Here is a 57,671-nt window from a genome sequence, read left to right on the forward strand (position 1 = left end):
TTCTTCATGACCCGGTCACATGGTGGACCGGGGAGCCTGTTCCTAGACGAACAGGCCGGCGATGGCGTCAACGAAGCCGGTGATGCCGACCTGCAGCAGTCCGACGACGGTGGTGAAGAACTCAGAGATGGTGTCGATCATGGTGTGACCTTCCTTTTCAGATTCGGTATTCCCGACAACTCCGGAACTCTGGCTGGTTCCTCTCAAGCTGTCTCACTGTGGATATCGACGCCAACTCCTATGTGTTGCACACCGGAAGAAATTATTTTCCGGACTGCCGCGGGCACTACCGCCGGGCGCTCACGACCTCCGTGCCGAAGGGGAAGCACGTCACCGGGATCATCTTGATGTTCGCCCAGGCCATGGGTAGTCCGATGATGGTCAGCGCCAGCGGGATCGACGTCAGTACGTGGCCGATCGCCAGCCACCAACCGGCGACCACGAACCAGATCACATTGCCCACACCCGAGGTGATGCCCGACCGTGAGGACGGCACCACGTCGCGTCCGAACGGCCAGAGCACGTACCCGGCGATGCGGAAGGACGCCATCCCGAAGGGAATGGTGACGATGAAGATGCAGGCGATGATTCCGGCGAGGATGTAGCCCAGGAACAGCCAGAAGCCGGAGAACACCAGCCAGATCACGTTGAGGATCAGTCGCATGGCCGTCACTCAGCACTCTTGGCGGGCCCGGCGCTCCCGCCAGCTCCGGGCATTCCCGCGGCCGGGTTCGTCTGTGCCCGCGTCACCATGTCCTCCTCGGCGGTGAGCAGCGGCACCCCGGCGACAGACTCCGGCACCGCGAAAGCGTCCACCAGGGTCTGCGACCACGGGCCCAGGGAGTCGACCAGGTCGTTGAGCGCGGCCCGCGCGGCCTTGGTGCGGGTGCCGGTCAGCAGATTCTGCTCCTGGTACCAGCCACTGTGGCTGTGGATGATGTCCAGCACGTATACGTCACGGACCTGCTCGAAGATCTTCTTCGAGTCGCCGTCCGGCAGGGACGCCTCGGCCTCCAGCATGCTCTCCAGCACGATGCGGTCCACATGCGCCCAGGCGCACTCCAGCAGGTGGTCCTGGGCCTTGTCGACCAGGTCGGCGGCCTCGGCGGGGTCCATCTTCTGGGCCGGGCGGATCCGGCGGATCAGGGACATCAGCAGCCGGTCCTCCCGCTCGGTGAGCAGTTCGACCTGGTAGCCGGGGTCGAACAGGGAGGTCTCCTCACGGTCGGTGAAGGAGTCCACGAGGTTCTGGATCAGGGTGTCCGCGGCGGTCCGGCGCTTGAGCAGGGTGCCGAAGTTGTCCAGGCCGAAACGCACAAGCTCCAGTGGCTTGAGGTCACCGACCTCGCGGGAGAAGCCGGTGAGCAGCTCCTTGGCGGCGAGCTGCGCCATGACCACATTGTCGCCCTCGAAGGTGGTGAAGACGTCCGAGTCGGCCTTGAAGGTGGTCAGCAGGTTCTCGGTCATGTAGCCGGCGCCACCGCAGGCCTCACGGCACTCCTGGATCGTGGCGGTGGCGTGGGCGGTGTTGGCGGCCTTCAGTGCGGCCGCGTGGGCCTCCAGCTCACGCTGGTCCCAGCGCTGCTCCTTGGTCATGTCGGTGCGGTCGATGTCCGCACTCTCCAGCTCGTGGATCCGGGCGATCAGCTGGTTGGTCGCCAGCTGCAGCGCATAGCTCTTGGCGATCAGTGGGATCAGGCGCAGGCGGTGCTTGCGGTGCTCGATGAGCTTGTTCTCCGGCAAGCTGTCGTCCGGGGCGAACTGGCGACGCTGGTTGGCGTAGCGGGTCGCGATGGTCAGGCTGGTGCGTGCGGCAGCTCCGGCGGACGCTCCGACGGTGATGCGGCCGCGGATCAGTGCACCGAGCATGGTGAAGAAGCGGGCACCGACCGACTCGATGGGCGAGGAGTACTCGCCGTCCTCGGAGACGTCGGCGAACCGGTTGAGCAGGTTCTCCCGCGGGACCCGGACGTTGTCGAAGGTGAAGGTGCCGTTGTCGACACCCTTCAGGCCGCCCTTGTAGCCGTGGTCGCCGATGCCCACGCCGGGTATCGCCTGGCCGTTCTCGTCGCGGACCTCCACGACGATGCAGTGCACGCCGTGGGATTCGCCGAGCTCACCATCGGCGTCCGGGGTGTAGAGCTGGCAGAAGACCGCGGCCATCCGGGCGTGGTTGGCCGCGTTGCCGATGTACCACTTCTCCGCGGTGGGAGTGGGGGTGTTGATCACGAACTCGTGGGTGTCGCGGTCGTAGACGGCGGTGGTTTCCAGGGACTGCACGTCGGAGCCGTGGCCGCGTTCGGTCATGGCGAAGGAGCCGAGGGTGCGCAGCTCGATGATGTCCTTGATCAGCGGGATGTGGCGTTCGGTGCCGAGGTTCTCCACGGCTCCGCCCCACAGCCCCCACTGGACGCCGGCCTTGACCATCAGCGAGAGGTCGGCGCCGCCGACGGTCTCGATGCCGGAGAGGGTGGCGCCGATGTCGCCGGTGCCGCCGTGCTCGGTGCGGAAGGTTCCGCGGGGGGCACCGGTGGCGAGGATGTCGTGCATCTGCGCCGCTGTGCGTTCCCGGGCCTCGTCGAGGCCGAGGGTGTCGTCGGGGCGCAGGTTCTTCTCGGTGATGACGGCCCGGGTGGCGTCCTTGACCTCGGCCCATCGGCCGTCGAGGACGTCCTGGAGTTCCGCGGCGACGGCGGCGCGGAGAGCGGCGTCAGCCTGCTTGCGGAGGGTGTCTGGACGATCTTTGCCGCGGCGAGTGAGGCTGGCGGCGATTGCTGAGGTGTCGTCGGTGGTTGTCATGCTCCCCGATGATACGTGCAGTTTCTGTGGGGGCGGCTGTGCCTGACCAACAATGAGGTCCTACCATATGCTCATGGGTCAGATAGCACACAGCTCCCGCGACGCGCGGGCGTGGATGTTCGTCGTCTTCGCCGTGTTCACCGTCGCCTGGGGCGGCAACGAAGCAACCCCCATGCTCGTCTTCTACCGGCAGGAGGCGGTGTTCAGTGATGTCTACGTCGACTCACTGCTGGTCTCCTATGCGGTAGGCATCGTGGCCGGACTGTTGATCTGCGGTCCCCTGTCCGACCGGTACGGACGCAAGGCCGTGATGCTGCCGGCCCCGGTCATCGCCCTGCTCGGCAGTGTGTTCATCGCCATCGGCGAGACCACCGAGTGGATCATGTTCATCGGACGCATCCTCGCCGGCCTGGCTGTCGGTATCGCCATGTCGGTCGGCGGCTCCTGGATCAAGGAACTCTCCACCCCGGCGTTCGACCCGAAGGCGAAGTCGTCCTCAGGTGCCAAGCGCGCGACCATGACACTGACCGCCGGTTTCGGCCTGGGCGCCGGTCTGGCCGGCGTGCTCGCCGAGTGGGGTCCGATCCCCGGCCAGCTGCCCTACCTGGTGCACTGCGGGCTGTCGCTGATCGCCGTCGCCGGGCTGCTCACCGTCCCGGAGACCCGCCAGTCGGCGCACCTGAAGGTCAAGGGATCCTTCTGGTCCGACCTGCTCGTCCCGACGATCCGCCACCCGCGTTTCCTCACTGTCGTCGCCCCGATCGCCCCCTGGGTGTTCGGCGCGGCCGGTGTGTCCTATGCGATCATGCCGCGGCTGGTCCAGGACCAGGTGGAGACCCCGGTGGCCTTCTCCGCCATGCTCACGGTGATCTGCCTGGCCTCGGGTTTCGCCATCCAGCAGTTCGGCCCGCAGATCAACACGAGCTACAACGCCCGCGGCCCGATCATCGCACTTCTGCTGGTCATCGTCGGTATGGCGATCGCCAGTGCCGCAGCCTCGAATATCGCGGTGTGGAACACCATCGTCGTCGCGATCGTGCTGGGTGCGGCCTACGGTCTGTGCCTGATCTCCGGGCTCACCGAGGTGCAGCGCATCGCCGGGCCGGACGACCTCGCCGGCCTGACCGCCGCCTACTACACCCTGACCTACATCGGTTTCTTCTTCCCGATGATCCTCACCCGGGTGTCTGAGTGGTTCAGCTACCCGGTGATGCTCGGGGCCGGCGTTGTGGTGGCCGTGGTCTTCCTGGTCATTGTCGCGGCGTTCTCGCGGAAGAACCTGCCGGACGATTCCGCTGCGTCCTGAGTGAGGTGAGGCGGGACGGTCCGGCCAAGCTCCCGCCTGACCACGTGGCCGACGACACGTCGGGGCGTCCCACCAGGAACCCCAGGTGCACCGCCGCGCCGACAAGCGGGGCCAGCCCCAGGGACAACACCGCCCGGGTCTCCGGCGAGGCGTCGACGGCGAGCAGTGCGACGGCGACGACCGTCGCCACCGCCCATCCGGCGAGGTAGAGCGAATGGCGCTCGGCGGCGTGGACGGCCGACCCGGTGATCATCAGCACGGCGGTGGAGCCGGACGCCACGGTCAGCGCCGCGAGCACCGTGGGGGAACTGACCAGTTCAGGGTCGAAGAACCACAGCATGATCGGCTCGGCGAGCCAGTATGCCGCCACCCCGCCGAACGCTGCGACACCGATGACCAGGGCGCAGGGGGTCAGGCACGCCCGCAGGGTCCGGCTTCTCTGGGTGGTGAAGTGGACGATGAGGGCAGGTTGGAAGCGTTGCAGCGGCACCAGCACCGGCGCGCGGGTCAGGGTCACTGCGGTGATGACGGCGGCCAGGGAACCGGCGGCGACCTCGGGGCCGGAGGTGACGGTGATCAGCACGGGGAAGCCGGTGATCAGCACCGCGTTCGCCCCGGAGGCGAGCATCGCCTTGATGGTGCGGCGGATGAACTCCCCGGTGGGGACATCCGCCACCTCGCCCAGAAGTGACCTGGTGGCCGGCGAGAGCAGCAGGGCACCGAGCCAGGTGAACGCGCCGAGGACGGTGACCACCAGGAAGGCCAGCAGGTGCCAGCCGGCCACCCACGCCACCAGGGCGAGGACGACGCGTATCGCACTGTCGATACTGATCAGCCAGGCGTAGGTGGCCCAGCGGGTGGTCGCGGACAACAGTCCGCAGACCGCGGCCTGGAAGGCGTAGCTCGCCAGGCCGGCGGCGAGCAGTGCCACGCCCCAGCCGTGCAGTCCGGAGTCGGCGGGGATGACCTGGTCGTCCCACAGTGGGGCGGTGCCCAGGGCGAGCGCGGCGGTGACGGCGGCGAAGCCGGCGGTGACCAGGAGAGGACGCGCGGACGGGCGGCGTCCGGTGTCGGGAGTCGCCGGTGCTGTGGCTGCGGTTGAAGTTGTGGCTGCGGCTGTGGTCGGGGCGGTGGTCGGCACCGTATCGGACGCCGCGACCCGCTGGCCCGCGACCGCGCGGGTGGTTTCCTGCAGTAGCCCGTCGAGCAGTCCGGCGAGGGCGAAGAACATGCCCCAGAAGACGGTGAAGGCCTCGTAGCCGACGGTGTCCATCGCCTGGCCGGCGATGACGATGACGGCATAGCCGGCTACGGCGACGACGAGTGTCGCCGCCGACAGGGCCCGGACGGCTCCGGTACCCATCAGCTGAACAACCCCCGCGCCGGCAGGTTCCGGGCGGGGGGAGTGCAGGGAGGAACGACGAAGGTCATCGACGAGATTCCTGGGAGGGGCGTGGCCTACTCGGCGTTCTCTTCGTTCGCTGCCTCGGTGATGTCCTGCAGCGAGGGCAGCGAGGAGACCGGGGTGGAACCGGCGTTGCCGGCACCCGGGTTCTCCTTGAGGTAGGCGGCCTTGGCCTCGGCAACCTGCTGACGGGCCTGCTCACCCTGACCGGGGAAGATGCCCTCGGAGATCACGGGCCAGGAGTCGAACATGTCGTCCTGCCAGTAACCCCACTGGTGGGTGCCGGTGTTGCGGAAGTTGTAGACCAGGTTGTTGGAGGACTGGGTGATGCCGGCCTTGTCGGTCTCTGCCTTCAGTAGGTGGGTGCACCAGCTGGTCATGCCCTCGATGACACCACCCTCGGTGGCTGGGGTGATCGAGCCGAGGAGGTTGCCGTTGAGACGGTCGCCGGAGGGGACGTCGTGCTCGCCCATCAGGCCGGAGCCGTTGGAGACGTAGACGTTGTGCTGGCCGGCCAGCTTGTCGGCGTTGAGCAGTGCGTCGTTGCGCTTGGCGACCTCACCGTTCGGGTTGCCCCACATCTCCTCGTACTGGGCGGGCGCGCGGTCCAGGACGATCTGGACGGTCGGCTCCCAGGCGCCGGAGGTGGCGGGGCAGCCGGAGTAGGAGGCGATGGAGTTGTAGAAGCCCGGGTTCTGCTGGCCGTAGACCAGTGCGGTGGAGGCCGTCATCGACATGCCGATCAGCGCGCGGTTGGCATCGTTCGCGCCAGGCTTCGCCGCGCCCAGGTGATCTTCCATCGGGCCGGGGAGCTCCTTGGTGAGGAAGGTCTCCCACATCTGCTTGCCGCCGTTGCCGTGGCCGTCCTTGTCCAGGTTGGCGTTCGGCTCCTCCCAGTCGGTGTAGTAGGAGAAGGCGCCGGCCATCGGGATGACGACGTTGACGTTGCCGATCTGGTTTCCGTAGAAGTCGATCGCGTTGGTCTGCTGCAGCCAGTTGGCGATGCCCTCGCCGCCGTCGGCACCGTTGAGGAGGTAGATCGTGGGGATGTCCTGACCCTCGTCGTCCGACTGGGGACCGGCAATCGAGTTGTCGTCGTCGCCTTCACGAGCACGAATCGTGACGAAGGGGATCTCGCGCTCCATCGAAGGGGAGTAGACCTTGAGCTCCTCCATGCGGTTGTAGACGTCGCCATTCTCCTGGTAGACCCACTTGCGCCAGCTCGAATCGTCCTCCGCGACGTACTTGTCGGCGTCGGCGTCAGCGCGGGTCTCGAAGTTCTTGCGGATCTCTGCCGGGGCAACGTCGGACGCCGGGGCGCTGGAAGCCTCCTGGGCGACGACTTCCGTCTGGCCCTGGGCAACACCGACGAGTGCAGGGGTGACGGAGATGACGGAGAGTGGCAGGGCCGTGGCGATGGCCGCGGCTGCGACGCGGGTGATGGCGCGCTTGTTCATGCAGGTCCTCGGGAAAGTCAGTGAACGCAACAGTGCCAGCGGAGGGCGGCGATGGTTCGTGGGATGGATCTCACGGATTAGACCCAGTTAGTGTAACCGCTGGAAAGCATATGTGTAAGGCTAGCCTGGAAATTCGTCTCCCAAACGAGGGGATCGTCGCCTATGATGTACCCGACCCTTCGTTTCGAGACCACCCACGAGACCACCCAGAGGAACCGCTGTGAACCTGTCCTTCATCGACCAAGCCATCGTCAACATGAATGAGTTCCTCGGTGGGCTCCTGCACAACACCATGTCGGTGATCGCGAACTTCATCGTCAACTCCCCCTTCTGAGACTGACCCACGCCCCTCCGGGGGTAACCCCGCTGACCAGTGTTTTTGCGGGAGAACATTGTGACATGTCCCCCGGGGGCGGACGTGTCGACGAAAACGTCGTATCCTTGACACCGTGGCTGAACATTATGACGTAGTAGTAATCGGTGCGGGCCCCGGCGGATACGTGTCCGCCATCCGTGCGGCACAGCTGGGCCTGAAGACCGCGGTAATCGAGAAGCAGTACTGGGGCGGCGTCTGTCTGAACGTCGGCTGCATCCCCTCCAAGGCGCTGATCCGTAACGCGGACATCGCGCACATCCTCACCCACGATGCCAAGACCTTCGGCATCAGCGGTGACAACATCAGCATGGACTACACCACCGCCCACAAGCGGTCCCGGAAGGTGTCCTCGGGCATCGTCAAGGGCGTCCACTACCTGATGAAGAAGAACAAGATCACCGAGATCAACGGTGTCGGTTCCTTCACCGACGCCAACACCGTCGAGATCACCGACGGTGACGACGCCGGCAAGCAGATCACCTTCGACAACGCCATCGTCGCCTCCGGCTCCGTGGTGAAGTCCCTGCCGGGAGTGGAGATCGGCGGCAACATCGTCTCCTACGAGGAGCAGATCCTCGACGAGAACGCCCCGAAGTCCATGGTCGTCATCGGTGCCGGTGCCATCGGCATGGAGTTCGCCTACGTCCTGTCCAACTTCGGCGTCGACATCACCGTCGTCGAGTTCATGGACCGCGTCCTGCCCAACGAGGACAAGGACGTCTCCAAGGAGATCGCGAAGCAGTACAAGAAGCTCGGCGTGAACCTGAAGACCGGTCACAAGACCACCGCCGTGCGCGACCTCGGCGGCGACAAGGGCGTCGAGGTCGACATCGAGTCCGCCGACGGCTCCAAGTCCGAGACCATCAAGGCCGACCGTGTCATGGTCTCCATCGGCTTCGCCCCTCGTGTGGAGGGCTTCGGCCTGGAGAACACCGGTGTCAAGCTCACCGAGCGTGGCGCCATCGACATCGACGAGCGCATGCGCACCAACGTCCCGCACATCTACGCCATCGGTGACGTCACCGCGAAGCTCCAGCTCGCCCACGTCGCCGAGGCACAGGGTGTCGTCGCCGCCGAGACCATCGCCGGTGCCGAGACCCAGGAGCTCGGCGACTACAACAACATGCCGCGCGCCACCTTCTGCTCCCCGCAGGTCGCGTCCTTCGGTTACACCGAGGAGGCAGCCCGCAAGCACGCCGAGGAGAACGGCCGCGAGATCAAGGTCGCGTCCTTCCCGTTCAGCGCCAACGGCAAGGCCATGGGCCTCAACGAGGGCGTCGGCTTCGTCAAGGTCATCGTGGACGCCGAGTACGGCGAGCTCATCGGTGGTCACATGGTCGGCCCGGACGTCTCCGAGCTGCTGCCGGAGTTGACCCTGGCACAGCGCTTCGACCTGACCGCCGAGGAGATCGGACGCAACGTCCACACCCACCCGACCCTGTCGGAGGCCATCAAGGAGGCCGCCGAGGGCACCATGGGGCACATGATCAACCTCTAGTGCACCGGGGCCCGTGCCCCTGTCGCGGCGGTGCGACCCCGGTCGCCCGCCGCTACTCCGGCAGGACGTCCTGCAGGACGCGCAGTGTATTGCCGCCCATGATCGCCGCGATGTCGTCCTCGCTATGACCACGTGACAACAGTTCATCGGTGATCACCGCGATCTGGGAGGTGTCCCAGCCGACCTCGACACTGCCGTCGTAGTCACTGCCCAGGCCGACGGACCCGATGCCGGCGACCGAGATCACGTGCTCGATCGCATCGACCACGGCAGACGGGGTCATCCCACACACCGCGGTGTCCCAGTAGCCGATGCCGACGACCCCGCCGGTGTCCGCGACAGCGCGGATCTGACCGTCCGTGAGGTTCCGGTTGTTGTCGCAGGTGCCGCGGACCCCGCCGTGGCTGACCACGACCGGCCGGGTGGCGATCGACAGGATCTCGTCCATGGACTCACTGCTGATGTGGGACAGGTCGATGACCACCCCCAGTTCCTCGAGGTCGGCAACAACGTCACGGCCCAGGTCCGTCAGACCGCCGTGCCCGCGACCGTGTGCGGAATCGGCGACCTCGTTGTCGAAGAAGTGGGCGAAACCCGCCATGCGCATCCCGGCGTCGAACAGGACCTGCACATTGTCCCTGTCACCTTCGAGGTTGTGCAGTCCCTCAACGGAGAACATTGCGCCGGTGACCTGCCCACCGTTCTCGCGTGCCTCCAGAAGATCATCGATGTCCCGGCTCGTCCGGATCATCGTCAACCGACCGTCGGAGTCCGCGACGGCGTCCTCCAGCTTCTCCGCGTGGTACAGCGAGCGTTGCAACAGGGACGTCCACGTCCGTGGTGGTTGCAGTTGGGCGAAGCTCAGTAACGTGATGTTGTCACTGTCGCCGTCATTGCCGTCGATGTTCTGACCGCGCGGGGACTTCGACACCGATGACAGCACCTGCAGGGCCACATTGCCCTCTTCCAGGCGCGGAAGGTCCATGTGCCCATTGTCATGACGGGCAAGGAAGTCACGCTTCCACAACAATGAGTCCGAGTGCATGTCCACGATGACCGTACGGTCGTGAACACTCTCCGCCTCATCAGAAACCTCGGGTAGCTCGTCGTCCGCGACGGGGTTCTGCGAACGGTCGACAATACCCGGGGCCAGCGCGAAGAACGCTGTGAGTGCCGCGATGACCAGCAGCACGAGGACGAGCATGATGCGGATCGAGGTCTTTCGGCGGATGGCCATTCATCAAGTTTAGCCCGGAGAAACAACCGTGTCGGCGTTTCGCCGTCGATAGCCCTCGCCTACAGGAGCGGGTGTGCAGTACGATTCTGCTCAGTACTTCGACTTCGGCGACACCCACAGCGCCGTACATGTGGCAGGAGAGATGGCTGGAGATGAGTGACGAGCCGGTGAGGGGCGGACGGCGACATGAGCCGCGGGTCAAAGTCATCGGGGTCATGGTTGACCCCGGCCTGCCCGAGAAGCGGGTGATCAGGGTCCTGGAGAAACTCGGGATCCGCCCCGACGACTCCGACATCACCGACGACCAGCTCCGCGCGGCGAACCGCCCCAGGGTCCAGTTCCGCACCGGCACCCTGCCCATGAGCCTCGACGGCAGCGTGCGGCTGTCCGACAGCGCGGCCGGGCTGATGGAGACCTATGGTTGGGACCGGTTGGTCTACGTCACGGACCTGCCGCTGACCACCCGACTGCCCGTGATCAGCCAGACCGTGAACCGGGGCAGGGCGGTGATGCTCTGCCTGCCGGCCTTCGGCGTGCTGCGCGCCCAGGAGGGCCTGCGCCAGGAGCTCAGCCGCCTGTTGCACGGTAAGTCCGCCGGCGCGGGACGCAGCGAGGTCGTCGACGAGGCCGAGGATATCGAGGGTGGTGACGCCGAGGCCGACACCACCCGCGTGATCGACGGGTTCGGACGCTCCCTCCGGTTGCTGCTCGGCATGATCGCCGCCAACCAGCCCGCCCAGCTGTACCGGGTGCTCACCGGTTGTCTGGCCATCGCCATCGCCACCGGCGCCTACGGCATCTTCTACGGTTCAATGTGGCAGATGTCGCACACCGTGTCGGTGCCGCGCATGTTCCTGATCAGTGTCTTCGCCGTCGGTGCGCTGACCTTCTGGCTGATCTACCACAACGGATTGTGGAACCGGTGGCCGAACCGGGAGCCGGACAGTGTGGAGAAGTGGCGTGCCCGGATGGACAACCGGGCGACGCTGGGGACGGTGCTTGTCGCGGCAATCATGATCTACACCACCGTGATCGTGGTCCTGGTGATCCTGTCCGTGGTGATCGTGGACACCACGTTCTTCCGCGCCCAGGTCGACGCGGAGCCGTTCCCGTGGGGCTATCTGAAGCTGGCGTGGTTGACCGCGTCGCTCGGGACGTTCGCCGGGGCCATCGGTTCCAGCTTCGACAACGACGATGCGATCCGTGAGGGGACCTACAGCCGCCGTGAGCACGTCCGTCGCCAGATCGTGGGTCTGTACGAGGACAAGCCGCCGAGTCGATTCGTGGAGCGACGCGGCCTGCGGTGACACCTTAGGCCTTTACCGTTGCGCCTTCGATGACATGAAGGGGAATCTGTGGCGCTGCGCCTGGGGGAGAGGAGCGCGCTGTGCTGAGCTAGGGGAAGCGAGTCCGCGGTGCCCATGTAAGAAGTGTGGGACCGATTGCTGATCTCGGGCCCGGATAACAGCATTTCATCCCACGTTTCTGACATCGCGGGCAGATCGAGGACGTGGGTGGGCCGATTCAAGATCGGGCCAGGCTGAACCGAGACTCGGCCGGGGACGCTTTGAGGCGCGGCACGAGCGCACAAGAAACCCGCCCGGGTCGGACAACCTTGCGGTGTGTCTGACCCGGGCGGGTGATGTGGCGGGCGGTCGCGATGACCGCGATGCCGGGCGGTTCCAGCGGACTGGAACCAGGCAGCTCCGGCGGACCGGAACCGGCGCAGTTCTAGTGGACTAGAACTGGCTCTCCTCGGTGGAGCCCTTCAGGGCGGTGGTGGAGGAGTTGGGGTCCACGGTGGTGGCGATGCGGTCGAAGTAACCGGCACCGACCTCGCGCTGGTGCTTCACAGCGGTGAAGCCGCGGGACTCGGCCTCGAACTCGCGGTTCTGCAGGTCGACGAAGGCGCTCATCTGGTTGCGGGCGTAGCCGTGGGCCAGATCGAACATGGAGTAGTTCAGGGCGTGGAAGCCAGCCAGGGTGATGAACTGGAACTTGAAGCCCATGGCGCCCAGCTCGTTCTGGAACTTGGCGATCTCGTCGTCGTCCAGGTGGGCGGACCACTTGAAGGACGGGGAGCAGTTGTAGGACAGCAGCTGGTCCGGGAACTCGGAGCGGACGCCCTCGGCGAAGGTCTTGGCGAGCTCGAGGTCCGGGGTACCGGTCTCCATCCAGATCATGTCGGCGTACGGAGCGAAGGACTTCGCACGGTCGATGCAGGGCTCGATGCCGTTCTTGACGTAGTAGTAGCCCTCGGCGGAGCGCTCACCGGTCAGGAACTTGTGGTCGCGCTCGTCGACGTCGGAGGTCATCAGGGTGGCGGCCTCAGCATCGGTACGAGCGATGATGACGGACGGGGTGCCTGCGACGTCGGAAGCCAGACGTGCGGAGTTCAGGGTACGGACGTGCTGCTGGGTGGGGATCAGCACCTTGCCACCGAGGTGGCCGCACTTCTTCTCCGAAGCGAGCTGGTCCTCCCAGTGGGTACCGGCGGCGCCGGCCTTGATCATGGCCTTCTGCAGCTCGTAGACGTTGAGGGCGCCACCGAAGCCGGCCTCACCGTCAGCGACGATCGGGACGAGCCAGTTGTCGACGGAGTCGTCGCCCTCGACGCGGGAGATCTCGTCGGCACGCAGCAGAGCGTTGTTGATGCGCTGGACGACGGAGGGGACGGAGTTCGCCGGGTACAGCGACTGGTCCGGGTAGGTGTGGCCGGAGAGGTTGGCGTCACCGGCGACCTGCCAACCGGAGAGGTAGACAGCCTTCAGGCCGGCGCGGACCTGCTGGACGGCCTGGTTGCCGGTGAGGGCACCGAGGGCGTTGATGTAGCCGTCGCCCTCCTCGTTCACGGCATCCCAGAGGATCTCGGCGCCGCGGCGGGCGAGGGTGTGCTCCTCGACAACGCTGCCCTGCAGCTCGGCGACCTGCTCAGCAGTGTAGTCGCGGGTGACGTTGTTCCAGCGCGGGTTCTCGTCCCAGTCCTTCTGGATCTCGGCGGCGGTACGGGCCTGTCCGACGTTCGACATGTAGTACTCAACTCCCTTTGAATTGGTGAGAGGGTGGCGGTAACTGCGCGTTATCCCGGTTAACCCACACATCGCCTCGTGGCGACGGGTGGGACCCGGATCGGCTTCCTATGACCATACCGCTGCAAAAGGGCACGTCAAAGGCTACTGGTGATCTGGGTTACGCCGGGGGTAGCGGGTACTCGAGCTTACATCACGTCTCTATACGTGGGACAAAACTTCCCAGAATGTGGTCAAATCTGCCCACTTGCAGGGCGTTCGAGAGAGGTCTGTCACGTAAGGGGACCCTGCCCGACGGTCATCGGGGTGCTCCCGTCGTCCTGTTTCCGCGTTCTCATGGGGGTGGCTGAAGGTATGTTGACGCACCTTCCACTCCCGCTGGTGACGTGGCTCACCTAGTCTGGTGAGGAAGTATCAGGCCGTTCAGACGTGCCCGATCTACGCCGGAGGGGCTGTCTGAGGCAGCACTCCCGTCACACGAGCAATGACAACGAAGGAGCAGTCAATGACGTCAGGTAACCAGCAGACAGAGCGCGTCACCGCAGGTGGCCTCCAGGTCGCCTCGACCCTCTACGATTTCGTCTCCGGTACGGTTCTTCCGCGCATCGGCGTGCAGGGTGCCGACCAGGACAAGTTCTGGGAAGGCTTCGGCGCCCTCGTCGCCAAGCACACCCCCCGCAACCATGAGCTGCTCGCCGTCCGTGATGAGCTGCAGGCCAAGCTGGATGCCTGGTACACCGAGAACCCGGGCGTCCAGGACCCGGAGAAGTACACCGCCTTCCTGAAGGAGATCGGCTACCTCGTCGAGGAGCCCGGTGACTTTGAGATCCGCACCCAGAACGTCGACACCGAGATCACCGAGACCGCTGGCCCGCAGCTGGTCGTCCCGGTGCTCAACGCCCGTTTCGCCATCAACGCCGCCAACGCCCGCTGGGGTTCGCTCTACGACGCCCTCTACGGCACCGATGTCATCTCCGAGGAGAACGGCGCCGAGAAGGGCAAGGGCTACAACAAGGTCCGCGGCGACAAGGTCATCGCCTGGGGCCGCAACTTCCTGGACCAGGCCGTGCCGCTCGAGTCCGGCTCCCACGCCGACGTCGAGAAGTACGACATCTCCTCCGACCGCTTCGTCGCGACGATCAACGGTGAGGATGTCTTGCTGCGCGAGCCGGAGGTCTACGCCGGCTACCTCGGTGAGAAGAACGACCCGTCGGGCATCCTGCTGCGCCACAACGGCCTGCACATCGAGATCCAGATCGACCCGTCCCACCCGGTCGGCGCCGACGACAAGGCCGGTGTGAAGGACCTGCTGCTGGAGTCCGCGGTCTCCACCATCATGGACTTCGAGGACTCCGTCGCCGCCGTCGACGCCACCGACAAGACCCTGGGCTACACCAACTGGTTCGGCCTGAACACCGGTGAGCTGACCGAGGAGGTCGCCAAGGGCGACAAGACCTTCACCCGTCGCCTCAACGACGACCGGATCTACACCGGTCGCGACGGCGGCGAGCTGCGCCTGCACGGCCGCTCCCTGCTGTTCGTCCGCAACGTCGGCCACCTGATGCAGAACCCTGCGATCCTCGACGCCGCCGGCGACGAGATCTTCGAGGGCATCATGGATGCCGTCATCACCACCGCCTGCGCCATCCCGGGCACCGAGCTGGCCAATGAGCGTCGCAACTCCCGCACTGGCTCGATCTACATCGTGAAGCCGAAGCAGCACGGCCCGGACGAGGTCGCCTTCACCAACGAGCTCTTCGCCGACGTCGAGGACCTCTTCGGCCTGCCCCGCTTCACCCTCAAGGTCGGTGTCATGGACGAGGAGCGTCGTACCTCCGCCAACCTGGACGCCTGCATCGCTGCCGCCTCCGACCGCCTGGCCTTCATCAACACCGGCTTCCTCGACCGCACCGGCGACGAGATCCACACCTCCATGCTGGCCGGCCCGGTCGTCCGCAAGCCGGAGCTGCAGACCGCCGCCTGGAAGCTCGCCTACGAGGACCACAACGTCGACGCCGGCCTGGCCCACGGCCTGCCCGGCAAGGCACAGATCGGTAAGGGCATGTGGGCCAAGACCGAGCTGATGGCCGACATGGTCGAGCAGAAGCTGGGCCAGCCGAAGGAGGGTGCCTCCACCGCATGGGTCCCGTCCCCGACCGGCGCCTCCCTGCACGCCACCCACTACCACCTGGTCGATGTCTTCGCCGTCCAGGAGAAGCTGCTCACCGACGGCCGTCGCGACACCCTCGGTGATCTGCTGACCCTGCCGGTGCAGCCGGAGCGTGGCTGGACCGAGGAGCAGATCAAGGAAGAGATCGACAACGACTGCCAGTCGATCCTGGGCTACGTGGTCCGCTGGGTCGAGCAGGGCGTGGGCTGCTCCAAGGTGCCGGACATCCACGACATCGACCTGATGGAGGATCGCGCCACCCTGCGCATCAACTCCCAGATCCTGTCGAACTGGCTCAAGCACGATGTCATCACCGAGCAGCAGGTGACCGAGGGCCTGGAGCGCATGGCCGCCATCGTTGACGGTCAGAACACCGGCGACCCGGAGTACCGCAACATGGCCGATGACTTCGAGGCCTCCGTCGCCTTCCAGGCCGCCAAGGACCTGATCTTCAAGGGCACCGAGTCCCCGTCCGGCTACACCGAGCCGATCCTGCACGCGCGTCGTCGCGAGTTCAAGGAGAAGAACGGCATCGCCTGATGCCAGGTGACACAGACTGATCACGCCCTCTCGCACTGATCAGTCTGGTTAGTCTGATCAGCACTGACCAGCGCTGACAAGCCTGATCAGCACTGACGTCCCGGTCCCGGGCCGTGATGTCCATGGTGGACGTCACGGCCTGGGACTGTTTTGTGACGCTTCTTCCCACGCGGTTGCACCTCCGTGCACTGTGCGTTCCCTCACTCCCACTCCCGGGTGTTTTCCACGGCCCGCACCAACAGGGAGCGGGAGTGACAGCACTGTTTCACCTGTGTTGCGTCCAGCGACTCCGCCAGCGGTGGTGCCCGATCGCGCCTAGACTCGCAGGGGACCGAATGGTCGAACGGGCCCATGGCCGCTACCGACCCGTACCGACCGCGCCCGCCGCGACACCAAGGAGTCTGACGACGATGACCGAGCGCCCTGACCTCACCGGCTACCAGGCGGTGCTCTTCGACCTCGACGGCGTGATCACCCCGACTGCGGACCTCCACCGCCAGGCCTGGGCGGTGATGTTCACCGACTACCTCGACTCCCATGGGGCGGAGCCGTACAGCGAGCAGGACTACTTCGACCATCTGGACGGTCGCGCCCGTCTGGAGGGCATCGCCAGTCTGCTCGAGTCGCGGGGGATATCCCTCCCGCTAAACTCCCCGGCCACCCCGGAGACCCCGGCCACCCCGGCAACCGGCGGTGAACACCGGGAGACCGTGACCAGCCTGGGGGAGCGTAAGAACGCTGACTTCCTGCGCCTGCTCGACGAAGGGATCAACGCCTACCCCGGGTCCGTCGCCCTGCTCGACGCCCTGGCTGACCGTCCCGACGCGCCGAGGGTGGCCATCGTCAGCTCCTCGAAGAATGCCCGGCAGGTGCTGGAGGCGGCTGGCCTGCTGGAGCGCTTCGAGCTGGTCGTCGATGGCCTCGTCGCCGCCGAGCATCAGCTGCCAGGCAAACCCGCCCCGGACACCTACGCCTTCGCTGCCGCGCAGCTCGGGGTCGACAATGCCGTAGCCGTCGTCGTCGAGGACGCCACCTCCGGCGTAGCCTCGGGACGCGCCGGTGGTTTCGGACTGACCGTCGGTGTCGACCGCGGGGCCGGGCAGGACGCACTGCTCGCCGCCGGTGCCGATGTGGTCGTCACCGACCTTGCGGAGCTGGTCCGTCCGGACTGGTGACGCCTCGATGCGCCACACATCCACCCACCTATCCACCCCACCCGAACTCCAGGGAGCGTAACGACGATGAGCGGACTGAGCGGTAACCATCCGGCATTCGAAGACTTCCTCGCGGCCCGCCGCCGGGTCGCCTCCGTGGTCAACCGGCCCATCGACAGGGCGTCCGTGACCACGCCGGTCACGGCGTCCGACACCAACCTGATCAGTGACGGAGACGGCGACGGACTGTTCCCCACCGGATACCGCGCCGACCAGCACCACTACGACACGGACCCGGTGGAGGGGCTCGACCGCGAGAACAACCCGGTCGACGAATGGGGTTGGTACGAGACCCACCCTGACCGCAGCGACCTCGGCCTGTCCGAGACTCTCTTCGCGCTGAGCAACGGCTACCTCGGGGTGCGCGGCAACCCGGCGGAGGGACGCGACTCCGAGGAACACGGGACGTTCATCAACGGTGTCCACGAGACCTGGCCGATCTCGCACGCCGAGGACGCCTACGGCCTCGCCCGGGAAGGCCAGGCGATCGTCCAGGTCCCCGACGCCAAGACCATCCGGGTCTACATCGACGATGAGCCACTGCGCCTGCCCCAGGTCGAGGTCGAGGACTACTCCCGCGGCCTCGATTTCCGCGAGGGCGTGCTGCGCCGCAGCTGCATCTGGCGCACTGCGGCGGGCAAGCGGGTGCGGATCACCAATGAGCGGATGGTGTCCTTCCAGGAGCGCCACCTGATGATCGTGTCCACCGAGGTGGAACTGCTCGACGATGATGCCGCGGTCGTGCTGTCCTCGCAGATCCTCAACCGGCAGGACGGTGAGGACGAGTACTCCACCGTCGTCGAGCACACCGGTGCCACCGCCGAGGGCCCCGCCGGGGTCGGTGACGGCGGTGACCCGCGTAAGTCCGAGCAGTTCAGCGGGCGGGTCTTTCAACCGACCTACCAGTCTCAGCCGGAGGACCAGCGGGTCACGCTCGGCTACCGGATCACCCGGTCGGGCATGACCGTCGCGGTGAGCATGGATCATGAACTCGACCTGCAGAACGGTCCGTCCTGCGGCTCATCAGGCACCGGAACCCACGGGTTCGCCGACGCCGAGGGGGTGGAGGTGCACACCGAGCTGCGTGAGGACGTCGCCCGGGTGATCTACCACCTCGCCGGACACAAGGGCATGAAGCTGCGGCTGCAGAAGTATGTCGCCTACCACTCTTCCCGCCACGTCTCGCCGGATGAACTGGCCTTCCGCTGCGCCCGCACGATCAACCGCGCCAAGGCCGTGGGCTTCCGCAACCTGCAGCGCAACCAGGCCAAGTGGCTGCAGCGGTTCTGGCGTCGGTCGGATGTGCGGATCCCCGGCCACCCGGAGATCCAGCAGGCCACCCGCTGGAATATCTTCCAGCTGCTCCAGGCCTCGGCGCGGGCGGAGGGCCAGGGAGTGCCTGCCAAGGGGCTGACCGGTTCGGGCTACGGCGGCCACTATTTCTGGGACACCGAGATCTACGTGATGCCGTTCCTGTCGTACACCAACCCGCAGTTCGCCAGGAATGCGATGCGGTTCCGCTACACGATGCTGCCCGCGGCGAAGGAACGTGCCAGGGAGCTCGCCCACGACGGCGTCCTGTTCCCGTGGCGCACGATCAACGGCCGCGAGTCCAGTGCCTACTACGCCGCGGGTACCGCGCAGTACCACATCGACGCCGACGTCAGCTACGCGCTGATGAAGTACGTCAACGCCTCCGGCGACATGGATTTCCTGCTGGACGAGGGCGTCCACATCCTCATCGGCACCGCCCGGTTCTTCATGTCGCTGGGCTTCTTCAACACCGCCGGAACCCGCTTCGAGATCCACTCGGTCACCGGGCCGGACGAGTACACCACGGTGGTGAACAACAACCTCTATACAAATGTCATGGCGCAGTACAACCTCCGGGTCGCCGTGGAGGTCGTCACGCAGCTGAAGGCAGCCCGACCGTACGACTACGAGGACCTGATGCGTCGTGCAGGGTTGAGTGAGGACGAGCTCGACCTGTGGCAGCGCGCCGCCGATGTCATGTACATCCCCTTCAATGAGTCCCTGGGGGTCAATCCGCAGGACGACCAGTTCATGCAGCGCCAGTTGTGGTCGCTGGACGATCCGGCGGTGGGACCCAAGCGTCCGCTGCTGCTGCACTACCACCCGCTGACGATCTACCGTTACCAGGTGCTCAAACAGGCCGACGTGGTGCTCGCCCTGTTCCTGCAGGGCTCCCGGTTCCCGGAGGACGTCAAGCGTCGGGACTACAACTACTACGACCGGCTGACCACGGGCGACTCCTCACTGTCGGCGGTGGTGCAGTCGATCATGGCCGCGGAACTGGGCTACCACGACCGGGCGATGGACTTCTTCACCCGCGGTCTCTACCTTGACCTCAATGACCTGCACGGAAACAGTTCCGACGGTGTCCACATCGCCTCCTGCGGTGGCGTGTGGAGTGGGCTGGTGTACGGATTCGGTGGGTTCCGGGACCATGACGGCCGCTTCTCGATCGACCCGCGGATGCCCGAGGAATGGGGCGAACTCGAGTACACGGTGACCCTGCAGGGCACCGTGGTGCGGGTGACGGTGCGCGCCGGTGAGGTCGAGCTGGTCGTGGATCCGGGGGAGGAGTCGGACGCTGCGACGGATGCGGCGGGTGCCGCAGGTGCAAAGGACGCCGATGTCCTGACCGTCCCGGCCGGGCCGATCCGGGTGTGCGGGCAGGAGGTCATGGTCGGCACCGATCCGGTGGTGGTGGCCGGGGATACGCTGCTGCGTGCCGACGACGCAGAGTAGACGAGGCAGCGTAGGCCTGTGTGGTGCGGGGCGCCTGCGCGGTCGAGTGCGCCCCGGGTCGTGTGCGCCCCCGCGGGGCCTTGTGCGGCCTTGTTCCACCCCGGGCGCAGTAAGGTTGATACATATTTAGCAGTAATGATTGGGGGATCTGTGCTGCGCACGGCACCGGGGGAGGGCGTCAGAAGTGATGCCACCAGAGTAAGAGTGTGATTCTTTTCACGGGGGAGGGGGCCGGTTGGTGTTGACCACTAAACGGGTCGTACAGTGTCTATGACACTGGAGGTGCCATGACTGTTAAATTTGACGATCCCGTCGCAATCGAGCACGGGAAAATTTCCATTAAACCATTGAGGGAAAAGCCAGGCTTCCCTACCTGGGCGATGAAACTGACGATGGCCGTGACTGGCCTCATCTTCGCCTTGTTCGTCCTGGTCCACATGATCGGAAACCTGAAGGTTTTCGGATCTGCCGAAGGCTTCGACAACTACGCCCACTTCCTGCGGGACATGGGTTACCCGCTCGTCCCGCACGAGAGCATCTTGTGGTTCCTGCGTGTGGTGCTCGCAGTATCGCTGATCCTGCACGTGTACTGCGCCTTCGCGCTGAAAGCCCGGGCCAAGCAGTCCCGCGGTGAGTTCAAGCGCTACGGCAAGGTGAAGGGCCTCAACAACTTCACCGCCGGCTCCATGCTGGGCACCGGCGCTGTGCTGCTGCTGTTCATCATCTTCCACATCCTCGACCTGACTCTCGGCAAGGCCGTCGCCTCGGATGAGTTCGTCCACCTCGAGGCCTACAACAACCTGGTTGCGTCCTTCGAGCGCCCGGCCGTCGCGATCTTCTACATCCTGTGCATGATCGTGCTGTTCCTGCACCTGAGCCACGGCATCTGGACCGCCTCTTCTGACCTGGGCATCACCGGGCACCGTTGGCGCCAGGTCATGCTGTGGATCTCCTACCTGCTGCCGGCGGCTGTGATGATCGGCAACATTGCGATTCCGTTGGCCGTCATGACCGGCATCGTGAGCTAGCGGCGGATCTGGAAGAGGAGAAGAGAGAAGACTATGGGAACCAGTAAGCCCCACCCCCACAACCAGACCGCGGACTTCAACTACGACGAAGCTCTCGCGGCCTTCAGTGCGCCGCAGTCCAGCGTCGACGGTGTCGCCGTCGGCAAGGTGATCGGCGACAACGCCCCCCACGAGGTCGGCCAGCAGGAGCAGTGGCAGTACGACAAGGAGCACTTCAAGCTCGTGTCGCCGCTGAACCGTGCGAAGTTCCGCATCCTCATCGTGGGAACCGGCCTGGCCGGCGGTGCTGCAGCCGCCGCCCTCGGTGAGCTCGGCTACGACGTGAAGGTGTTCACCTACCACGACAGCCCCCGCCGCGCGCACTCCATCGCCGCGCAGGGTGGCGTCAACTCGTCGCGCTCCAAGAAGCTCGACAACGACTCCACCTACAACCACACCAAGGACACGGTCAAGGGCGGCGACTACCGTTGCCGCGAGAACGACTGCTGGCGCCTGGCGATGGAGTCCGGCAAGGTCATCGACCACATGAACGCCATCGGTGCCCCGTTCTCCCGTGAGTACGGCGGAACCCTGGCCACCCGTTCCTTCGGTGGTGTGCAGGTGTCCCGCACCTACTACACCCGTGGTCAAACCGGTCAGCAGCTGCAGCTGGCGACGACCTCCGCCCTGTACCGCCAGATCGGTGCCGGCAACGTGGAGATCTTCACCCACTCCGACGTCCAGGACATCATCGTCGAGGACGGCGTGTGCAAGGGAATCGTCACCCGCAACATCATCACCGGTGAACTGTCGACCCACACCGGTCACGCCACCGTGCTCGCCACCGGCGGTTACGGCAACGTGTACCACATGTCCACGCTGGCCAAGAACTCCAACGCCAGCGCCATCATGCGCGCCTACGAGCAGGGTGCCTACATGGCGTCCCCGTCGTTCGTGCAGTTCCACCCGACCGGCCTGCCGGTCAACTCGGACTGGCAGTCCAAGACCATTCTGATGTCGGAGTCGCTGCGTAACGACGGCCGTATCTGGACCCCGGCCCAGAAGGACGACCAGCGCGACCCGATGACGATCCCCGAGGACGAGCGCGACTACTTCCTCGAGCGCCGCTACCCGGCCTTCGGCAACCTGGTGCCGCGTGACATCGCCTCCCGTGCGAACGCGCAGCAGATCAACGGTGGCTACGGTGTGGGCCCGAAGAAGAACTCGGTGTACCTGGACCTCACCCACGCCATCGAGAAGCTGGGCGAGGACACCATCCGCGAGCGCTACTCCAACCTCATCCAGATGTACGAGGAGGCCATCGGCGACGACGCATACAAGACCCCCATGCGTATCGCCCCGACCTGCCACTACACCATGGGTGGCCTGTGGGCCGACTTCCACGAGATGACCTCGATCCCGGGGCTGTTCTGCGCCGGTGAGTCGTCCTGGATGTACCACGGCGCCAACCGCCTGGGTGCGAACTCGCTGTTGTCCTCCTCGGTCGAGGGCTGGTTCACCCTGCCCTTCACCGTGCCGAACTACCTGGCCCCGCTGCTGGGCCAGGAGGCCCCGGACGCCGAGTCCCAAGCCGCCAAGGATGCGCTCAAGCGCACCGAGGACCGGATCGAGAAGATCCTCAACATCCGTGGCCCGAACCCGCACGGTGCGGAGTACTACCACCGCCAGCTGGGCGAGATCCTCTACCGCTGCTGTGGTGTGGCCCGCTCCGTCGAGGACATGCAGCAGGGCATCGACGAGATCCGCAAGGTTCGCGCCGACTTCTGGGAGAACGTCTTCGTGCCCGGTGGCAAGGACGAGATGAACCAGCAGCTGGAGAACGCGATCCGCGTTGCCGACTACCTGGACCTCGGTGAGCTCATGTGTGTCGACGCCCTGGACCGTGACGAGTCCTGTGGTGCCCACTACCGTGAGGATCACCTCGACGAGGACGGCGAGGCAGAGCGTAACGACGACGAGTGGTGCTTCGTCTCGGCATGGGAGCCGGGCGATAAGCCGGAGACCTTCATCCGACACTCCGAGCCGCTCTACTTCGACCGCATTCCGCTGATGACAAGGAACTACAAGTAATGAAACTGCATCTTGAGATCTGGCGTCAGGCGGACCACGCCTCGAAGGGACACTTCGAGTCCGTGGACGTCCCCGATGCCGTTGAGTCAATGTCCATCCTGGAGCTTCTCGACCACGTCAACACTGGCTACGTCGAGGCCGGCAAGGAGCCCTTCGCCTTCGCCTCCGACTGCCGTGAGGGCATCTGCGGTACCTGTGGCCTGATGGTCAACGGTCGTCCGCACGGACCGGACAAGAACAAGCCGGCCTGTCAGCAGCGCCTCTTCAGCTTCAACGATGGTGACTCCATCAAGCTGGAGCCGCTGCGCTCGGCCGCCTACCCGGTGGTCAAGGACATGGTCGTCGACCGTTCCGCCCTGGACCGCGTCATGGAGAAGGGTGGCTTCGTCTCGATGGCCGCCGGTACCGCTCCGGACGCCGACAGCCTCCTGGTCAACCACTCGGACGCCGAGCTCGCGCTCGACCACGCCGCCTGCATCGGTTGCGGTGCCTGCGTTGCCGCCTGCCCGAACGGTGCGTCCCACCTGTTCACCGGTGCCAAGCTGGTGCACATGACCCTGTCCCCGCTGGGGCGTATGGAGCGTGGCCGTCGCGCCACCAACATGGTCGATGAGGCTGAAGGCACCTTCGGCCCGTGCTCGCTGTACGGCGAGTGCGCCGACGTGTGCCCGGCGGGTATCCCGCTGACCGCCGTCGCCGCGATCACCAAGGAGCGCGCCCGCGCTGCCCTGCGTGGCAAGGACGACTAGTCCGCACCTCCACCGCGTCCCGTCGTGAACGGGGCGCGACCCCACCCGTGCGGGGGATGGAGTGCACCGTATCAACGGTGTGACTCGGTTCCTCCGACGGTGGTGGACTAGAATTCACGGTAGCAACAAGCAGTGTGTACCGGCCGGTGTCACTTCAGACTCGGCTGCAGACGATGAAAGAGGAACTGATGTCCGCTCACGCCGACTCTGAGGTTATGTTCTCCGGTGAGCCGGAGTACCTGGACGGGTATGTCCCCACCAGTTGGGACTCCCAGCACTCGTCGCTGCAGCGCAGCCTGACCTGGATCGGCATGGCGCTGATCCTGCTGGCTGCCTCCGCAGCCGGCCTCTTCGTCTACGGATTTGCCTCCGACAGCGTCGGCTCCCAGGACAACGGCATCATGATCGGCACCGTCGGTGCCGTCGTGGCCGTCGTGGTGCTGCTCGCCGCCTTCGCCTCCGTGCACTTCGGACGTAGCTCCTACCGCGACTACAAGAAGCGCACCGGCCGCGTGCACTAAGCACCGGCCCCGCCGGTCGTCCCCGGACCGTCCGGCACCTCCAGCGTCCGCCCCGCAGACTCTCACCGAGACTGCGGGGCGGACGTTTTCGTGGCCTCGGGGCGTCGACACCAGCTGACCTGGATGTCTACACTGGAGAGGACGACACCGACGAGCTCGGCGATGATGGGTGCTCCATTCTTCGCCGGGCGGAGGAGGTAGTCATGAACGAGAAGAAAAAGCCCGTGGGCATCTACGAGGGCGAGCCGATCCACCTGGACGGGTACGTCCCGAGCAGCTGGGATTTCCATCACTCGTCGCTGCTGCGCGGAGCCGCCTGGATCGGCATGGGGCTGATCCTGAGCTCCATGGCGGGATTCGGTGCCGCGATCTGGGGATTCGCCACCTACGGATACGGTGGTGGGCTGCAGACCCAGGAGCACGGGGACGTCATCGGTCTCATCGGCCTGATCATTGGCCTGGTCGTGCCGTTCGCCGGGTGCGCCAGCATCTACATCGGCCGGGCGCGTTACCGCAAGTACAAGGAGGCCACCGGCCGAGTGCACTAGAGCCTGGAGCCCTCGTACTGCAGACCAGAGCGCCCCGCCTGCTCGTCATTCTCATCATTGAGTCGGCGAGGGCAATGTCGGATAGGTGTGATGATCTGCTGGTTTTCCGGCGAAATCCCAGCGATCGGTCCCACCTTTCCGACACCCGTTGCGATGCGGGGACCGCAGGCGAGGCAATGAGGCTACAGGCGGCGGGGAAATGACCGGGGAGGCTGGCCACCGTCCGGCGAGACGAGGGAACAAACAGGCGGGGCAGTGACATGCGGACCCTGTGCTTGCAGTTGGGGGATAATGGGACGGGTGAGCACTACTCTGACCAACCAACTGCCCGTCCCCGGACCATCACCGGAGTCCGAGGCAACCCGTCGACGTGACCTGCGCCGCCACAAAGCTTTCGCCACCAGCCTGCTCGTCCTGGCGACCCTGATCTACCTCGGCTGCCGTTGGCTGGAAGCGACCGGACGCGACGCCGGCTGGACCCCGTACGTCCGTGCCGCCAGCGAGGCCGGTATGGTCGGCGCACTGGCGGACTGGTTCGCGGTCACCGCACTGTTCCGTCACCCGTTGCGCATCCCGATCCCGCACACCGCGATCATCAAGCGCAAGAAGGACCAGGTCGGCCACGCCCTCAGCGAGTTCGTCGGGGACAACTTCCTCAATGCCACGCTGATCACCGAGAAGCTGCGCCAGGCACGCATCCCGGAGCGTGCCGCCGACTGGGTGCTTGACGGCGGCGGGGCCGAGCGCACCGGCAAGGAGGCCGCCCGGCTGATCGACCTGGTGGTCAACGGGGTCGACCGCGAGGAGGCGGAGCAGCTGCTGCGCACGCTGATCATCGACAAGGCGTCCGAACCGACCTGGGGCCCGCCGCTGGGCCGTGGCCTGGAGCAGCTCATCGCTGAAGGACGCACCAAACCGGTCGTCGACGCCGTCGTCGTCTGGTTGGACGACAAGGCCCGCGACAGCGAGGACCTGGTCGTCCGGCTGCTGGACGAGCGCACCCCGTCGTGGGCACCACAGTTCGTCCGCGACCTGGTCGGTGACAAGGTGCACCGCGAACTCGTCCAGTTCACCGCGGACGTACGGTCCAACCCGGAGCATGAGGCACGCCACGCGATCCGGAAGTTCATCAACCAGCTGGCCCAGGACCTGCAGCACGACCCGGTGATGATCACCCGGGTGGAGAACTTCAAGTCCGACGTCATGGGGTCGGCCACCGTCCAGGGGCTGCCGGGCACGCTGTGGGAAGCCATCCGGTCGAACCTGACGGAGATGGCCCGGGACGAGGATTCAATGCTGCGGTGCAAAATCGTCCAGTGGGTCACCGAGTTCGCCACCCGGGTGCGCGAGGAGCCGGAACTGCGGGAGTCGCTGGAGAAGCGCATTGTGGGCGCGGCGTCCTACCTGGCGGACAACTACGCCGGTGAGGTCACCGGCATCATCGGCGAGACCGTGGAGCGGTGGGACGCCGACGAGGCCAGCGACCGTATCGAGCTGATGGTCGGCAAGGACCTGCAGTTCATCCGGGTCAACGGCACGGTCGTCGGTGCGTTGGCAGGGCTGGCGATCTACACGGTCTCGGAGCTTCTGTTCACACTGTTCTAGAGTCGGATAGACTCAGTGACCATGGAGTTGATTCACTACGCCCGCTACTTTCTGAGCCTTGCGGAACTCGGTGTGATCCTCGCGGTGGCTATCGCGGGGATCTGGGGTGCGATCCAGGTCATCCGGACCCGGGACGACGCCTTCATGGTCATCGACCGGTCGAAGCAGAACTGGATGCTGCTGCTGGGCGGCGCTGCTGTGGCTGCCTTGTTGCTCGGGACGATGGGTCTGTCAATTGCGTGGATCGCTGCCGCGGTGATCGTGGGCATCTACTGGCAGGACATCCGCCCTGCCGTGCGGGACGTGCTGGACAACTCCAGTGACTGGTGACGACCAAGACAGTGGTCAGGTCAGCGGCCTGGGGCGAATCGAGCTGAGTCTGCTGGACCCGCAGCCGTCCACAGAACAGATCGTGGCGGTGATCGAGCGTGCCCGACAGGAGGGGATCGGGGCGGTATGGCTGCCGCCGACGTCCTTCCCGGTGCGCGGGATCGGGGGAGAGGGGGACGCTCAGGGGAGTGTCCGCCTGTGCTCCGTGGCTGGTTATCCCACCGGCCAGCATCATGTCCTGGTCACGGCCAGTGAGGCGCATATGGCCGTGGCCAACGGTGCCGACGAGGTGACTGTGGTCCTGGACCCGGCGCATGTCTACGGTGGCCCGGATGCCACGGGGGATCTCAATGCGCTGATCGGGGAGATCGTCACGTTGCGTGAGGCGGTGCCGTATCCGGCGGTGCTGCGCGTCGCGCTCGGGACAGTCCGCGGGGCGGGCCAGGTGACGGGCAGCGTGCCCGCGGCGGTATTGCAGACCGTGGCACGGGCGGCGGTCACCGCCGGCGCCGATGTCGTGGTCGGGCCGTCCGACGATGCACCGGGGGAGGGAAGTGCGGAGGAGACCATCCGCATCCTCGCCGAGGCCGTCGCAGGAAGCTCCGTGACGGTGATGTCGGGCAGGGTACTGTCCTTCGACGACCCGGGTGCCTTCGACGTCGTGGAGCGGCTCTCTGCCGCCGGGGCGCACCGGGTGGTGTTGGACGCTGCGAGCCTCAGCACCGGCAGCACAGCCTGACCAGTACCGCCGGTATCCCGGCCGGACGGTCAGGCCGCCTGGTCCTCCGAGTTGGCGCCCGAGTCAGCGCCCGATCCGCTCTCGGTGCCGAAGGCGCCGGAGGTGTCGATCTCGTCCATGTTGATCTGGGTGCCGTGCAGCCTGATCTTCAGTCCGTCCTCGGTGACCTCGGCGCTCTGGATGGTCAACTCCTCGGAGGCCTCGTTGACGGTGCTCTCCAACTGGTCCGACAGTGACTCCGCGACCGACTGCGGCAGACTCATACCGAAGATCTTCACGTCGGACAGCGACATCGACAGGGTGCCGTCGGTGACCTCGGGAACCATGCTGAGTGTCGCCAGACCACCACTGATCTCGAAGTCGAGGGTGTTCTCGCCGGTGTTCATCGCGACGTCGGTGATGGAGATCAGGTTGTCCAGGGCGCCGGAGAACGGGTTGTCGTCCTCGGAGTTCTGTGCCTGCTCGCCGTCCTCGCCGTCCTCGCCGTCCTCGGCGCCACCGGCGGCCTCGGACTTCTGCAACTCGGCCAGCAGCATCTCCGAGGGCATGGTCGTGTCCAGGGTCAGGTCGTCGATAAGCATGCTCTCGCCGGTGACGGAGATGTTCTTGGCGTCCATCTCGACCGCGGGCTGGCCGGTGATCACCGGGCGCGACTGGTCGCCGTCCTCGTAGCTGACCTCGACGGTGGAGGGCATGGTGGCGCTCATCGACGGGATCTTGCCCTGGACCAGCCCCAGCAGCAGCGGGGAGGCTCCGAAGCTCACCGACGGATCCTCGGACAGCTCGGTGCCGTCCTCCTCCAGGGAGGAACGGATCTCATCGACGACGGTGTTCTTCGCGTAGGCGCGGACACCGAACTCGGCGATCACCAGCAGAATGACCAGGACCGCCACAACGGAAATGAGGACCTTCCACCACAGGCCGAACTTCTTGCCCGACTTGTTGCCGGATGTGCCGCCAGGGTTCTGGCTCGGCGCGGTGGTCGAAGTGGCGGCGGCGGAGTCCGCACGCCACACGTCAGGGTTACTTGAGTTGCTCACGTCGACCAGTGTGGCGCATCGTGCCCCCGGACGCCACACCAGTCACCGTAAAACTCAGGAAGGGTCACGGTGTTCTACGGTCACGGACAGAAAACTGTCAGTGCCGCGAAGATCGCCCGGGAGGATCAGGCGTTCTCGTTGATCCACTTCTCGACGAGGGCAGCCTCGTTGACGATGATGTCGCGGACGTAGTCGGCGACCTTCGGCTCGATGACCGGACCGATCATCGGGATGGTGACGTCGATGTCGACCTCGGCCTCCAGGGTGGTGGAGCCGTCCTCGTCGATGAGGGTGAGCTCGGCCTCGAACTTCACCGGGGCACCCTTGATCTCGGCGTTCATCTCGCCGTTGGCGGTGCCGTCCTCGAGGGCCTCGAAGGAGATGGTGCGCTTGAGCTTCAGGCTCTGGGAGACCATGGATCGCACGGCCTCGGGCAGGGCGTCGGGGGCGAGGACCTCGAAGAGGACCACGTTGATCGGGTCGGCGGAGAACTCGGCGACCTCGCCGGGCTCTTCGGCGATGTTGGCGGCCTCGAACTCCCAGTACGCCTTGGTGGCGAGCGCGTCGTAGACCTTGTCAGCGGGGATGTTGACGGTCGTCGAGGTTTCAATGTGAGTTGTCATGCCGACAGACTACCGTTAACAGCGTGAGTTCTCTTGATTCTGTGTTCCTTGCGTCAACAATTGCTGCGATCGGTCCCCGCCCGGACGTCGCGACGGCCGATGTCGACTTCGCCGCGCTGACGACGCTGCGCATCGGCGGCGCCCCCGCGGCCACCGTCGTGTGCCGCTCGGCGGACGCCGTCGCCGAGGTGGTGGGCACCCTTGATGAGCAGGACATTCCCTTGCTGGTCGTCGGTGGTGGGTCGAACCTGGTGGTGGGCCAGGACGTCGCCGATCTCGTCGTCGTCCTGATCACCGCCGCCGGTGCGGACATGACCGACACACCGGTGCACATCGACACCGACACCGGCCTGGTACGCGCCTTCGCCGGGGTGGTGTGGGACGACCTCGTCGCCGCCACGGTGGACGCCGGACTCGGCGGGCTGGAGTGCCTGTCGGGGATCCCGGGGTCGGTCGGCGCCACCCCCGTCCAGAACGTCGGTGCCTACGGCGCGGAGGTCTCCCAGGTGCTCCACCGGGTGCAGCTGTTCGACCGGACGACCGGCGAGCTTCAGTGCGTCTCCCCGGAGTCGCTGGACCTGGCGTACCGCTACTCCAACCTGAAGTTCACCAACCGTGCGGTGGTCACCGCCGTGGAGTTCCAGCTGAGCCCCGACGGTCTCAGCGCCCCGCTGCGCTTCGGTGAACTGGCCCGCCGCCTCGGTGTCAGCGAGGAGGAGGGTGCGGCCGGGCAGGCGCGGCGTCCTGTCGCCGACGTGCGGGACGCCGTGCTCGCTCTGCGAGCCGGCAAGGGCATGGTCCTCGACGACGCCGACCACGACACCTGGTCGGCAGGCTCCTTCTTCACCAACCCGGTGGTCACCGGCGAGGACACCCGGGACGCCGTCATCGAGGCCGTCACCTCCCGCTGCGGTACCGAGGCTGCCGCGTCGATGCCCTGCTACCCGGCGGGCACGGATGCGGCCGGGCGCACGCAGTTCAAGTTCTCCGCTGCCTGGTTGATTGAACGTGCCGGGTTCCCCAAGGGCTGGCAGGTCCCGGCCGAGCAGGGCGGCACCGGTCGGGCTGGGCTGTCGACGAAGCACACCCTGGCGCTGACCAACCGGGGGAGCGCGGTCAGCGAGGACATCGTGGAGCTGGCCCGCGCGGTGCGCGCCGGGGTGCAGGACGCCTTCGGGGTCACCCTGGTGCCTGAGCCGGTGTGGATCGGTGTGACTATCGACGGGTAGGGGGCCTGGCACACTGGGGACGATGTCACTCGACACACGGACCACGTTCGTCCTGATCCACGGGTCAGGAACCAGCTCCACCATGTGGGGCCCGATCCAGCAGGAACTCGCCCTGCAGGTACGCCATCGACCTGCCCGGCCACGGCGCCCAGGCCCGCTACCCGGTCAGCTACCAGGCGCCCCAGGACCTCGAGGCCTTCGCCGCCGAACCGTCCACCCTGGCCGGTGGCACTCTCGACGACAACGTCGCCGCGCTCGAGGCCGCGGTCCGACGGCTCCGGGGGCTCCAGGAACACAGCCCGGTCGTCCTCGTGGCGTCCAGCCTTGGCGGGGTGACGGCGACGGTGTTCGCCAACCGCCACCCCGAACTCGTCGACGGACTGGTCTACATCTCCGCCTGGGCCTGTGCATCCCGGGAAGCCCCCTGGAGTACATGGCCGAACCGGAGTTCTCTGAGAGCCTGTTGCCCGGCCTGGGTGGCCTGAACGTGGAGGTGGACCCGGCATGGGGTGTCGGCCGGGCGAACTACCGCACCGCCGATCCTGAGTTGCTTGGTCTGCTCAAGGCGTCCCTGATGGATGAGGCCGACGACCAGCAGTTCATGGCCTTCCTCAACAGCATGGTGCCGGACGAATCCGCAGCCGTGATGATGGGCGATGCGCGGCTGGACCCGGACACCTGGGGCACGGTGCCGCACACCTACCTGCGTCTACTGCAGGACCGGTCCCTCCCGATCGCCATGCAGGACCGGCTGATCGCCGAGGCGGATGCGCTGACCCCGGACAATCCCTTCACCGTGCACACCCTGGACGCCTCCCACGCCGGGTTCATCCACCGCAGCGACGAGGTGGTGCGCGTGCTGACCGGGGGACCCGCCACACGGTAATCCCACAGAGTAATCTTGGGTGTCATGCGCGTCGCGATGATCTCCATGCACACCTCCCCGTTGGAGCAGCCCGGAATCGGGGATGCCGGCGGGATGAACGTCTACGTCCGCAATGTCGCCGAACACCTGGTGGCCCACGGGATCGAGGTGGACGTGTTCACCCGCGCGACCCGCGCCTCCCAGGGCGAGGCCGTCGAGGTGGCGCCGGGGTTGCGGGTGATCAACAGTGTGGCCGGGCCGTTCGAGGGACTGCCGAAGGAGTCGCTGCCGACCCAGTTGGCGGCGTTCACCGGCTCGGTGCTGTCCTTCGTGCGCCGCGAGGCCGGACGCGACGGCGGCACCCCTGGTCAGATCGACCGCACCGGTGCCGGACGCTACGACCTGATCCACTCCCACTACTGGCTGTCCGGCCAGGTCGGCTGGCTGCTGCGCGACCTGTGGGGCGTACCGATGGTGCACACCGCACACACCTGGGCGGCGGTGAAGAACCTTGCACTGGCCGAGGGCGATACCCCGGAACCGGAGTCGCGACGCATCTGCGAGCAGCAGATCATCGACAACGCCGACCGCATCATCGTCAACACCCAGGACGAGGCGGACGCCCTGGTCACCGCCTACGACGCCGACCCGGCCCAGCTGTCGGTGGTGTCCCCAGGTGTGGACGTCCACCGGTTCACACCCGGCTCCGACCGGGCGACCGAGCGCTCCCGACGTGAGCTGGGCATCCCACTGCGGGCGAAGGTCATCGCCTTCATCGGGCGGCTGCAGATGCTCAAGGGGCCGCACATCCTGTTGCGCGCCGCCGCCGACCTGATCCGCCGGCACCCGGAGCAGAACATCCGGGTGGTGATCTGCGGCGGGCCGTCCGGCACCGGGCTGGAGCGTCCGGACGAACTGCACGACCTCGCCGCGGAGTTGGGTGTCTCCGGCTATGTGCGGTTCCTGTCGCCGCGTCCTCCCGAGGAACTGGTGACGGTCTACCAGTCCGCCGACATCATCGCCGTTCCCAGCTACAACGAGTCCTTCGGGCTGGTGGCGTTGGAGGCGCAGGCGTCCGGCACCCCGGTGGTGGCGGCACGGGTCGGCGGACTGCCGCTGACGGTGACCGAGGGGGTCAGCGGTGTCCTGGTCGACGGGCATGATCCGGCGGACTGGTCGACAGCGCTGGAGGGCTTGATCATCGACGATGACCTGCGTAACTCGATGTCGGTCGATTCCCCGGCGCATGCGGCGGAGTATTCCTGGGACGTCACCGTGGAGAAGATGGTCGTCGAGTACCAGCAGATCATCGACCGGTGGGCAGCCAATGGCTGTGCGGAGGCGGGGGCGTCGCTGTGCTCGCTGGAGACACGCGATGCAGGCGGAGCCGGCAACGGAGGCGGAAGTGCCGGCGGAACCTCGATTTCGGCGGTCGCGTCGGCCGCTGGAGAGTAGATTCGAGGACATGGAACTGCAGCAACTGAGGGAACTCCTGGACGAGGCAGAGGTCGACTACGAGGTCGCCGGTGGGGGCGAGGGGCCCGACAAGGCCGAGGCGCTGGTGGTGGTCCTGCCCGGTGAACGTCGGCTGAAGACCAACGCCCTGTTCATCCCGCAGGACGGAATGTTCCGCGTCGAGGCCTTCGTGTGCCGCGCGGTCGAGGAAGCCCACGCCGAGGTGTACCGGCTGCTGCTGCAGCACAACCGCAAGGCCTACGGGGTGCACTACACCCTGGACAACAACAACGACATCTACCTGGCCGGACAGCTCCCCGACACCACCACGGCCGAGGACGTCCAGCGCATCCTCGGGCAGGTGCTGGAACTGGCCGACGGCGACTTCAACCACATCCTGGAGTTGGGCTTCGAGACCTCGATCCGGCGTGAGTGGGAGTGGCGGCTGGACCGTGGGGAGCCGACCAAGAACCTCGCGGCGTTCCAGCGGCTGCGTCCCGGTTACGAGGACGAGCGCCGCCGCGAGCGCGAGGAGCGGGCGGAGAATGCCGGGAACTCCGCACCGTCGACCCCGCCCGCGCCGGGTGCGTAGCTTGTTCGGTCCCGTCAGTTCTCGACCGCGTACTTGAGTTGCACCATTCCGCTGTCGAAGCCTTGCTCGTGGAGCAGGCGCAGGGGGATCCGGGTGTCCGGGAACATGCGGAGGCCACCGCCGATGAGGATGGGGCAGACGACCATGTGCACCTCGTCGACCAATCCGTGACGCAGCGCGTCGGCTGCCAGGGTCGGACCGACCACGGTGAGGTCTTTGTCGGTGGCGTCCTTGATCGCGCGGACCGTCTCCGGGACAAACTCGCGCTCCAGACGCGTGCGGGTGGTAGTGACCTTGTAGAGGGTGGTCGAGAAGACGACCTTCTCCTTCGACTGCCAGTCCTCGGCGAAGACCTCTGACTCAGGCGAATCCGCCGCGATATCGGGATCGGTCTCCCACACGGTCATCATCTCGTACATCCGGCGGCCGTACAGGTACGTACCGACCTCCGACATGTCCTGGTTGATGGCTTCCAGAACCTGTTCATCGGGACGCGCCCAGTCGTCGAAGCGTCCCTCCTCGTCTGCGACGTAGCCGTCGGTCGAGCAGGTCATCGAGTAGATCAGGCGTCCCATGGGCGCCACCTTCCTTCATTTTCATCGGGGTTTCCCAGTCACGCCCCGCGGCTCATGCTGCGGCACCGAGCCCACGTTCGGCGGCGATGGACAGCACCCACAGGTGCATCCGGTCCTCGTATCCGGCGATCGGGAACAGCCCGCGGGACGGGTCGTTGGGGTCGGTCGCCGCGACGTCGCCGATGGTGATGCTCGGTGCGCGGCTGCGTTCCGGCACCGGGATCGGGGCGTCCGACGAAAATCTCACAGCCCCACGTGACCCTGCCACCGGCGCATCGAAGGACGGGACGCCGCCCGCGTCCTGCAGACGCTCGAGATCGTTGACCGCCTCGATCCCGCCGGAGAGGTAGACGGTGAGCATCTGCCACAGCGAGCCGATCTGGTCCTGCTGGCCCTCCGGGATCTCCAAAGGATGCTGCAGCAGATAACAGGCGACGTTGAGCCCGTGGAAGCGTCCGAAAGGGTGGACGTCCCGATGGTCCAGGGCCAGTAGTTCCTGGAAGTAGTCGGCGCAGGTCATGTCGTCCCACTGCGCGCCACACTCCGGACAGGTGGTGGTGATGGCGTTCATGGTGTTCATACCTTTTGTTCTTCCGGCCGGGGGCCGGATGCACAGGTGTCAGATGTCATCAGTTTCTTCGTGTCTTTCGGCACTTACCGGGAGCTTGCGGAGGGTGAACGCGGCGACCACGGCAACGACAGCGGCGAGGATTCCGCCGACCGTCGCGGCCAGGCTGAAGCCCTGGGCGAAGGCGTCGAAAGCGGCATCGAGCAAGGGGGCGGCCGTGGCGTCCGGCATACGTTCCGCCTCCGCGACCGCAGCGCCGATGGTGTCGGAGCTGCCGCCCATGCGGTCTGCGTACACCGCGCCGGAAATGGTGCCGAGCACGGCGATGCCGAGTGCCCCGCCGAACTCCCCGGCAGTCTCGTAGATCGAGGACACCGCACCGGCCTTCTCCTCCGGCGCGGTGGGCATCACCAGGGACGCGCCCAGGGTGGTCGTGATGCCGACACCCACCGTCATCACCGTGTACGCACTGATCAGCATCAGCACCGATGAATCACTGTCGATCGTGCCCGTGGTCAGGAACCCTGCAGCGACGAACAGGAGGCCGGCGGCGACCAGGAATGCGGGACGCACCGTTTTCGCCAGAACCGACACCGCAGTGACGCCGACCAGCGTGCCGGCCACGGTCGGGAGCATCCACAGCGCGGCGGTGAACGGGCCGTAACCCAGGACCGTCTGCAGGAACTGCACTGCCAGCAGGCCCATCCCGCCGACGGCGAAGACGACGGTCATGCTGGCGACGATGGAGGCGCTGAACGGAGTGCGACCGAACAGGCGGACATCCAACAGCGGGGTGGATGTGGCGAGCTGGCGACGGATGAACCATGCGCCGAAGAGCACGCCGATGATGATGCTGATGATGTGGACCGGGTTCACGGCGCTGCCCTCGCCGATGCTCTTCACCAGCTCCTTGATTTCCGAAGATGACGGGCACGACGGCCTGAAGCGGGAGCAGGACACTCACCGGGTCGAGGGGGCCCGGATTCGGGTCGCGGGATTCGCGCAGCAGCATCGGTGCGGCGATGAGAAGGACGGCCATGATCGGGATGTTGATCAGGAAGACCGATCCCCAGTGGAAGTGCTCGAGCAGTAGGCCGCCGATGATGGGGCCGATGGCGGGGCCTCCGGCGAACCCGGCCGTCCAGATGCCGATGGCGGTGCGGCGTTGGTCCTCGTCGGTGAACATGACGCGGATCATGGCGAGGACGGAGGGCAGCAGGGCTGCGCCGCCGACACCGAAAATGACGCGTCCGGTGATCAGCATTTCCGGGGTTGTCGAGAGTGCGGAGACCAGGGACGCCACCCCGAAGAGGAGGGCGCCGATCATCAGTAGTCGGCGGCGCCCGATGCGGTCGCCGATGCTGCCCATGGCGACCAGAAGTCCGGCAAGGACGAAGCCGTAGATGTCCATGATCCAGAGTTCCTGGGTTCCGGTGGGTGCCAGGTCTGCGGTGATCCACGGCAGGGCGATGAACAGGACGGACAGATCCATGGACACGAGCAGTGTGGCCACGAACAGGACGCCCAGGCCGACCCATTCGCGTCCGGTGGCGCGGCTGGCGGCACTGCTGGCGACGCGGCCGCGCGGCGGGCCGGTGGATCGGCTCGAGGATGTGGTTGAGGAGGGGGATGAGGGCGGTGTGTTGGTATTCATACGGACGATCATACGTATGTTTCATACGTGTGTATAGAGGACTGGTTGCGAACGACCGTGAGGTGGAGGGGTGAAACACACGTATGAACGTGCGGTACCCTGGCGGTATGAGCCAGAAAGAAGATCTCCTCGAAGGCGCGAAGAAGTGCATCGCCGAGAAGGGTTTCGGCCGCACGACCGCCCGCGACATCGCCACGGTTTCCGGGGCGAACCTGGCCTCCATCGGCTACTACTACGGTTCCAAGGACGCCCTGCTCACCACTGCGGTGCTGGAGATCTGGGACGACTGGGGCAATGTGCTGGAAGCGGCCATCGAGAACTCCGCCGGGGACACGCCGATGGAGCGGCTGGAGGCGATCGTGGAATCGATCGACACCGGACTGGCCGCCAACCGTGAAACCCTCGTCGCCAGCTTCCAGGCGATGGCGCAGGCGGAGTTCTCCGAAGAGGTCAGGGAACGGATCGAGCGTCAGTACGAGGAGGGCAGGTACACCCTCGCTGCCGGCGTCCTCGGTATCGACGAAGACGACCTGACCGACGAGGACCTCTCCCTCGGCTCACTCGTGTTGCTGCTGGTCAACGGCTACTCGGTGGAGAGCTACGCCGTGCCCGAACAGCGCTCCAGCTTCACGGGTATCGCAGGTGCGCTCCGTCTCCTCGTCGGTGACGACCTGCCGGGCGCAGATGAACGGGAGAACAACTGACCGTACCCCTCCCTGGGTAGTCGGTCCGGTGCGCAGCAGCGGGACGTGGCAGAATAAGAGCCATGAGCGAATCGAACCACGGCACACTGATCCTGCTCCGCCACGGGCAGAGCGAATGGAACGCATCCAACCAGTTCACCGGCTGGGTTGACGTCGACCTCACCGAGAAGGGGCGTGCCGAGGCCGTCCGCGGCGGCGAGCTCATCGCCGACGCCGGCCTGAAGCCCGGCATCCTGTACACCTCGGTGCTGCGTCGCGCGATCACCACCGCCGCGCTGGCCCTGGACAAGGCCGACCGGCACTGGATCCCGGTCATCCGTGACTGGCGGCTCAACGAGCGCCACTACGGTGCGCTGCAGGGGCTGAACAAGGCCGAGACCAAGGAGAAGTACGGCGACGACCAGTTCATGGCATGGCGTCGCAGCTACGACACCCCGCCGCCGGCGCTGGAGGACGGCGAGGAGTACTCCCAGGCCGGCGACCCGCGCTACGCCGGTCTCTCCGAGGTCCCGAAGACCGAGTGCCTGCTGGACGTCGTCAAGCGCCTGGTGCCCTACTACCAGACCGAGATCTTGCCCCGGCTGGAGAACGGCGAGACCGTCCTGGTCGCCGCCCACGGCAACTCGCTGCGCGCCCTGGTCAAGCACCTCGACAAGATCTCCGACGAGGACATCGCCGGGCTGAACATCCCCACCGGCATCCCGCTGGTCTACCGCCTCAGCTCCACCGGTACGGTGCTGAACCCCGGTGGCGAATACCTCGACCCGGAGGCCGCAGAGGCCGGAGCGGCCGCCGTCGCCGCGCAGGGCGGCAAGTAGTTCAGGGATGAACTCCGCGGGGGCTGAACTCGGCGCGGCCGTCGTCCTCGGCCTACTGGTCGGGGCGCTGGTCACCGCAGTGATCTTCATTCTCCGGCGGCGTGTGGAACGTCGCCTGGAGGCACGCATCCGGCGCGAGACCCAGCAGAACAAGGTCTCGACCTTGGCGCAGGTCATGCACTTCGCCCTGGAATCCGCGCCCTGGGGTTTCGCGGTGGTCGACCACCGTGCTGACCTGGTGCTGTCCAACCGGACCGCCCAGGAGCTGGGGGTTGTGGACGAGCGTCGGCTCGTCCCCGAGGTCTGGCGTCTGGCCCAGCGGGTCTTCGACGACGGCGAGCCCCGCGACGGGGTGTTGCACCCCGGCCCCACCACCGTCGGCCCGTTGTTCTCCGTCGCGGTGTCCGTGAAACGACTGACCACCGCCGACGACCGTTTTGTCGTGGTCTACAGCTGGGACAACTCCGAACAGGTGCGGATGGAGTCCGCCCGCCGGGACTTCGTGGCAAATGTCTCCCACGAACTCAAGACCCCGGTCGGGGCGATCTCCCTGCTGGTCGAGACGATGCTGGAGGCCAGCGACGACCCGGCGGCCGTCGAGTACTTCGGGCAGAAGCTGGGCGTGGAGACCCAACGCATCTCCACGATGATCGCCGAGCTGATAGGCCTGTCGAAGTTGCAGGGGGCGGAGTCGTTGCCGGACCCTCAGCCGGTCAACGTCGACGACGTCGTCGACAGGGCGGTGGAACGCTCGACGATGGCCGCCGAGGTCGAGGGCCTGGAACTGCGGACCGACGGCCCCTGCAACGCACAACTGATGGGCGATGAGGGACTGCTGGTCACTGCGGTGACCAACCTGATTTCCAATGCGATCAACTACTCCCCGGAGGACACCCCGGTCACCGTCACCCGAGCGGTGCGCGGCGAGTCTGTGGTGATCAGGGTGACCGACCGGGGGACCGGCATCCCGAAGGAGGAGCAGAAGCGCGTCTTCGAGCGTTTCTACCGGGCGGACAAGGCCCGTTCCCGTGCCACCGGCGGCACGGGCCTGGGCCTGGCGGTGGTCAAGCACACGGTGATCAACCATGGTGGCAATGTGTCGTTGTGGTCCAGGCCGGGTACCGGCTCGACGTTCTCCCTGGAGTTCCCGGTGTTGCGGGACGATGACTCTGTTGCCGAGAACGTCCCGGACCAGGACCGGTTCGTCTCCACCGAACTGCTGCCCGGCGAGCAGTAGATCTCCCGGATGCTGCGTCCGGCCCAAAGCAAACTCCAGGCGAACTCTTGTCGAACAGTGCGTGTATCGCGCTCAACAGGCAGGCGAGCAGGTCGGCTCGCGTTTAGACTGAAGCGGTCTGCTGCAAACTCGGCCGTCATATGGCCGACATCGACGTGTGAGGACAACGAACCAACCGTGACCACTGATCGACCGACCGTGCTCATTGTCGAAGATGAGCAATCGTTGGCAGAGCCACTCGCTTTCCTGTTGGAGAAGGAGGGGTTCGGTGTCTACTCCGCCGCGGACGGTCCCGCGGCCCTGGAGAAGTTCAACGCCCACGGCATCGACCTGGTGCTGCTGGACGTCATGCTGCCCGGCATGTCCGGCACGGAGGTCTGCAAGCAGTTGCGGACGGTCTCCACTGTGCCGGTGATCATGGTGACCGCACGCGACAGTGAGATCGACAAGGTCGTCGGCCTGGAGATCGGTGCGGACGACTACGTCACCAAGCCGTACTCCGCGAGGGAGTTGATCGCCCGGATCCGGGCCGTCCTGCGCCGCGGCGGGGAGCCGGAGATCGAGGGGGAGGGTGACGATGGCCAGGTGCTGCGCAGTCGCCGCGTGGTGCTGGACGTCGAGCGACACACGGTGACGGTGGAGGGGAAGGACGTCTCACTGCCGCTCAAGGAGTTCGACCTGCTGGAGTACCTCATGCGCAATGAGGGCAGGGTGCTCACCCGCGGCCAGCTCATCGACCGGGTGTGGGGGATCGACTACGTCGGCGACACCAAGACCCTCGACGTACACGTCAAACGGTTGCGGTCGAAGGTCGAGGTGGATCCGGCGAAGCCGAAGGTGCTGGTGACGGTCCGCGGGCTGGGCTACAAGTTCGAGGGGTAGCCCAGTAGTTCTCCGGGGACGCCGCGACCGTTCAGTCGGACGCCCGGGCCGCCGCCGTCGCCGGGTGGATCGACAGCAGCGGGAAGCCGGACGGGGCGACCTTCGCCAGCTGCTCGCGTTGCCGGCAGTGCTCGGCGACGACCTCGTAGGCGGCCTCTCCGATCAGTTCCCGGAGTTCATCGGCACTGGTCGACCAGAGCGCTTCCTCGCCCGCGCCGCCGTGGCACCCCGGGTCGCTGGTGCAGTACCAGTCGAAGTCCTCGCCGCCGGCACCCCACCCGCGTCGGTTGTATTCGGTGATGGAGGTGCGCAGCATTTCTGAGCCGTCGGGACGGGTTTCCCAGGCCTCTTCCCGACGCAGCGGCAGCTGCCAGCACACCTCGGGCTTGGCGACGGTGATGGGCACGTCATTGCGCAGCGCCCAGCCGTGCAGCGCGCACCCGGGGCCGCCGGGGTGGGACGCCCGGTTGGCGAAGACACAGGCCCCGTCGTGGACCCGGGTCTTCAGGGCGGGTTCGGTCCCACCGTCCTCTCCACCGGCCCCGTCCTCGACGTCGAGTTCGTCCCACACCAGCCACGGCTCGATCTCGCCACCGTCCGTACTGCCGTCGTCCGCACTGCTGTCGTCACTACTGCCGACAGCACTAGTATCCCGCGATTCCCCGAGAACCATCGGACGCAGTTGCCAGTCCTCGTCGGTGAGGTGCGGGACGATCTCGGCGAGTGCCCCGCGGTCGTCCTCGTCGGTGAGGAACGCCCCGTGCACGCAGCATCCGACATCCGGGTTCTCCGGGTCGATGCCGTGGCAGGCGTCCGTCCCGAAACGGCACCGGTAGGTCGACAACAGCCAGGTCAGGTCGACCGAGACCAGGTGCTCGGAGTCGTCGGGGTCGATGAACTCGAGGAACTCCCGGGGATGGTCGGCCGGGGTCTCCCGGCCGTCGCGCACGGCGAGGTCGGCGGGGGTGCCGTCCGGGTATCCGCTGGGGATCCAGGAACCGTCGGCGTCCTCGCCGGTGCCGTGCAAGAGGGAATGTGTCACGTGGACCACCGTAGACCGGATAGGGTGGACCTCGTGCGACTAGGTGTCTTGGATGTGGGAAGCAATACGGTCCACCTTGTGGTGGTGGACATGGCTCCGGGCGGTCCGCCGACCCCGATGAGCAACTGGAAGACGCCCATGCGTCTCGTCGAGTACCTCGACGGCGACGGTGCGATCACGCCGAAGGGGGTCAAGAAACTCACCAAGGGCGTGGGGCTGGCTGCCGAGATGGCCGAGCAGTTCCACTGCGACGAGATGCTGCCGTTCGCCACGTCGGCGTTGCGGTCGGCGACGAACTCGGACGAGGTGCTGGATTCGGTGGAGGCCAGCACAGGTGTGCGGCTGCGCATCCTTTCCGGCCCCGCCGAGGCACAGCTGACGTTCCTGGCGGTGCGCCGCTGGTTCGGCTGGTCGGCGGGTCGGATCTGTGACCTGGACATCGGTGGTGGATCGCTGGAGATGTCGATCGGCGTCAACGAGATGCCGGACATCGCCTTGTCGGTCGATCTGGGTGCCGGCCGGCTGACCCACGAGTGGTTCAACACTGATCCGCCGAAGAAGAAGGAGGTCAAGGCGCTGGCGGCGCATATCGACGCCACGCTGGAGGAGCCGATCAAGCAGCTTCGTGAGGCTGGCCCGGTGGACCTGGCGGTGGGTACGTCGAAGACCTTCCGGATGCTGGCCCGGTTGACTGGTGCGGCACCGTCGTCGGCGGGCCCCCGGGTGCGGCGTGTGCTGACCCAGCCGGGTGTGCGGCAGTTGTCGGCGTTCATCTCCCGGATGACCGCGGCGGACCGCGCTGAGCTGGAGGGTGTGTCGGCTGACCGGTCCCACCAGATTGTCGCTGGTGCACTGGTTGCCGAGGCGACGATGCGTCATCTGGGCATCGAGCAGTTGGAGTTGTGCCCCTGGGCACTGCGTGAGGGGGTGATTCTGCGTCGTGCCGATGCGGAGGACGCTACGTTGAACCCCGAGATCGACTTGGACTTCCACTGACCTACACTGTGTTTCACTTGGTGTAGTCGGGTTTTCCGGTCCGGAGAGCGACGATGTGGGCAGGAACTGTGATAGCTGTAAACTGTCGACTGATAATTGAGGTAGGAGACAGGGCCACCGGAAAATGAGATGGTGGCTGTCGTGGGTCGACGGATTGACGCGAGAGTGATCCGCCGGCTGGCGGTTACCGATGATGGGAACGATTGATGAGTGAGAAACTGACTGTTGCGGAGCTGATGGCCCGCAATGCGAAGGAGGGCGGACGCTCCGGCTCGGGGCGTCCGCGGCGACGTCGCACCCTCGAGGAGGGTGGAGTTTCTGTCTCTGAGCTGACCGGATCCATCCCGGTGGTCCGCGATGAGGATCTGGAACACGTCGGGGCTCATGAGAGTCAGGACGCTGCGACGGAGCAGGTTGAGGCGGCTGAGCCGACCGTGCAGGATGCGGTGGCCGAGCCGGTCGAGGAGCCGGACGTCGAAGTTGCCGCAGAGGCCGCTGCCGACAACGGTGCCGATACTGGGGCTGGGACCCCGGCCGCGTCCGGGTACCCCGGGCTGTTCAGTCACGACACCGACGCCACGACCATCATCCCGGTCGCCGGCGATGCCGACACGTACGGTGACGCTGACGTGTACGGTGATGCGGCTGCATCGGTCGCCGCCGAGGACACTGCGGACACGGTGGACACTGGGTCTGCAGAGCCGGACGCTGCGGGTGAGGTCGAGGCCGGCAACGCCGATGCCGACGCCACCAACGTCTTCCCGACCGTTGGTGCCACCGCTGCTGGCGCTACGGCTGCTGGGATCGGCGCCGGTGCCGCTGGCATCCAGACTGAGTCCGCTGACGCGGAGGAGGAGTTCGAGGAGTTCTCTGGCTCCGCCGTGAACACTGCGGACGCTGTGGACACTGTGGACACTGCGGACACGGTGGATTCCGTGGACTTCGGGCACGACACGGACGCCTACGGCACCGCCGAGGCCGGAATGGCGGACGCGGACGCTGAGTTCGACGCGGACGCTGAGTACACTGACTCCGTTGACTCTGAGGACCCCGACGAGATCATCGAGTACGAGGATGACGCCGTCTCGTGGCCGGCGATGATCGGTCAGGCTGCCATCGCCGTCGTCATCGGTGTCATCATCTTCTTCGGATTCACCCTGCTGTGGGACAAGCTCGCCGCCGGGCTGGTCCTGGCCATGGCCGTGATCGTCACCCTGATCTGTGTGGGTCTGGTGCACGCACTGTTGCGGCACCGTGACACCCTTATCCTGGTTCTTTCCCTGATCGTGGGCCTTGCACTCACGCTCGGGCCACGGCTGATCTTGTCGATCTGACCGACCCCTCACTGGCGTTCGTCACCCCAGCCTGGCACGCTGGGGTACATGACTAGAATCGCATTCATTGGTGGAGGAAACATCGGCGAGGCCCTGATGTCAGGGCTCGTCGGCAACGGGGAGCAGGGGGACAAGCCCGATATCGTCGTCTTCGACCCCAGTACCGAGCGCGTGGACGTCCTGCGTGAGCGTTACGGTGTCATCCCGGCCGACAACGCCGCCGAGGCCACCTCCGACGCGGACATCGTCGTCATCGCCGTGAAGCCCTACATCGTCGGCCCGGTCCTCGACGAGATCTCCTCGACCATCGACAACAACGACACCGACACCATCGTGGTCTCGGTTGCCGCCGGCGTCAGCCTGGCGAGCATGGAGTCCTCGCTGGCCGCCGGTGTTGCCGTGGTTCGCGTGATGCCGAACACCCCGATGCTCGTCGGCAAGGGCATGAGTGCCATCGCCGGTGGACGTTTCGCCTCCGCCGAGCAGGTCGAGGCCGTCCGTGAACTGTTCGCCACCGTCGGTTCGGCCGTGGCCGTGGCAGAGAAGGACATTGACGCGGTGACCGCTGTCTCCGGCTCCGGCCCGGCCTATCTGTTCCTCGTCGGCGAGGCGATGACCGATGCCGGCGTGCAGCTGGGACTGACCCGCGATGTCGCCCAGCAACTCGCTGTCGCCACTATCGAGGGTGCGGCGACGATGATGGCCCAGGGGGACCTCGACCCGGTCCAGCTGCGTGCCAACGTGACCAGCCCCGGTGGAACCACCGCTGCGGCGACCCGCACCCTGGAGGAGAACGGGATCCGTGCGGCCTTCTTCCGCGCCATGCAGGCGTGTGCGGACAAGTCGCAGGAGCTCGGCCGCCCCTCGGACTCCTGAGTCGCTGAGGCCCGTCCGGCAGGGCGTTCAGCAGACTCCTGAAACGACACCCGGCGGGGTATCCTTCTCGTCATCTGATTCGACACCAGGCCCCACCAGCCACCCCCCACCTCCACCCCTGTATGGGGGCATTTGGTGCAGGTGTGATTGGTGGGGTCTCGCTAGTCACAACCGTGTCAGTAGTTCAATTATGTTGTTCCTGTCGCATTATTCACAGGAATAACGTTAGTATTGGGGTCAGCGCTCGGCGTTTCGAGTACTGCAGGAGGGGAAGCCTGCAGCGCGTGCGTGCGTCGTAAAGGATGGAAATTATGGCAAGCAATGACAGTGGAACGTTTCTCACGGTCGCTGAGGTCGCCGAGCTTATGCGGGTGTCCAAGATGACCGTGTACCGACTGGTTCACTCCGGTGAGCTTCCGGCCGTCCGCGTGGGACGCTCTTTCCGCGTGCACGAGCAGGCGGTTGAGGACTACCTGGGCGCCTCGATCTACGAGGCGGGCCAGACCGGCTAGCGTCCCGTCCCCGTCGGTTCGTCCGGCGGATGCGTTCGACCCCTCCCCTTGGTGATGGTGGCAGTACTGCCGCTGATGCCAAGGGGAGGGGTCTTTTGCTGCAGGGGAGGGGGTGACGATAGACTGTCAGCCATTCGTGTCGGTTCGGTCCCGATCGCTGAGATCCCCCGTGGTCTCAGTCGCCGTTGCAGGATGCTCACGCGTTCGGCGGGAACCGACCACCAGAGGCGATCCGTAACCGAAGAACAAACCACGAGGGAGGACCCATGGGTTCTGTCATCAAGAAGCGCCGCAAGCGCATGTCGAAGAAGAAGCACCGTAAGATGCTGCGCCGTACCCGCGTTCAGCGACGGAAGCTCGGCAAGTAAACCGCAGCCACACCCCACCAGTGTGTGGCTCTGCAGCGTGGTCCCCGGTCCTTGATGGCCGGGGGCCACGTTTTTGTGTCGGGACGCCGACTACACTGGTCGCCATGCAGTCTTCCGCTACCCCGACCGTCACCCTCATGGTGCGCAGCACCTGCGGATCCTGCGCCCGGGTGCGGGAACAGATCGCCCCTATCTGCCGGGAACATCACGCTGACCTGCAGATCGTCGACGTGGATTCGGAGCGCAGTCTCGCCGTTGAATTCGGTGACCGGGTGCCGGTCGTCCTCGTCGACGACGAGGAGATCGCCTGCTGGGAGGTCGACGACGAGGAGCTTGTCGAGGCGATCACTGCGGCGACCCCATAGCAACCCGGGTAGAGCGCTTTTGATATTGGGGGGTCTCAAGGGATACCGTAGATACTCGGAAACCCGTGATGCCTGACGCTCGCGGGATGTGACGAACACGAGATCGACGACTCGATCGGCAACTCAGGAGGCAGTGAGTCCATGGCAGGACTGGGGATCACCGGACCGGCGGCAGTGCTGCTGGTTGGCCTCTCATTCCGCTCCGCCCCGGTGCCGGTGTTGGAGAAGGCATCCGTTTCACCGGCGGAGCTCAACGTACTCGAACGTGACCTCCTTGGCGGGGAGTGTGTCACCGAAGCACTCATCCTCTCGACCTGCAACCGCATGGAGTTCTACGCGGCGACCACCGCGTTCCACCCCGCGTTGGACCACGTGGTCGAGACCATCGCCGCGCACGCCGGCATGCCCGCCAGCGACCTGGAGCCCTACCTCTACGTCCGTTACGCTGACGCCGCCGCCGAGCACATGCTCACCGTGGCCGCCGGCCTGGACTCCATGGTCGTCGGCGAACAGCAGGTGATCGGCCAGCTGCGCAACGCCTACACCTCGGCCTCGGACAATGGCACGGTCGGCGCGACCCTGCACGACCTGACCCAGCGTGCCCTGCGCGCCGGCAAGCGGGTCCACACCGAGACCGATGTGGACGAGGCCGGCTCCTCGATGGTCAGCTTCGCCCTGGACCACGCTCTGGCCGAGCTCGGAGCGTCCGACATGCGGGGACGCTCCGCCGTCGTCGTCGGCGCCGGTGCGATGGCTTCGCTCGCGTCGACCTACCTCGGCAAGTCCGGCGTCGACCACGTCACCGTGGTCAACCGGACGCTCTCGCGCGCCGAGAACCTCGCCGCCCACGCCCGGGAGGCAGGTGTGTCCGCCGGTGCCACGTCACTGGAGGGCCTGCGCGGTGCCCTGACGGGTGTCGACGTGGTGGTCTCCGCCACCGGTGCCGTCGGCACCGTGCTCGGCCCCGAGGACGTCGCCGGGACCCAGGCAGAAAACCCGCGCCCGATGGTGCTGGTCGACCTGTCCATGCCGCGCGACATCGACGATGCCGTCGCAGCGGTCTCCGAGGACGTCCACCTGCTGAACATCGAGGAGTTCACCACACTGGCCGGTGCCGGTGCCCGGAATGAATCCGAGGCGCGCGAGATCATCGCCGCCGAGCTCGCCGAGTACCTGGAGCAGGTCCGGATCCAGTCGGTCGTGCCCACGGTCAAGGCGCTGCGTCAGCGCGCCGCCGATGTCGTCGACGATGAACTCGCCCAGCTGCTGCGACGCACCCCCGGCATCGCCGACGGGGACCGGGCCGAGGTCGCCCGCACCATACGTCGGGTGGTCGACAAGCTGCTGCACACCCCCACGGTGCAGGTGAAGAAGCTCACCACGCAGGACGGTGCAGTCAACTACGCCGAAGCGCTGGCCACCCTGTTCAACCTCCCTTCCAGCACGTCGGCGATGGTCTCCGAGTCCATCGAACCCGGCGACGCCGGCAAGGCCCGTCTCGGCGGCATGAAAGCTCAGCCCGGTAACCCCGGTAGCGAGACCAGTGATCTGACCGCCGCCGACGTGACCGCGGTCCGAAAGTCCACCACCCACGACGGGGAGGCCTCGTGACCCGTACCCTCCTGGTCGGAACCAGGGCAAGCACGCTTGCGCGCACCCAGGCCGGCACTGTCCGTGACGACCTCTGTGCCCAGACCGCCACCGAGAACATCGACGGTGCCGAGCTGCACTTCGTCCACACCCCCGGCGATGCCTCGCAGAAGGCGCAGACCCCGGTGAATCGCATCGGTGTCGGCGTATTCACCGAGACCCTGCGCAATGCACTGGCCGACGGTGAGTGCGATGTCGCCGTGCATTCCTTCAAGGACCTGCCGACCGCGCCGGACGAGCGATTCGTCCAGGTGGTCCCGCGGCGCGTCGACCCGCGCGACATCCTGGTCAGCCTCGACGACGCCTCGCTGCGTGAGCTGCCGAAGGGTGCGAAGGTCGGCACCGGGGCGCCCCGGCGGGTGTCCCAGCTGCGCGCGCTGCGTCCTGACCTGGAGATCCTGCCGATCCGCGGCAACATCGACACCCGCATGGGACGCGTCCGCGGTGGCGAGGAGGACCTCGCCGCCGTCGTGCTCGCCCACGCCGGCCTGCAACGCGTCGGTCAGATCGACCGCGCCTCCGAGATCATCGCCGTGGCCGACATGATGCCCGCCCCGGCCCAGGGGGCGCTCTGCGTGGAGGTCCGCGCCGACGACGCCGATGCCCTCGCCGCCGTCCTCACCCTCGACGACCCGGCCTCACATGCCCGTGCCGTGGCTGAGCGGGCCGTACTGGCTGAACTCCAGGCAGGCTGCACCGCACCGGTGGGCGCCTACTCCGAGTTCACGGCTGGACAGCTGACCCTGCAGGGCGGCGTCTTCGGGATGGACGGGGAGCATCAACTGGTGCGTGAGGCCTCCATCAACCTCGGTGCCCCCGATCCACATGCCGACGGGGAGTGGCCGACCATACGCGCCAGAGCCGAGAAACTCGGCCGTGACGTAGGACGCCAACTCGTCGACGGCGGCGCCGCGGGGATCATCACCGACATCGTCGGCACCCGTTGACTGTGTTGTCTGTGTTGACTGTGTCTCCTGTGTCGGTCGTGTCACCTGGTTCACCAGGGTTGACCCGCTCCGCCTCCTGCCACCGCCCCCGGTGACCACGGCGACAATCCGCCGTTTACTGCCTGAACTACCCTAGAAAGCACTCCATGACCACTGCCGGAATTCCCCAGACCGGTTCTTCCACCGGTTCGCTGACCGGCCGGGGACGCGTCCTGTTCGTTGGCGCTGGACCTGGAAGCGCAGAACTGCTGACCGTCCGTGCCCGCGAGATCCTGGCCAACACCGCCGCTGCGTGGGTCGACCCGGCCGTGACCACTCAGGTGCGCGCCATCATCGCCGAAGCACTGCCGGTGCCCGAGGACAAGCGTGCCGCCGCCGAGCAGGAGTGGGAGGCTGACCTTGCGGCCGCGAAGGCCGCTGGTGCCCGCCGTCGACCGCGGCGTCCGGAACCGGTCACCGCCGCCGACATCGTGCTCGCCGCACCGTACACCGCCGAGGCAGCGTCCGACATCGCCGCCGCCGAGGCCCGCGCCGTCGCCGACGCGGAGGCCTACGCGGCCGGGGAAGCCCCCGCCGACATCGGCTGTGCCATGCCCGCCGACCAGCTCGCCCACGACATGGTCGAGAAGGTCCGCCACGGCCACAATGTGGTGCGACTGGTGGCAGGTAACCCGGTGTCGAACCCGGCCGTGCTCATGGAGCTGCAGGAAGTCGCCGCCCTGGGTGTGGAGTTCGAGGTCGTCCCGGGCATGACCGGGGCCTCTGCCCTGCCCGCCTACACCGGTATCGCCACCGGTGAGGGCTACACCGCCGTCGACCTGACCGCCGACGCCGCCACCGGCGAGACCACCGAGGTCGACTGGGACGGCATCGCCGCCGCCCCGAAGCCGCTGATCCTCACCGCCGCGCCGAGCGACCTGGTGGTGATCACCGGTGAGCTCAAGCGCCGCAACGTCGCCGGGACCACCCCGGTCACCGTTACCACGCACGCCACGACCCGCCGCCAGCGCTCCTACGACGTCACCCTCGACACGCTGAAGTCCGTGGTCGCCGCCTCCGGGCCGTTGGCCAAGGAGGGCGAGATCCCCGAGCAGCTCGTGGTCACCATAGGCACGCAGGCCAGCAGCCGCAGCAAGTACTCCTGGTGGGAGAACCGTGCGCTGTACGGCTGGAATGTGCTGGTGCCGCGGGCAAAGGCGCAGGCCGGCCCGATGAGTGGTCGGCTGGCCACCCACGGTGCGATCCCGATCGAGGTTCCCACGATCTCGGTCGAGCCGCCGCGTAGTCCCGCGCAGATGGAACGCGCCGTCAAGGGCCTGGTCGACGGGCGCTACCACTGGATCGTGTTCACCTCGGTCAACGCGGTGAAGGCGACGTGGGAGAAGCTCGCCGAGTTCGGTCTGGACGCCCGCGCCCTGGCAGGTGTGCGTGTTGCCGCGGTCGGTGAGAAGACCGCGCAGGCCGTCCGCGACCTGGGTATCACCCCGGAGCTGCTGCCGGCGGCGAACGCCCGCAACGCCTCTGGCCTGGTGGACGTCTTCCCGCCGTACGACGCTGACCTGGACCCGGTGGACCGGGTGCTGCTGCCGCGCGCCGACATCGCCACCGAAACCCTGGTCGAGGGACTCATCGACCTCGGTTGGTCGGTGGAGGACGTGGTGGCCTACCGCACGGTGCGTGCCGCCCCGCCCAGCCAGGAGATCCGCGACATGATCAAGTCCGGTGGCTTCGACGCGGTGTGCTTCACCTCCTCGTCGACGGTGAAGAACCTGGTCGGCATCGCCGGTAAGCCGCACACCCGCACGATCATCGCCTGTATCGGGCCGATGGCCGCCCAGACCGCCCGGGAGCACGGCCTGCGGGTCGACGTGATGCCCGAGGTTGCCGGCGTCCCGGAGCTGGTGGACGCCCTGGCGAACCACGTCGCCGAGCTGCGCGCAGCCGGTCAGTTGCCGCCGCCGCGCAAGCGTCGCCGCCGGCGCCGGGTCAACCCCGAGCAGTAGGCGCCCGGCCTCGTCCTCCCACGATCTGCCGCGATTTATCACACCTCACGCGATTTCCACATCGTGAGACCTGCAGGTCAGGGAGTTTTTACCTCCTCCGAGAAAACGGCGGAGGTGTGATGGATTACGACCTTCGTGCTCCGGGGTCGGGCTGACCGGCCTGGCGGGGCAGTACGACAGGACGCGGCAGCGGCGTACCATCGGGGCCATGAACGCCGCCGACAACGCCGCCAGTACCAGCATCAGCACTGACACCACCGCCCCGTACCGCCGTCCCCGCCGGCTGCGCACCACCCAGACCATGCGCAACTTCGTGGCGGAGACCCACCTGGACCCCGCCCAGTTCGTCCTGCCGATGTTCATCCGTGAGGGCATCGACGCCCCCAACGACATCTCCTCGATGCCGGGAGTGCAGCAGCACACCGAAACCTCCCTGCTCAAGGCAGCTGAAGAGGCGCTGAACGCCGGGGTCGGTTCCGTCGACCTGTTCGGTGTGCCCACCGACGAGACCAAGGACGCCACCGGGTCGCAGGCCTGGGCGTCCGACGGCATCCTCAACAAGGGTGTCGCCGCACTGCGCCGGGAGTTCGGCGACGACCTCATCGTCATGGCCGACACCTGCCTCGACGAGTTCACCGACCACGGCCACTGCGGTGTGCTCACCGAGGACCGCTACGGTCAGACGATCGTCGACAACGATGCCACCCTGCCGCTCTACGCGGCGATGGCGGTCGCCCAGGCAGAGGCCGGGGCGCACGTGGTCAGCCCCTCGGGGATGATGGACGGTCAGATCCGGGTGATCCGCGAGGCCCTCGACGCCGCCGGCTTCCAGGACGTCGCCATCCTGGCCTACTCCTCGAAGTACGCCGGTGCGTTCTACGGACCCTTCCGTGAGGCCGTCGGCTCCACGCTCAAGGGCGACCGCAAGACCTATCAGCAGGATCCGCGCAACGCCCGCGAGTCCCTGCTCGAGGTGGAGCTCGACATCGAGGAGGGCGCGGACATGGTCATGGTGAAGCCGGCGATGCCGTACCTGGACGTCCTGCGCCAGGTGGCCGACTTCTCCTCGGTGCCTGTCGCCGCCTACCAGGTGTCGGGGGAGTACTCGATGATCTCCGCCGCCGCCGAGAAGGGCTGGATCGACCGGGAGCCGGCGATCCTGGACTCGCTGACCGGTATTCGACGGGCCGGGGCGGACGTCATCCTGACCTACTGGGCCACCGAGGCTGCCCGCCTGCTGCGTGGGTGAGTGCCACGCGGCTAAGCTTGGTCGGGATATGACGCAGAAAAGACAGCACACATGACGCAGCAGACCCCGCAGGACCAGCAGACCCCCCAGGACCCCGAGGGCTCGCAGGGCCGTCGCGCCGGTGGACGCCGCCGCGCCGACCGGCGCGGCAACCGTTGGGAGGTAGGACGCCGCGAGAACCGGCCGTCCGACGGTTTCCCGACACCGCCGAAGGTGGGACGTCCTGACGGCCTGGCACGGTCGGCGAAGGACGCCCCCGAGAACGTCCGCGACGGTGTCCGCGCCTGGTACATCGTCGCCGCGGTCCAGACCCTGACCGCTGTGCTGCAGATGGTGATGTCCCTGCAGGACTCCCGCTCGGTCATGGCCCAGGTCCGCACCCAGATGGACACTCTCTCGTTGCCCGACGGGGTCACCGAACAGACGCTGGTCAACGGCACGATCATCACCAGCCTGCTGGTCAACCTCATCGCGGTGGCGGTGTGTACCTACCTCACCTCGCGGGTGGCCCGCGGCGGGATCCGCTCGCGTACCTTCCTCACCGTCGGTTCGATCTACCTGGCCCTGATGGCGCTGCTGCAGGTCTTCACCTCGCCGCCGGACACCGGCAGTACCCCGATGGTGCTGCTGATCGGTGCCGGCACCATTGTCTCCGGTGTCATCGCCGTGGTGGGGCTGTGGCTGGTGACCCGGCCGGACAACGCCGACTGGTTCGGTCTGCCGGACAAGGCCGAGATCGAGGCATACGCCGAGAAGGTGGCCAAGCGCAATGAGGAGCTCGACAAGGAGCGCGCGGAGAAGAAGGCCGAGAAGGAACGCCGGAAGAAGGATCGCTGACCATGCCCACCATGTTCCCGGTCTCCCACAACTCGGACCCGAATGACCCGAACCGTCGAATCGACTACTGGCAGCCGGGCGACGGGATCCCCGGCACGGCGAAGACGGCATTCGTCCTGCTGCTGATCTCCTCGATCGGGCTGCTCTACAGCGGCGTGATGATGTGGATCATCGAGCGTCCGGTCGTCGATGACGCCGAACAGATGGCGCACATCAACACCGTCTCCACCAACATGAAGTGGGTCGGTACCGTGCAGATCGCCGGTGCGCTGCTGATCGCCCTGCTGCTCCCGGCGTTGTTGAAGGGGGACGGGAAACGCCGCCGCTGGTTGATGGTGGTCATCTCGATCACCATGGTGTTCACCGTGCTGGCGTGGGTGATGGGCATCGGTGGCCTGGAACATGCGCTGATCGCCCTGGTGATGGCCTTGGCCGCGTTGGCGATGTACCGGCCGACGGTGCGTACCTTCTTCGGCGGCAGTCCGGGTGAGCTGGAACGCTGAAACATGGCCGACACCAGCTCCGACACCTCTGATGCCGTCACCCGCGCGATCACGGCGGCCCGGGCTGCTGCCCATGCTGCGGGCCTGGACATAGAAGACACTGCGGACTCTGGAGACACTGCGGACGTCCTGCACCCCACCGTCCGCACCACCCGCCGCGCCGGGGCACAGTTGACGTCCTTCACCTTCCACCTCGACGGCCTGACCTCCGCGGTCCGCGCCGGGGAGATCGAGTCCGCGTTGAACACCCTGCCCGGGGTGCAGGCGCGGGTGGTGTACTCCACGGCGATGGCGTGGGTGACGGCACCGGAGTCGCTGGACCCCGACATTCTGCGTGGGGTGTTCCACGAGTACGGGGCCGAGTCCTGGCTGACCGCGGCCTCGCTGCGCCGCCGTTCCGAACGTCTCACCGCCCCGGGGAGAAGGCATATCTCGGAGAACCGGCGACGTCGCGAGGAGCGGCAACGCCAGTCACGGGAGACCACCGGTCACGGTGGCGGCAGCGGCACAGGACACCCGCCCGGCAGGGCACATTCCACCGGCGCCGGCACCACCGGCACGCGGGGCGCCTGGCTGTCCGGCGGGCAGGAGACCACCGAGGTGCTGCACACCGCCCGGGAGCTGATCACCGGTGCCCGGCTGCTGGTCGCCGCCGTCCTGGGACTCCCGGTGGTCCTGCTGCAGATCATCACCCCGTGGCAGTTCGACTACTGGCAGTGGGTCTGCCTGGCACTCGCGTTGCCGGTGGTGACGTGGTGCGCCTGGCCGTTCCACCGGGCGATGATCGCCGGGCTGCGTCGCGGTCTACCCGCCCTGGACGCCGCGTCGTCGACAGCCATCATCCTGGCCTACCTCTACTCGGCGTTCGTGCTGTTCACGGGGCCTGCCCGGGACCCGGGCTGGCGGGCGGGCAGCGTCCTCACCGCCTGGGGATACGACGCAGAGGCACTGTTCCTCGACGTCGCCTGCGGCTGCACCGTGCTGCTGTTGTTCGGACGCCTGGCGTCGAGGCGTTCCCGGTTGCGCTCCATGTTGGCGCTGAACATCGTCCTGCCACCCGGGGCGTCCGGAGCGTCCGGCGTGCCTGGAACTACGGGAGCATCGGGTGACGACACGGTGACGGTGGTGCGGCGCGACCGGAAGGGGCGTCCGGCGAAGTTCACGATCACCCCGTCGCAGATCCGTGTCGGCGACGACGTCCTGGTCCACGGTGGGGAATCCATTCCCGCCGACGGCGAGGTCATCGGCGGGCGGGCCGAGCTGGACAACGGCCCCTTCGGTGGCGCACCGACCGACCGTCAGGATGGCGGGCAGGTTCAGGGGGCCGTCACCGTCGGATCGCAGGTCTTCGCCGGTGCCCGCCACCTCGGCGACGCGACGTCCGAACCCTTGAAGGTGCGGGTCAGCCGCACCGGATCACGCACCCGGATCGCCGCGGTGCGCCGGTGGATCGCCGCGGCGGAACAGGACGAGAACCGCCTCGACCAGCTGGCGACCCGCACCGCCAGCCTGCTGGTGCCGTGGGGTGTGGTCATCGCCGTTGTCGCCGGGTTGGGCTGGTTCGCCGTGCGCGACAGTGCGGACGCGGCTGTGGCGACTGCGCTGACCGTGCTGGTGGCGGTGGCCCCGGTGGCGTTGGCGGTGTCCACCACCCTGTCGTTGCGCATCGGCCTGGCCCGCGCGGCCGCCGGCGGCACACTGCTACGCAATGCCGATACCATTCACCAGCTCGCCGCGATCGACGCGATCATCTTCAATCGCTCAGGAACACTCAGTACCGGCCCGATGTCGGTCATCGGGGTCACCGCGGCGTCCGGCGAGAACCCGGAGCTGGTGCTGCGAGTGGCCGGTGCGCTGAGCCTGGAGAGCACCCACCGGGTGGCCCGGGCGATCGTCCGTGCCGACCGCGAGTCCCGTGACAGCGGCGCCGGCGGGGCGGAGGTGCCGCACTGGCTGGAGGCCGGGCAGGTGGAGGTCGATGAGCGCGGCGTGTTCTCGGCGACGATCGATCTGCCAGGGCCGGACGGCACACCGGCCCGCCAGGTACTGGCGAGTCTGTGGCGACCCCGGGATCTCTCGGAACTTACGAACCCGATGTTGGTCAATGCCGCGCTCAGCGGCGGGACTCCAGTGGTGGTCAGTTGGAAGGGGCAGGCCCGCGGTGTCATCACCCTGGCCGACACGGTCGCACCGGATGCGTCGAGTGCCGTCGATGCCCTGGAAACCGCCGGGGTGGAGACGTTCATGATTTCCCGCGACACCTACCGGGTCGCCCGGCGGATGGCTGATTCGGTCGGCATCTCCTCGGTGCTGGCCGGCATCGCCCCGAACCGTAAGGCGGCGACGGTGCGTCGGGTGCACTCCCGCGGGGCGACGGTGGCGATGGTGGGGGACCGGGACGTGGCGGACTGCCTCGCCGTCGCCGATATCGGCATCCTCATGGGTGCGGCCGACCACCTGGACCCGCCGTCGGTGGGACGCGCCGGCGGTGCCGGTGCCGGGGACACCGATATCGTGCTGGTCCGCGAGGACATCTCCGCGATTCCCGAGGCACTCAACCTGGCCCGCCACGTGCGTTCCACGGTCAACGGCAACCTGCTCTTCGCCTGGGGCTACAACATCGCGGCCTTGGTGCTCGCGGTGACCGGCGTGCTCAACCCGCTACTCGGTACGGCCCTGATGCTCGGGTCGTCACTGCTGGTCGAGTGGCGTTCGGCACGTATCGGCCACCGCGACTACACCGCGACCGGGGGCATGGTCGGACGACCCCGTTATGCTGGGGTCAGTACACACAAGCGCACGTGAACGGGAGAGCAGTAGATGAGTAACCTGGTCAACAGCGAGGCAGCGATGGGCTCGGCCGTACAGGTCACGCCCGGCGGGGTGAACTCCCCGGTCCGCGCCTTCGGCTCCGTCGGCGGGGTGGCCCCGTTCATCGCCTCCGCCGCCGGGTCGCGACTCACTGACATTGACGGCAACGACTACGTCGACCTGGTCTGCTCCTGGGGGCCGATGCTGCACGGCAACGCCCACCCGGAGGTCGTCGCCGCGGTGCAGGAGGCGGCGTCCAAGGGCCTGTCCTTCGGTGCATCGACGCTGGCCGAGACCCGCCTGGCCCAGGAGATCATCGACCGCACCAGCGTGGAGAAGGTCCGCCTGGTCAACTCCGGCACCGAGGCGACCATGTCCGCGGTGCGACTGGCCCGCGGCTACACCGGCCGCGACAAGATCCTGAAGTTCAACGGCTGCTACCACGGTCACGTCGACTCCCTGCTGGTCGCCGCCGGTTCCGGTGTGGCGACGCTGGGACTGCCCGATTCGCCGGGTATCACCGCCTCCGCGGCATCCGAGACCATCGTGGTGGACTACAACGACCTGGATGCCGTCCGTCAGGCCTTCGCCGACAACCCCGGGGAGATCGCCGCGGTCATCGCCGAGGCCAGCGCCGGCAACATGGGTACGGTCCACCCGGACGAGGGCTTCAACGCCGCACTCAAGAAGATCGCCCATGCCGACGGCGCCCTGCTGATCCTCGACGAGGTCATGACAGGCTTCCGCACCTCGCGCTCCGGCTGGTTCGGGGTGGACGGTGTCGCCGGTGACCTCACCACCTTCGGCAAGGTCGTCTCCGGTGGCATGCCGGCCGCGGCGTTCGGCGGACGTGCCGAGATCATGGACATGCTCGCCCCGTCCGGCCCCGTCTACCAGGCCGGAACCCTGTCGGGTAACCCGGTGGCCACCGCCTCGGGCCTGGCGTCACTGCAGTTGGCGGACGAGTCGACCTACGCCACCCTGCAGGCCAATGCCGACCGGCTGAGCTCACTGATCAGTGAGGCGCTGACCCGTGAGGGCGTGGTCCACCACATGCAGCGGGCGACGACGATGCTGTCGATCCGGTTCGCAGAGGGCCAGGGCCGCAACTTCGACGACATGGAGACCGCGGACACCTCCCGCTACGCGCCGTTCTTCCACGCACTGCTGGACAACGGGGTCTTCGCACCGCCGAGTGTCTTCGAGACCTGGTTCGTCTCCACTGCGCTGACCGACGCCGACTTCGAGCAGATCGAGACCGCCCTGGTGCCGGCCGCGAAGGCTGCCGCCGCCGCGCGCCCCTGACCTGCCCCGCGCGCTCGGCCGTCGCACTTGCACTCCCGCTCCCGGGTGGTTTTGACCCCCTCAGACGAACAGGGAGCGGGAGTAAGAGTGTTGCCTTGGTGCTTTACTCGGTGTCCGCAGTGTCCGTAGCATCCCCCGCGCCCCCGGTGTTCTCCAGCGCGTCCTCGATCAGCGAGAGGTAGTGCTCCCGCAACCAGGGCACGGTCAGCGGGTTGATCATCGACGAGCCGGTGACCAGCGACTGGTCGGTCGGCGCGACCTCGGCCCCACGTTCGATGGCGCTGATCGAGCCGTACACCGGGTGCGCGTGCATCTCCTCGCGGTTGCTGTCGTCGGAGTAGAAGGTGAAGATCAGGTCCACGTCGTTGAAACGGGTCGCCTCCTCCAGACTGATCTGTGCGGAGTCGGTGCCCGCGACCTCGAACTCGCGGAGTTCCTCGACGACCGGGGCGACCGGGAACCCCATGGCGCGCACCACAGCGGCACGCTGCTCATCCGGCATGAACACCCCCATGTTCTCGCCGGGGCCCTGGTTGTAGATGAACGCGAAGTCATGGTCGGCGAACTCGGGGTGCTCGTCACGGACGGTGGCGAACTGGTCCTCGATCTCCTCGATCAACTCCGGGCCGCGCTCCTCCTGCCGCAACGCCTCGGCGATGGTGTTCACCTGGTCCTCCCATTCGATGGTCCACGCGGCCTCGGGGTAGGCGATGGTCGGGGCGATCTCGCTGATCTGGTCGTACTGGTCCTGGGTGAGCCCGGACCAGGGGGCGAGCACGAGGTCGGGGTCCAGTGCGGCGATCTCCTCGGCGGAGACCTTCTCACCACCGGCGATCAGCTCGGGCAGCTCGTCGCCGGATTCCTCCACAGCCTCACGGATCCACGGCAGGTGGCCGGTCTCATCGGCACCCCAGTCATAGCGTTCGGTGCCGACCGGGGTGACACCGAGTGCGATGGCGGTCTCCGCGGACCCCTGTCCCAGCGCAACGACCCGTTCGGGCGTGCCGGTGATCTCGGCCTCGCCGAGTGCGTGGCTGATGGTGATGGTGTCGCCGCCGTCACCGCCACCATCGGCACTGTCGTCGGTGGAGTCGCCGCAGGCGGCGACACCGAGCAGGATCAGGCAGGACGCTGCGAGCAGGGCCAGCAGGGTGAGGATGCGGTGGGGGAAGGCCCGGACCGACGAATGGTTAGTCATGTGGTTAGCCTAACAGCAGTAGGTACATCCGGGAATTAAT

51 protein-coding genes and 1 pseudogene are annotated in these 57,671 nt (G+C 66.7%); 38 read left to right on the forward strand and 14 right to left on the reverse strand.

The window, feature by feature from the left end:
• Nucleotides 1–286 precede the first annotated feature (286 nt).
• Nucleotides 287–664, reverse strand: coding sequence for a YccF domain-containing protein (locus ACTXPP_RS04555; protein ID WP_301495015.1), 378 nt, complete (start codon nt 662–664; stop codon nt 287–289).
• A 5-nt stretch (nt 665–669) separates the two neighbouring features.
• Nucleotides 670–2,799, reverse strand: a complete 2,130-nt coding sequence (locus ACTXPP_RS04560; RefSeq protein ID WP_301520202.1) for an acyl-CoA dehydrogenase family protein — start codon at nt 2,797–2,799, stop codon at nt 670–672.
• A 73-nt stretch (nt 2,800–2,872) separates the two neighbouring features.
• Here ACTXPP_RS04560 and ACTXPP_RS04565 point away from each other — a divergent pair, with 73 nt between their 5' ends.
• Nucleotides 2,873–4,105: an MFS transporter gene (locus ACTXPP_RS04565; RefSeq protein ID WP_301495017.1), complete on the forward strand. Its 1,233-nt coding sequence runs from the start codon at nt 2,873–2,875 to the stop codon at nt 4,103–4,105.
• Here ACTXPP_RS04565 and ACTXPP_RS04570 read toward each other — a convergent pair.
• Entirely contained in the window at nt 4,050–5,468 is a 1,419-nt protein-coding gene (locus ACTXPP_RS04570) for a hypothetical protein (protein WP_443341123.1), read from the reverse strand. The genes ACTXPP_RS04565 and ACTXPP_RS04570 overlap by 56 nt on opposite strands.
• 95 nt (nt 5,469–5,563) lie before the next feature.
• Entirely contained in the window at nt 5,564–6,967 is a 1,404-nt protein-coding gene (locus ACTXPP_RS04575; protein ID WP_301495021.1) for an alpha/beta hydrolase, read from the reverse strand.
• Between the two features lie 449 nt (nt 6,968–7,416).
• On the opposite strand from ACTXPP_RS04575, the gene lpdA reads away from it, so the two are divergent.
• The gene (gene lpdA, locus ACTXPP_RS04580; protein WP_301495023.1) at nt 7,417–8,841 is read left to right on the forward strand and encodes a dihydrolipoyl dehydrogenase; all 1,425 of its coding nucleotides are present in this window, start codon (nt 7,417–7,419) and stop codon (nt 8,839–8,841) included.
• Nucleotides 8,842–8,893: 52 nt separating this feature from the next.
• Here lpdA and ACTXPP_RS04585 read toward each other — a convergent pair whose 3' ends face one another.
• Nucleotides 8,894–10,078 (reverse strand): dipeptidase, encoded by a 1,185-nt coding sequence (locus ACTXPP_RS04585; RefSeq protein WP_443341125.1) that lies wholly within the window; start codon nt 10,076–10,078, stop codon nt 8,894–8,896.
• A 152-nt stretch (nt 10,079–10,230) separates the two neighbouring features.
• Here ACTXPP_RS04585 and ACTXPP_RS04590 point away from each other — a divergent pair, with 152 nt between their 5' ends.
• On the forward strand, nt 10,231–11,385 hold the full coding sequence (locus ACTXPP_RS04590) for a hypothetical protein (RefSeq protein WP_301520201.1): 1,155 nt from the start codon (nt 10,231–10,233) through the stop codon (nt 11,383–11,385).
• A 432-nt stretch (nt 11,386–11,817) separates the two neighbouring features.
• Here the strand turns inward: ACTXPP_RS04590 and aceA are convergent, their stop codons facing one another.
• Nucleotides 11,818–13,107 (reverse strand): isocitrate lyase, encoded by a 1,290-nt coding sequence (gene aceA, locus ACTXPP_RS04595; protein ID WP_301498200.1) that lies wholly within the window; start codon nt 13,105–13,107, stop codon nt 11,818–11,820.
• A 484-nt stretch (nt 13,108–13,591) separates the two neighbouring features.
• Between aceA and ACTXPP_RS04600 the strand changes: the two genes are divergently transcribed.
• The 11 genes from ACTXPP_RS04600 (at nt 13,592) to ACTXPP_RS04650 (ending at nt 27,393) form a co-directional block, all read left to right on the forward strand.
• Nucleotides 13,592–15,817: a malate synthase G gene (locus ACTXPP_RS04600; protein ID WP_443341128.1), complete on the forward strand. Its 2,226-nt coding sequence runs from the start codon at nt 13,592–13,594 to the stop codon at nt 15,815–15,817.
• 410 nt (nt 15,818–16,227) lie between these two features.
• Nucleotides 16,228–16,992, forward strand: coding sequence for an HAD family hydrolase (locus ACTXPP_RS04605; RefSeq protein WP_443341130.1), 765 nt, complete (start codon nt 16,228–16,230; stop codon nt 16,990–16,992).
• Between the two features lie 66 nt (nt 16,993–17,058).
• On the forward strand, nt 17,059–19,803 hold the full coding sequence (locus tag ACTXPP_RS04610; protein ID WP_443341131.1) for a glycoside hydrolase family 65 protein: 2,745 nt from the start codon (nt 17,059–17,061) through the stop codon (nt 19,801–19,803).
• Nucleotides 19,804–20,090: 287 nt separating this feature from the next.
• The gene (locus ACTXPP_RS04615) at nt 20,091–20,831 is read left to right on the forward strand and encodes a succinate dehydrogenase cytochrome b subunit (protein ID WP_301497561.1); all 741 of its coding nucleotides are present in this window, start codon (nt 20,091–20,093) and stop codon (nt 20,829–20,831) included.
• A gap of 33 nt (nt 20,832–20,864) precedes the next feature.
• Entirely contained in the window at nt 20,865–22,901 is a 2,037-nt protein-coding gene (locus ACTXPP_RS04620; protein ID WP_443341132.1) for a fumarate reductase/succinate dehydrogenase flavoprotein subunit, read from the forward strand.
• Nucleotides 22,901–23,650: a succinate dehydrogenase/fumarate reductase iron-sulfur subunit gene (locus tag ACTXPP_RS04625; RefSeq protein ID WP_301497564.1), complete on the forward strand. Its 750-nt coding sequence runs from the start codon at nt 22,901–22,903 to the stop codon at nt 23,648–23,650. The genes ACTXPP_RS04620 and ACTXPP_RS04625 overlap by 1 nt, the downstream gene beginning before the upstream one ends.
• Nucleotides 23,651–23,838: 188 nt before the next feature.
• Complete coding sequence (locus ACTXPP_RS04630) at nt 23,839–24,171, forward strand: hypothetical protein (protein WP_301497566.1); 333 nt, start codon at nt 23,839–23,841, stop codon at nt 24,169–24,171.
• A 203-nt stretch (nt 24,172–24,374) separates the two neighbouring features.
• Entirely contained in the window at nt 24,375–24,719 is a 345-nt protein-coding gene (locus ACTXPP_RS04635; protein WP_443341136.1) for a hypothetical protein, read from the forward strand.
• 300 nt (nt 24,720–25,019) lie between these two features.
• Nucleotides 25,020–26,324, forward strand: coding sequence for a DUF445 domain-containing protein (locus ACTXPP_RS04640; protein WP_367618720.1), 1,305 nt, complete (start codon nt 25,020–25,022; stop codon nt 26,322–26,324).
• Nucleotides 26,325–26,345: 21 nt separating this feature from the next.
• Entirely contained in the window at nt 26,346–26,654 is a 309-nt protein-coding gene (locus ACTXPP_RS04645) for a DUF2516 family protein (RefSeq protein ID WP_443341138.1), read from the forward strand.
• Nucleotides 26,644–27,393: a beta/alpha barrel domain-containing protein gene (locus tag ACTXPP_RS04650; RefSeq protein ID WP_301524655.1), complete on the forward strand. Its 750-nt coding sequence runs from the start codon at nt 26,644–26,646 to the stop codon at nt 27,391–27,393. Before ACTXPP_RS04645 ends, ACTXPP_RS04650 begins: the two co-directional genes overlap by 11 nt.
• A 29-nt stretch (nt 27,394–27,422) precedes the next feature.
• Here the strand turns inward: ACTXPP_RS04650 and ACTXPP_RS04655 are convergent, their stop codons facing one another.
• Both ACTXPP_RS04655 and ACTXPP_RS04660 read right to left on the reverse strand, forming a co-directional pair.
• Complete coding sequence (locus ACTXPP_RS04655) at nt 27,423–28,433, reverse strand: LmeA family phospholipid-binding protein (RefSeq protein ID WP_443341141.1); 1,011 nt, start codon at nt 28,431–28,433, stop codon at nt 27,423–27,425.
• Nucleotides 28,434–28,558: 125 nt separating this feature from the next.
• Nucleotides 28,559–29,056, reverse strand: a complete 498-nt coding sequence (locus tag ACTXPP_RS04660) for a DUF2505 domain-containing protein (RefSeq protein ID WP_301495988.1) — start codon at nt 29,054–29,056, stop codon at nt 28,559–28,561.
• 23 nt (nt 29,057–29,079) lie between these two features.
• Here ACTXPP_RS04660 and ACTXPP_RS04665 point away from each other — a divergent pair, with 23 nt between their 5' ends.
• The 5 genes from ACTXPP_RS04665 (at nt 29,080) to ACTXPP_RS04685 (ending at nt 33,197) form a co-directional block, all read left to right on the forward strand.
• Nucleotides 29,080–30,285: a UDP-N-acetylmuramate dehydrogenase gene (locus ACTXPP_RS04665; protein WP_443341145.1), complete on the forward strand. Its 1,206-nt coding sequence runs from the start codon at nt 29,080–29,082 to the stop codon at nt 30,283–30,285.
• A gap of 131 nt (nt 30,286–30,416) precedes the next feature.
• Nucleotides 30,417–30,770 carry an alpha/beta fold hydrolase gene (locus tag ACTXPP_RS04670; RefSeq protein WP_443341185.1) on the forward strand — a complete coding sequence of 118 codons (354 nt, stop codon included), beginning with the start codon at nt 30,417–30,419 and terminating at the stop codon, nt 30,768–30,770.
• On the forward strand, nt 30,719–31,171 hold the full coding sequence (locus ACTXPP_RS04675; protein WP_443341148.1) for a hypothetical protein: 453 nt from the start codon (nt 30,719–30,721) through the stop codon (nt 31,169–31,171). The genes ACTXPP_RS04670 and ACTXPP_RS04675 overlap by 52 nt, the downstream gene beginning before the upstream one ends.
• 24 nt (nt 31,172–31,195) lie before the next feature.
• On the forward strand, nt 31,196–32,605 hold the full coding sequence (gene mshA / locus ACTXPP_RS04680; RefSeq protein ID WP_443341151.1) for a D-inositol-3-phosphate glycosyltransferase: 1,410 nt from the start codon (nt 31,196–31,198) through the stop codon (nt 32,603–32,605).
• 10 nt (nt 32,606–32,615) lie between these two features.
• Entirely contained in the window at nt 32,616–33,197 is a 582-nt protein-coding gene (locus tag ACTXPP_RS04685) for a type III secretion system chaperone family protein (RefSeq protein WP_301495992.1), read from the forward strand.
• A gap of 14 nt (nt 33,198–33,211) precedes the next feature.
• Here the strand turns inward: ACTXPP_RS04685 and ACTXPP_RS04690 are convergent, their stop codons facing one another.
• Genes ACTXPP_RS04690 through ACTXPP_RS04700 form a run of 3 tightly spaced genes read right to left on the reverse strand, consistent with a single transcriptional unit; the run spans nt 33,212 to nt 35,243 of the window.
• On the reverse strand, nt 33,212–33,772 hold the full coding sequence (locus ACTXPP_RS04690; protein ID WP_301495993.1) for a dihydrofolate reductase family protein: 561 nt from the start codon (nt 33,770–33,772) through the stop codon (nt 33,212–33,214).
• Between the two features lie 52 nt (nt 33,773–33,824).
• Nucleotides 33,825–34,343 carry a DUF5946 family protein gene (locus ACTXPP_RS04695; RefSeq protein ID WP_443341154.1) on the reverse strand — a complete coding sequence of 173 codons (519 nt, stop codon included), beginning with the start codon at nt 34,341–34,343 and terminating at the stop codon, nt 33,825–33,827.
• Nucleotides 34,344–34,391: 48 nt separating this feature from the next.
• Complete coding sequence (locus ACTXPP_RS04700) at nt 34,392–35,243, reverse strand: MFS transporter (protein WP_301495997.1); 852 nt, start codon at nt 35,241–35,243, stop codon at nt 34,392–34,394.
• Between ACTXPP_RS04700 and ACTXPP_RS04705 the strand changes: the two genes are divergently transcribed.
• On the forward strand, nt 35,233–35,433 hold the full coding sequence (locus tag ACTXPP_RS04705; RefSeq protein ID WP_301495999.1) for a hypothetical protein: 201 nt from the start codon (nt 35,233–35,235) through the stop codon (nt 35,431–35,433). The two genes, ACTXPP_RS04700 and ACTXPP_RS04705, sit on opposite strands and share 11 nt — an antisense overlap.
• Here ACTXPP_RS04705 and ACTXPP_RS04710 read toward each other — a convergent pair.
• A pseudogene (locus ACTXPP_RS04710) lies at nt 35,341–36,006 on the reverse strand (MFS transporter); the annotation flags it as partial. The gene ACTXPP_RS04705 and the pseudogene ACTXPP_RS04710 sit on opposite strands and share 93 nt — an antisense overlap.
• Nucleotides 36,007–36,101: 95 nt before the next feature.
• On the opposite strand from ACTXPP_RS04710, the gene ACTXPP_RS04715 reads away from it, so the two are divergent.
• The 4 genes from ACTXPP_RS04715 to ACTXPP_RS04730 all read left to right on the forward strand — a co-directional run bounded on the left by ACTXPP_RS04715 (nt 36,102) and on the right by ACTXPP_RS04730 (nt 39,635).
• Nucleotides 36,102–36,698, forward strand: coding sequence for a TetR/AcrR family transcriptional regulator (locus ACTXPP_RS04715; protein ID WP_301496001.1), 597 nt, complete (start codon nt 36,102–36,104; stop codon nt 36,696–36,698).
• Nucleotides 36,699–36,760: 62 nt separating this feature from the next.
• A complete protein-coding gene (locus tag ACTXPP_RS04720) occupies nt 36,761–37,516 on the forward strand; it encodes a phosphoglyceromutase (RefSeq protein WP_301496002.1) in 756 nt (251 codons plus the stop codon).
• A 7-nt stretch (nt 37,517–37,523) separates the two neighbouring features.
• A complete protein-coding gene (locus ACTXPP_RS04725; RefSeq protein WP_301496004.1) occupies nt 37,524–38,753 on the forward strand; it encodes a sensor histidine kinase in 1,230 nt (409 codons plus the stop codon).
• A 177-nt stretch (nt 38,754–38,930) separates the two neighbouring features.
• The gene (locus tag ACTXPP_RS04730; protein ID WP_301496006.1) at nt 38,931–39,635 is read left to right on the forward strand and encodes a response regulator; all 705 of its coding nucleotides are present in this window, start codon (nt 38,931–38,933) and stop codon (nt 39,633–39,635) included.
• A 31-nt stretch (nt 39,636–39,666) separates the two neighbouring features.
• On the opposite strand, the gene ACTXPP_RS04735 is transcribed toward ACTXPP_RS04730, so the two are convergent.
• Nucleotides 39,667–40,677, reverse strand: a complete 1,011-nt coding sequence (locus tag ACTXPP_RS04735) for a DUF3109 family protein (protein WP_301496008.1) — start codon at nt 40,675–40,677, stop codon at nt 39,667–39,669.
• A gap of 33 nt (nt 40,678–40,710) precedes the next feature.
• Between ACTXPP_RS04735 and ACTXPP_RS04740 the strand changes: the two genes are divergently transcribed.
• The 14 genes from ACTXPP_RS04740 (at nt 40,711) to hemL (ending at nt 56,433) form a co-directional block, all read left to right on the forward strand.
• On the forward strand, nt 40,711–41,673 hold the full coding sequence (locus tag ACTXPP_RS04740; protein WP_301498681.1) for a Ppx/GppA family phosphatase: 963 nt from the start codon (nt 40,711–40,713) through the stop codon (nt 41,671–41,673).
• A 206-nt stretch (nt 41,674–41,879) separates the two neighbouring features.
• Nucleotides 41,880–43,007, forward strand: coding sequence for a hypothetical protein (locus tag ACTXPP_RS04745; RefSeq protein WP_301498683.1), 1,128 nt, complete (start codon nt 41,880–41,882; stop codon nt 43,005–43,007).
• A 48-nt stretch (nt 43,008–43,055) separates the two neighbouring features.
• On the forward strand, nt 43,056–43,883 hold the full coding sequence (gene proC, locus ACTXPP_RS04750; protein ID WP_301498685.1) for a pyrroline-5-carboxylate reductase: 828 nt from the start codon (nt 43,056–43,058) through the stop codon (nt 43,881–43,883).
• 311 nt (nt 43,884–44,194) lie between these two features.
• Nucleotides 44,195–44,395, forward strand: a complete 201-nt coding sequence (locus tag ACTXPP_RS04755; RefSeq protein ID WP_301494070.1) for a helix-turn-helix domain-containing protein — start codon at nt 44,195–44,197, stop codon at nt 44,393–44,395.
• A gap of 266 nt (nt 44,396–44,661) precedes the next feature.
• The gene (locus tag ACTXPP_RS04760; protein ID WP_003855542.1) at nt 44,662–44,763 is read left to right on the forward strand and encodes a 30S ribosomal protein bS22; all 102 of its coding nucleotides are present in this window, start codon (nt 44,662–44,664) and stop codon (nt 44,761–44,763) included.
• Nucleotides 44,764–44,867: 104 nt separating this feature from the next.
• Nucleotides 44,868–45,128: a glutaredoxin family protein gene (locus ACTXPP_RS04765; RefSeq protein WP_301494072.1), complete on the forward strand. Its 261-nt coding sequence runs from the start codon at nt 44,868–44,870 to the stop codon at nt 45,126–45,128.
• 141 nt (nt 45,129–45,269) lie between these two features.
• Nucleotides 45,270–46,739 carry a glutamyl-tRNA reductase gene (locus ACTXPP_RS04770; RefSeq protein WP_443341163.1) on the forward strand — a complete coding sequence of 490 codons (1,470 nt, stop codon included), beginning with the start codon at nt 45,270–45,272 and terminating at the stop codon, nt 46,737–46,739.
• On the forward strand, nt 46,736–47,725 hold the full coding sequence (hemC, locus tag ACTXPP_RS04775) for a hydroxymethylbilane synthase (protein WP_301494076.1): 990 nt from the start codon (nt 46,736–46,738) through the stop codon (nt 47,723–47,725). The genes ACTXPP_RS04770 and hemC overlap by 4 nt, the downstream gene beginning before the upstream one ends.
• Nucleotides 47,726–47,871: 146 nt before the next feature.
• Nucleotides 47,872–49,728: a uroporphyrinogen-III synthase gene (locus ACTXPP_RS04780; RefSeq protein WP_301494078.1), complete on the forward strand. Its 1,857-nt coding sequence runs from the start codon at nt 47,872–47,874 to the stop codon at nt 49,726–49,728.
• Between the two features lie 208 nt (nt 49,729–49,936).
• Nucleotides 49,937–50,977 carry a porphobilinogen synthase gene (hemB, locus tag ACTXPP_RS04785; RefSeq protein WP_301525272.1) on the forward strand — a complete coding sequence of 347 codons (1,041 nt, stop codon included), beginning with the start codon at nt 49,937–49,939 and terminating at the stop codon, nt 50,975–50,977.
• A 51-nt stretch (nt 50,978–51,028) separates the two neighbouring features.
• Nucleotides 51,029–51,814 carry a hypothetical protein gene (locus ACTXPP_RS04790; protein ID WP_301494081.1) on the forward strand — a complete coding sequence of 262 codons (786 nt, stop codon included), beginning with the start codon at nt 51,029–51,031 and terminating at the stop codon, nt 51,812–51,814.
• Between the two features lie 2 nt (nt 51,815–51,816).
• Nucleotides 51,817–52,317, forward strand: coding sequence for a hypothetical protein (locus ACTXPP_RS04795; protein WP_301494083.1), 501 nt, complete (start codon nt 51,817–51,819; stop codon nt 52,315–52,317).
• Between the two features lie 3 nt (nt 52,318–52,320).
• Nucleotides 52,321–55,122: a heavy metal translocating P-type ATPase gene (locus tag ACTXPP_RS04800; protein ID WP_301494085.1), complete on the forward strand. Its 2,802-nt coding sequence runs from the start codon at nt 52,321–52,323 to the stop codon at nt 55,120–55,122.
• A gap of 15 nt (nt 55,123–55,137) precedes the next feature.
• On the forward strand, nt 55,138–56,433 hold the full coding sequence (gene hemL, locus ACTXPP_RS04805; protein ID WP_301494087.1) for a glutamate-1-semialdehyde 2,1-aminomutase: 1,296 nt from the start codon (nt 55,138–55,140) through the stop codon (nt 56,431–56,433).
• A 103-nt stretch (nt 56,434–56,536) separates the two neighbouring features.
• Here the strand turns inward: hemL and ACTXPP_RS04810 are convergent, their stop codons facing one another.
• The gene (locus ACTXPP_RS04810; RefSeq protein WP_301494089.1) at nt 56,537–57,631 is read right to left on the reverse strand and encodes an iron-siderophore ABC transporter substrate-binding protein; all 1,095 of its coding nucleotides are present in this window, start codon (nt 57,629–57,631) and stop codon (nt 56,537–56,539) included.
• Between the last annotated feature and the right edge of the window lie 40 nt (nt 57,632–57,671).

This window comes from Candidatus Corynebacterium faecigallinarum, from assembly GCF_052264515.1.
Lineage (GTDB): Bacteria > Actinomycetota > Actinomycetes > Mycobacteriales > Mycobacteriaceae > Corynebacterium > Corynebacterium faecigallinarum.

Coding starts and splice junctions, on each gene's coding strand:
- ACTXPP_RS04555 (WP_301495015.1), bottom strand. CDS start 664: ATGCGACTGATCCTCAACGTGATCTGGCTGGTGTTCTCCGGCTTCTGG.
- ACTXPP_RS04560 (WP_301520202.1), bottom strand. CDS start 2,799: ATGACAACCACCGACGACACCTCAGCAATCGCCGCCAGCCTCACTCGC.
- ACTXPP_RS04565 (WP_301495017.1), top strand. CDS start 2,873: ATGGGTCAGATAGCACACAGCTCCCGCGACGCGCGGGCGTGGATGTTC.
- ACTXPP_RS04570 (WP_443341123.1), bottom strand. CDS start 5,468: ATGGGTACCGGAGCCGTCCGGGCCCTGTCGGCGGCGACACTCGTCGTC.
- ACTXPP_RS04575 (WP_301495021.1), bottom strand. CDS start 6,967: ATGAACAAGCGCGCCATCACCCGCGTCGCAGCCGCGGCCATCGCCACG.
- ACTXPP_RS04585 (WP_443341125.1), bottom strand. CDS start 10,078: ATGGCCATCCGCCGAAAGACCTCGATCCGCATCATGCTCGTCCTCGTG.
- ACTXPP_RS04590 (WP_301520201.1), top strand. CDS start 10,231: ATGAGTGACGAGCCGGTGAGGGGCGGACGGCGACATGAGCCGCGGGTC.
- aceA (WP_301498200.1), bottom strand. CDS start 13,107: ATGTCGAACGTCGGACAGGCCCGTACCGCCGCCGAGATCCAGAAGGAC.
- ACTXPP_RS04600 (WP_443341128.1), top strand. CDS start 13,592: ATGACAACGAAGGAGCAGTCAATGACGTCAGGTAACCAGCAGACAGAG.
- ACTXPP_RS04605 (WP_443341130.1), top strand. CDS start 16,228: ATGACCGAGCGCCCTGACCTCACCGGCTACCAGGCGGTGCTCTTCGAC.
- ACTXPP_RS04610 (WP_443341131.1), top strand. CDS start 17,059: ATGAGCGGACTGAGCGGTAACCATCCGGCATTCGAAGACTTCCTCGCG.
- ACTXPP_RS04615 (WP_301497561.1), top strand. CDS start 20,091: ATGACTGTTAAATTTGACGATCCCGTCGCAATCGAGCACGGGAAAATT.
- ACTXPP_RS04620 (WP_443341132.1), top strand. CDS start 20,865: ATGGGAACCAGTAAGCCCCACCCCCACAACCAGACCGCGGACTTCAAC.
- ACTXPP_RS04625 (WP_301497564.1), top strand. CDS start 22,901: ATGAAACTGCATCTTGAGATCTGGCGTCAGGCGGACCACGCCTCGAAG.
- ACTXPP_RS04630 (WP_301497566.1), top strand. CDS start 23,839: ATGTCCGCTCACGCCGACTCTGAGGTTATGTTCTCCGGTGAGCCGGAG.
- ACTXPP_RS04635 (WP_443341136.1), top strand. CDS start 24,375: ATGAACGAGAAGAAAAAGCCCGTGGGCATCTACGAGGGCGAGCCGATC.
- ACTXPP_RS04645 (WP_443341138.1), top strand. CDS start 26,346: ATGGAGTTGATTCACTACGCCCGCTACTTTCTGAGCCTTGCGGAACTC.
- ACTXPP_RS04660 (WP_301495988.1), bottom strand. CDS start 29,056: ATGACAACTCACATTGAAACCTCGACGACCGTCAACATCCCCGCTGAC.
- ACTXPP_RS04675 (WP_443341148.1), top strand. CDS start 30,719: ATGGCCGAACCGGAGTTCTCTGAGAGCCTGTTGCCCGGCCTGGGTGGC.
- mshA (WP_443341151.1), top strand. CDS start 31,196: ATGCGCGTCGCGATGATCTCCATGCACACCTCCCCGTTGGAGCAGCCC.
- ACTXPP_RS04685 (WP_301495992.1), top strand. CDS start 32,616: ATGGAACTGCAGCAACTGAGGGAACTCCTGGACGAGGCAGAGGTCGAC.
- ACTXPP_RS04690 (WP_301495993.1), bottom strand. CDS start 33,772: ATGGGACGCCTGATCTACTCGATGACCTGCTCGACCGACGGCTACGTC.
- ACTXPP_RS04695 (WP_443341154.1), bottom strand. CDS start 34,343: ATGAACGCCATCACCACCACCTGTCCGGAGTGTGGCGCGCAGTGGGAC.
- ACTXPP_RS04705 (WP_301495999.1), top strand. CDS start 35,233: ATGCTCTTCACCAGCTCCTTGATTTCCGAAGATGACGGGCACGACGGC.
- ACTXPP_RS04715 (WP_301496001.1), top strand. CDS start 36,102: ATGAGCCAGAAAGAAGATCTCCTCGAAGGCGCGAAGAAGTGCATCGCC.
- ACTXPP_RS04720 (WP_301496002.1), top strand. CDS start 36,761: ATGAGCGAATCGAACCACGGCACACTGATCCTGCTCCGCCACGGGCAG.
- ACTXPP_RS04725 (WP_301496004.1), top strand. CDS start 37,524: ATGAACTCCGCGGGGGCTGAACTCGGCGCGGCCGTCGTCCTCGGCCTA.
- ACTXPP_RS04745 (WP_301498683.1), top strand. CDS start 41,880: ATGAGTGAGAAACTGACTGTTGCGGAGCTGATGGCCCGCAATGCGAAG.
- proC (WP_301498685.1), top strand. CDS start 43,056: ATGACTAGAATCGCATTCATTGGTGGAGGAAACATCGGCGAGGCCCTG.
- ACTXPP_RS04755 (WP_301494070.1), top strand. CDS start 44,195: ATGGCAAGCAATGACAGTGGAACGTTTCTCACGGTCGCTGAGGTCGCC.
- ACTXPP_RS04760 (WP_003855542.1), top strand. CDS start 44,662: ATGGGTTCTGTCATCAAGAAGCGCCGCAAGCGCATGTCGAAGAAGAAG.
- ACTXPP_RS04765 (WP_301494072.1), top strand. CDS start 44,868: ATGCAGTCTTCCGCTACCCCGACCGTCACCCTCATGGTGCGCAGCACC.
- ACTXPP_RS04770 (WP_443341163.1), top strand. CDS start 45,270: ATGGCAGGACTGGGGATCACCGGACCGGCGGCAGTGCTGCTGGTTGGC.
- ACTXPP_RS04780 (WP_301494078.1), top strand. CDS start 47,872: ATGACCACTGCCGGAATTCCCCAGACCGGTTCTTCCACCGGTTCGCTG.
- hemB (WP_301525272.1), top strand. CDS start 49,937: ATGAACGCCGCCGACAACGCCGCCAGTACCAGCATCAGCACTGACACC.
- ACTXPP_RS04790 (WP_301494081.1), top strand. CDS start 51,029: ATGACGCAGCAGACCCCGCAGGACCAGCAGACCCCCCAGGACCCCGAG.
- ACTXPP_RS04795 (WP_301494083.1), top strand. CDS start 51,817: ATGCCCACCATGTTCCCGGTCTCCCACAACTCGGACCCGAATGACCCG.
- ACTXPP_RS04800 (WP_301494085.1), top strand. CDS start 52,321: ATGGCCGACACCAGCTCCGACACCTCTGATGCCGTCACCCGCGCGATC.
- hemL (WP_301494087.1), top strand. CDS start 55,138: ATGAGTAACCTGGTCAACAGCGAGGCAGCGATGGGCTCGGCCGTACAG.
- ACTXPP_RS04810 (WP_301494089.1), bottom strand. CDS start 57,631: ATGACTAACCATTCGTCGGTCCGGGCCTTCCCCCACCGCATCCTCACC.